General features: G+C 69.2%; 52 protein-coding genes, 1 tRNA gene, 1 pseudogene and 1 riboswitch (2 of these 55 only partly in view). Of the genes and pseudogenes, 28 read left to right on the forward strand and 26 right to left on the reverse strand.

All coding sequences use genetic code 11. The features are described 5' to 3' along the window. A protein-coding gene (locus ACQ66R_RS07850; RefSeq protein ID WP_430420773.1) for a TauD/TfdA dioxygenase family protein crosses the window boundary here: on the reverse strand, positions 1-787 show its 5' portion. 80 nt of this gene lie to the left of the window's left edge; only the first 787 of its 867 coding nucleotides appear in the window; it begins with the start codon at positions 785-787; the stop codon falls past the left edge of the window. 18 nt (positions 788-805) lie between these two features. After that, complete coding sequence (locus tag ACQ66R_RS07855; protein WP_430420775.1) at positions 806-1,177, reverse strand: limonene-1,2-epoxide hydrolase family protein; 372 nt, start codon at positions 1,175-1,177, stop codon at positions 806-808. 114 nt (positions 1,178-1,291) lie between these two features. On the opposite strand from ACQ66R_RS07855, the gene cobS reads away from it, so the two are divergent. Together cobS and ACQ66R_RS07865 are read left to right on the forward strand one after the other, a co-directional pair. Then, positions 1,292-2,293 carry a cobaltochelatase subunit CobS gene (gene cobS, locus ACQ66R_RS07860; protein WP_430420777.1) on the forward strand — a complete coding sequence of 334 codons (1,002 nt, stop codon included), beginning with the start codon at positions 1,292-1,294 and terminating at the stop codon, positions 2,291-2,293. Between the two features lie 94 nt (positions 2,294-2,387). Beyond that, complete coding sequence (locus ACQ66R_RS07865) at positions 2,388-3,431, forward strand: hypothetical protein (protein WP_430420778.1); 1,044 nt, start codon at positions 2,388-2,390, stop codon at positions 3,429-3,431. A gap of 12 nt (positions 3,432-3,443) precedes the next feature. Here ACQ66R_RS07865 and uvrC read toward each other — a convergent pair whose 3' ends face one another. After that, entirely contained in the window at positions 3,444-5,369 is a 1,926-nt protein-coding gene (gene uvrC / locus ACQ66R_RS07870; RefSeq protein WP_430420780.1) for an excinuclease ABC subunit UvrC, read from the reverse strand. A 108-nt stretch (positions 5,370-5,477) separates the two neighbouring features. On the opposite strand from uvrC, the gene ACQ66R_RS07875 reads away from it, so the two are divergent. Further along, on the forward strand, positions 5,478-6,968 hold the full coding sequence (locus ACQ66R_RS07875) for a sensor histidine kinase (RefSeq protein ID WP_430420782.1): 1,491 nt from the start codon (positions 5,478-5,480) through the stop codon (positions 6,966-6,968). A 22-nt stretch (positions 6,969-6,990) separates the two neighbouring features. Here the strand turns inward: ACQ66R_RS07875 and ACQ66R_RS07880 are convergent, their stop codons facing one another. Then, a complete protein-coding gene (locus ACQ66R_RS07880) occupies positions 6,991-8,793 on the reverse strand; it encodes a long-chain-acyl-CoA synthetase (protein WP_430426239.1) in 1,803 nt (600 codons plus the stop codon). Positions 8,794-9,117: 324 nt separating this feature from the next. On the opposite strand from ACQ66R_RS07880, the gene ACQ66R_RS07885 reads away from it, so the two are divergent. Next, complete coding sequence (locus ACQ66R_RS07885; RefSeq protein WP_430420784.1) at positions 9,118-10,038, forward strand: hypothetical protein; 921 nt, start codon at positions 9,118-9,120, stop codon at positions 10,036-10,038. A 72-nt stretch (positions 10,039-10,110) separates the two neighbouring features. Here the strand turns inward: ACQ66R_RS07885 and ACQ66R_RS07890 are convergent, their stop codons facing one another. Further along, positions 10,111-10,617, reverse strand: a complete 507-nt coding sequence (locus ACQ66R_RS07890; RefSeq protein WP_430420786.1) for an FKBP-type peptidyl-prolyl cis-trans isomerase — start codon at positions 10,615-10,617, stop codon at positions 10,111-10,113. Positions 10,618-10,896: 279 nt separating this feature from the next. Between ACQ66R_RS07890 and ACQ66R_RS07895 the strand changes: the two genes are divergently transcribed. After that, the gene (locus tag ACQ66R_RS07895; RefSeq protein WP_430420788.1) at positions 10,897-11,466 is read left to right on the forward strand and encodes an OmpA family protein; all 570 of its coding nucleotides are present in this window, start codon (positions 10,897-10,899) and stop codon (positions 11,464-11,466) included. Between the two features lie 25 nt (positions 11,467-11,491). Beyond that, positions 11,492-12,262, forward strand: coding sequence for a hypothetical protein (locus ACQ66R_RS07900; protein ID WP_430420790.1), 771 nt, complete (start codon positions 11,492-11,494; stop codon positions 12,260-12,262). Here ACQ66R_RS07900 and ACQ66R_RS07905 read toward each other — a convergent pair. Both ACQ66R_RS07905 and ACQ66R_RS07910 read right to left on the reverse strand, forming a co-directional pair. Next, positions 12,259-12,561 carry a hypothetical protein gene (locus ACQ66R_RS07905; protein ID WP_430420792.1) on the reverse strand — a complete coding sequence of 101 codons (303 nt, stop codon included), beginning with the start codon at positions 12,559-12,561 and terminating at the stop codon, positions 12,259-12,261. The genes ACQ66R_RS07900 and ACQ66R_RS07905 overlap by 4 nt on opposite strands. A gap of 101 nt (positions 12,562-12,662) precedes the next feature. Next, entirely contained in the window at positions 12,663-14,060 is a 1,398-nt protein-coding gene (locus tag ACQ66R_RS07910) for a sensor histidine kinase (protein WP_430420794.1), read from the reverse strand. A gap of 589 nt (positions 14,061-14,649) precedes the next feature. Here ACQ66R_RS07910 and ACQ66R_RS07915 point away from each other — a divergent pair. The 3 genes from ACQ66R_RS07915 (at position 14,650) to ACQ66R_RS07925 (ending at position 18,165) form a co-directional block, all read left to right on the forward strand. Beyond that, positions 14,650-15,780 carry a zinc-binding dehydrogenase gene (locus ACQ66R_RS07915; RefSeq protein WP_430420796.1) on the forward strand — a complete coding sequence of 377 codons (1,131 nt, stop codon included), beginning with the start codon at positions 14,650-14,652 and terminating at the stop codon, positions 15,778-15,780. A 398-nt stretch (positions 15,781-16,178) separates the two neighbouring features. Then, positions 16,179-17,369, forward strand: coding sequence for a cytochrome P450 (locus tag ACQ66R_RS07920; protein ID WP_430420798.1), 1,191 nt, complete (start codon positions 16,179-16,181; stop codon positions 17,367-17,369). Positions 17,370-17,409: 40 nt separating this feature from the next. After that, the gene (locus ACQ66R_RS07925) at positions 17,410-18,165 is read left to right on the forward strand and encodes a hypothetical protein (protein ID WP_430420799.1); all 756 of its coding nucleotides are present in this window, start codon (positions 17,410-17,412) and stop codon (positions 18,163-18,165) included. Here the strand turns inward: ACQ66R_RS07925 and ACQ66R_RS07930 are convergent. Next, entirely contained in the window at positions 18,131-18,988 is an 858-nt protein-coding gene (locus tag ACQ66R_RS07930; protein WP_430420801.1) for an MBL fold metallo-hydrolase, read from the reverse strand. The two genes, ACQ66R_RS07925 and ACQ66R_RS07930, sit on opposite strands and share 35 nt — an antisense overlap. 56 nt (positions 18,989-19,044) lie before the next feature. After that, positions 19,045-19,686, reverse strand: a complete 642-nt coding sequence (locus ACQ66R_RS07935; protein ID WP_430420802.1) for an arylesterase — start codon at positions 19,684-19,686, stop codon at positions 19,045-19,047. A gap of 135 nt (positions 19,687-19,821) precedes the next feature. Between ACQ66R_RS07935 and ACQ66R_RS07940 the strand changes: the two genes are divergently transcribed. From ACQ66R_RS07940 to ACQ66R_RS07960, 5 genes are all read left to right on the forward strand, one after another. Then, positions 19,822-20,505: an ABC transporter ATP-binding protein gene (locus ACQ66R_RS07940; RefSeq protein WP_430420804.1), complete on the forward strand. Its 684-nt coding sequence runs from the start codon at positions 19,822-19,824 to the stop codon at positions 20,503-20,505. Beyond that, positions 20,502-23,018: an ABC transporter permease gene (locus ACQ66R_RS07945; protein ID WP_430420806.1), complete on the forward strand. Its 2,517-nt coding sequence runs from the start codon at positions 20,502-20,504 to the stop codon at positions 23,016-23,018. The genes ACQ66R_RS07940 and ACQ66R_RS07945 overlap by 4 nt, the downstream gene beginning before the upstream one ends. Before the next feature lie 103 nt (positions 23,019-23,121). Then, positions 23,122-23,328, forward strand: a complete 207-nt coding sequence (locus ACQ66R_RS07950; protein ID WP_430420808.1) for a hypothetical protein — start codon at positions 23,122-23,124, stop codon at positions 23,326-23,328. A 236-nt stretch (positions 23,329-23,564) separates the two neighbouring features. Then, positions 23,565-24,128, forward strand: a complete 564-nt coding sequence (locus ACQ66R_RS07955) for an ECF-type sigma factor (protein WP_430420810.1) — start codon at positions 23,565-23,567, stop codon at positions 24,126-24,128. After that, on the forward strand, positions 24,121-26,514 hold the full coding sequence (locus ACQ66R_RS07960) for a protein kinase domain-containing protein (RefSeq protein ID WP_430420811.1): 2,394 nt from the start codon (positions 24,121-24,123) through the stop codon (positions 26,512-26,514). The genes ACQ66R_RS07955 and ACQ66R_RS07960 overlap by 8 nt, the downstream gene beginning before the upstream one ends. A 6-nt stretch (positions 26,515-26,520) precedes the next feature. On the opposite strand, the gene thiC is transcribed toward ACQ66R_RS07960, so the two are convergent. Continuing rightward, positions 26,521-28,356, reverse strand: coding sequence for a phosphomethylpyrimidine synthase ThiC (gene thiC, locus ACQ66R_RS07965; RefSeq protein WP_430420813.1), 1,836 nt, complete (start codon positions 28,354-28,356; stop codon positions 26,521-26,523). Positions 28,357-28,394: 38 nt separating this feature from the next. Further along, positions 28,395-28,502: riboswitch (TPP riboswitch) on the reverse strand. A gap of 238 nt (positions 28,503-28,740) precedes the next feature. On the opposite strand from thiC, the gene ACQ66R_RS07970 reads away from it, so the two are divergent. Continuing rightward, the gene (locus tag ACQ66R_RS07970) at positions 28,741-29,847 is read left to right on the forward strand and encodes a helix-turn-helix transcriptional regulator (protein WP_430420815.1); all 1,107 of its coding nucleotides are present in this window, start codon (positions 28,741-28,743) and stop codon (positions 29,845-29,847) included. Here the strand turns inward: ACQ66R_RS07970 and ACQ66R_RS07975 are convergent. Beyond that, positions 29,844-31,658, reverse strand: coding sequence for a PEPxxWA-CTERM sorting domain-containing protein (locus ACQ66R_RS07975; protein WP_430420817.1), 1,815 nt, complete (start codon positions 31,656-31,658; stop codon positions 29,844-29,846). The two genes, ACQ66R_RS07970 and ACQ66R_RS07975, sit on opposite strands and share 4 nt — an antisense overlap. A 148-nt stretch (positions 31,659-31,806) precedes the next feature. On the opposite strand from ACQ66R_RS07975, the gene ACQ66R_RS07980 reads away from it, so the two are divergent. Genes ACQ66R_RS07980 through ACQ66R_RS07995 form a run of 4 tightly spaced genes read left to right on the forward strand, consistent with a single transcriptional unit; the run spans position 31,807 to position 34,352 of the window. After that, positions 31,807-32,226: a hypothetical protein gene (locus ACQ66R_RS07980; protein ID WP_430420819.1), complete on the forward strand. Its 420-nt coding sequence runs from the start codon at positions 31,807-31,809 to the stop codon at positions 32,224-32,226. 16 nt (positions 32,227-32,242) lie between these two features. Then, positions 32,243-32,611 (forward strand): hypothetical protein, encoded by a 369-nt coding sequence (locus ACQ66R_RS07985; protein ID WP_430420821.1) that lies wholly within the window; start codon positions 32,243-32,245, stop codon positions 32,609-32,611. Between the two features lie 23 nt (positions 32,612-32,634). Further along, entirely contained in the window at positions 32,635-33,651 is a 1,017-nt protein-coding gene (locus ACQ66R_RS07990; protein WP_430420822.1) for a D-cysteine desulfhydrase, read from the forward strand. Beyond that, positions 33,648-34,352 (forward strand): aspartate/glutamate racemase family protein, encoded by a 705-nt coding sequence (locus ACQ66R_RS07995; RefSeq protein WP_430420824.1) that lies wholly within the window; start codon positions 33,648-33,650, stop codon positions 34,350-34,352. The genes ACQ66R_RS07990 and ACQ66R_RS07995 overlap by 4 nt, the downstream gene beginning before the upstream one ends. A gap of 44 nt (positions 34,353-34,396) precedes the next feature. Here ACQ66R_RS07995 and ACQ66R_RS08000 read toward each other — a convergent pair. The 6 genes and pseudogenes from ACQ66R_RS08000 to ACQ66R_RS08025 all read right to left on the reverse strand — a co-directional run. Further along, positions 34,397-34,492, reverse strand: a pseudogene (locus tag ACQ66R_RS08000) (PEPxxWA-CTERM sorting domain-containing protein); the annotation flags it as partial. 640 nt (positions 34,493-35,132) lie between these two features. Further along, positions 35,133-35,984 (reverse strand): KPN_02809 family neutral zinc metallopeptidase, encoded by an 852-nt coding sequence (gene ypfJ / locus ACQ66R_RS08005; protein WP_430420825.1) that lies wholly within the window; start codon positions 35,982-35,984, stop codon positions 35,133-35,135. Next, the gene (locus ACQ66R_RS08010; RefSeq protein WP_430420827.1) at positions 35,984-36,325 is read right to left on the reverse strand and encodes a hypothetical protein; all 342 of its coding nucleotides are present in this window, start codon (positions 36,323-36,325) and stop codon (positions 35,984-35,986) included. Before ACQ66R_RS08010 ends, ypfJ begins: the two co-directional genes overlap by 1 nt. Positions 36,326-36,358: 33 nt before the next feature. Next, entirely contained in the window at positions 36,359-36,922 is a 564-nt protein-coding gene (locus tag ACQ66R_RS08015) for a tetratricopeptide repeat protein (protein ID WP_430420829.1), read from the reverse strand. A gap of 99 nt (positions 36,923-37,021) precedes the next feature. After that, positions 37,022-37,903, reverse strand: a complete 882-nt coding sequence (locus ACQ66R_RS08020) for a DMT family transporter (RefSeq protein ID WP_430420831.1) — start codon at positions 37,901-37,903, stop codon at positions 37,022-37,024. A 60-nt stretch (positions 37,904-37,963) separates the two neighbouring features. Beyond that, on the reverse strand, positions 37,964-38,848 hold the full coding sequence (locus ACQ66R_RS08025; RefSeq protein ID WP_430420833.1) for an EamA family transporter: 885 nt from the start codon (positions 38,846-38,848) through the stop codon (positions 37,964-37,966). A gap of 23 nt (positions 38,849-38,871) precedes the next feature. Between ACQ66R_RS08025 and ACQ66R_RS08030 the strand changes: the two genes are divergently transcribed. From ACQ66R_RS08030 to ACQ66R_RS08040, 3 genes are all read left to right on the forward strand, one after another. Then, positions 38,872-39,291, forward strand: a complete 420-nt coding sequence (locus tag ACQ66R_RS08030) for an MAPEG family protein (RefSeq protein ID WP_430420834.1) — start codon at positions 38,872-38,874, stop codon at positions 39,289-39,291. A 37-nt stretch (positions 39,292-39,328) separates the two neighbouring features. After that, positions 39,329-40,114, forward strand: a complete 786-nt coding sequence (locus ACQ66R_RS08035) for a cyclase family protein (protein ID WP_430420836.1) — start codon at positions 39,329-39,331, stop codon at positions 40,112-40,114. 228 nt (positions 40,115-40,342) lie between these two features. Further along, entirely contained in the window at positions 40,343-40,996 is a 654-nt protein-coding gene (locus ACQ66R_RS08040; RefSeq protein ID WP_430420838.1) for a PEPxxWA-CTERM sorting domain-containing protein, read from the forward strand. A gap of 62 nt (positions 40,997-41,058) precedes the next feature. Here the strand turns inward: ACQ66R_RS08040 and fghA are convergent, their stop codons facing one another. Next, positions 41,059-41,907, reverse strand: coding sequence for an S-formylglutathione hydrolase (fghA, locus tag ACQ66R_RS08045; RefSeq protein WP_430420839.1), 849 nt, complete (start codon positions 41,905-41,907; stop codon positions 41,059-41,061). Next, on the reverse strand, positions 41,904-43,013 hold the full coding sequence (locus ACQ66R_RS08050; protein WP_430420841.1) for an S-(hydroxymethyl)glutathione dehydrogenase/class III alcohol dehydrogenase: 1,110 nt from the start codon (positions 43,011-43,013) through the stop codon (positions 41,904-41,906). The genes fghA and ACQ66R_RS08050 overlap by 4 nt, the downstream gene beginning before the upstream one ends. A gap of 73 nt (positions 43,014-43,086) precedes the next feature. On the opposite strand from ACQ66R_RS08050, the gene ACQ66R_RS08055 reads away from it, so the two are divergent. After that, positions 43,087-45,519 carry a beta-glucosidase H gene (locus ACQ66R_RS08055; protein ID WP_430420843.1) on the forward strand — a complete coding sequence of 811 codons (2,433 nt, stop codon included), beginning with the start codon at positions 43,087-43,089 and terminating at the stop codon, positions 45,517-45,519. 129 nt (positions 45,520-45,648) lie between these two features. After that, entirely contained in the window at positions 45,649-46,977 is a 1,329-nt protein-coding gene (locus ACQ66R_RS08060; protein WP_430420844.1) for a dicarboxylate/amino acid:cation symporter, read from the forward strand. A 5-nt stretch (positions 46,978-46,982) separates the two neighbouring features. On the opposite strand, the gene ACQ66R_RS08065 is transcribed toward ACQ66R_RS08060, so the two are convergent. After that, positions 46,983-47,066, reverse strand: a tRNA-Leu gene (locus tag ACQ66R_RS08065). 117 nt (positions 47,067-47,183) lie between these two features. Here ACQ66R_RS08065 and ACQ66R_RS08070 point away from each other — a divergent pair. The 3 genes from ACQ66R_RS08070 to ACQ66R_RS08080 all read left to right on the forward strand — a co-directional run bounded on the left by ACQ66R_RS08070 (position 47,184) and on the right by ACQ66R_RS08080 (position 49,805). After that, complete coding sequence (locus ACQ66R_RS08070; protein ID WP_430420845.1) at positions 47,184-47,504, forward strand: FeoA family protein; 321 nt, start codon at positions 47,184-47,186, stop codon at positions 47,502-47,504. Further along, positions 47,501-49,378, forward strand: coding sequence for a ferrous iron transporter B (gene feoB, locus ACQ66R_RS08075; RefSeq protein ID WP_430420847.1), 1,878 nt, complete (start codon positions 47,501-47,503; stop codon positions 49,376-49,378). The genes ACQ66R_RS08070 and feoB overlap by 4 nt, the downstream gene beginning before the upstream one ends. Before the next feature lie 103 nt (positions 49,379-49,481). Further along, positions 49,482-49,805 carry a hypothetical protein gene (locus tag ACQ66R_RS08080; RefSeq protein WP_430420849.1) on the forward strand — a complete coding sequence of 108 codons (324 nt, stop codon included), beginning with the start codon at positions 49,482-49,484 and terminating at the stop codon, positions 49,803-49,805. Positions 49,806-49,874: 69 nt separating this feature from the next. On the opposite strand, the gene ACQ66R_RS08085 is transcribed toward ACQ66R_RS08080, so the two are convergent. The 6 genes from ACQ66R_RS08085 to hppD are packed head-to-tail and all read right to left on the reverse strand — an operon-like array spanning position 49,875 to position 54,903. Then, the gene (locus ACQ66R_RS08085) at positions 49,875-50,402 is read right to left on the reverse strand and encodes a MarR family winged helix-turn-helix transcriptional regulator (RefSeq protein ID WP_430420851.1); all 528 of its coding nucleotides are present in this window, start codon (positions 50,400-50,402) and stop codon (positions 49,875-49,877) included. Beyond that, on the reverse strand, positions 50,399-51,403 hold the full coding sequence (locus tag ACQ66R_RS08090) for a fumarylacetoacetate hydrolase family protein (protein WP_430420852.1): 1,005 nt from the start codon (positions 51,401-51,403) through the stop codon (positions 50,399-50,401). Before ACQ66R_RS08090 ends, ACQ66R_RS08085 begins: the two co-directional genes overlap by 4 nt. Then, on the reverse strand, positions 51,400-51,669 hold the full coding sequence (locus ACQ66R_RS08095) for a hypothetical protein (protein ID WP_430420854.1): 270 nt from the start codon (positions 51,667-51,669) through the stop codon (positions 51,400-51,402). The genes ACQ66R_RS08090 and ACQ66R_RS08095 overlap by 4 nt, the downstream gene beginning before the upstream one ends. Then, a complete protein-coding gene (locus ACQ66R_RS08100) occupies positions 51,666-52,799 on the reverse strand; it encodes a homogentisate 1,2-dioxygenase (protein ID WP_430420856.1) in 1,134 nt (377 codons plus the stop codon). The genes ACQ66R_RS08095 and ACQ66R_RS08100 overlap by 4 nt, the downstream gene beginning before the upstream one ends. Before the next feature lies 1 nt (position 52,800). Then, complete coding sequence (locus tag ACQ66R_RS08105) at positions 52,801-53,793, reverse strand: isoaspartyl peptidase/L-asparaginase family protein (RefSeq protein WP_430420857.1); 993 nt, start codon at positions 53,791-53,793, stop codon at positions 52,801-52,803. A gap of 3 nt (positions 53,794-53,796) precedes the next feature. After that, complete coding sequence (gene hppD, locus ACQ66R_RS08110) at positions 53,797-54,903, reverse strand: 4-hydroxyphenylpyruvate dioxygenase (RefSeq protein WP_430420859.1); 1,107 nt, start codon at positions 54,901-54,903, stop codon at positions 53,797-53,799. A 173-nt stretch (positions 54,904-55,076) separates the two neighbouring features. Between hppD and ACQ66R_RS08115 the strand changes: the two genes are divergently transcribed. Beyond that, a protein-coding gene (locus ACQ66R_RS08115; RefSeq protein WP_430420861.1) for a YqaA family protein crosses the window boundary here: on the forward strand, positions 55,077-55,330 show its 5' end (the start). 325 nt of this gene lie beyond the right edge of the window; only the first 254 of its 579 coding nucleotides appear in the window; the start codon lies at positions 55,077-55,079; the stop codon falls past the right edge of the window.

The raw sequence follows: 55,330 nt of genomic DNA on the forward strand, positions 1-55,330 counted from the left end.
TGGTGCAGCGGTTGTCCCACATGAGCACCATCCCCGGCCGCCACTTGTGACGGTAGCGGTACTTGTCCTGCAGCAGGTGCTTGTAGAGGAAGCCCAGCACAGCATCGGCCTCCATGTCGGTGAGCCCCTCGACCCCCACCGTGTAGGTGGGGCTCACAAACAGCGCCTTGCGGCCGGTGACCGGGTGGGTGCGGACCAGCGGGTGGGGGTGGGTCTTATCGGCCTCGGCGGAATAGAGGATCTTCATGGCCCGCTTCTCGGTCTCGCGGGCGAAGAGCCCCTCGGCGCCGTAGGGCCGGCCGGCCGAGTGGATCGCGCGTAGCGGCGCCAGCATCGCCTGCATCGTCGGCGACAGGTCGTCGTAGGCGCGCGCCGCATCGATGAAGAGCGTGTCTCCGCCCACCGGCGGGGTGACCTCGGACCGCAGGATGGTGGCCGCGGGCGGCGCCGGCTGGAAACTCCAGTCCGAATGCCAGCCGCCGCCGAAGTTGGGGGCCTTCTCGTCAGGCTCGCGCCGCAGTTCCAGCACGTTGGGCCGACCGGGCATGGGCGCGATGAAGGGGTCGTCGCCGAACGGACCCATCTGCAGCGTGAAGGCCTCGAGCTCATCCAGGCTGAGCGGCTGATCGGGGAACGACAGCACGGCGTGTCTGGCCCAGGCATCTCGGATCGCCGCCATGACGGAAGGCGGCAGGGGTTTCGTCAGGTCGACGCCGGTCACCTCCGCGCCGAAGCCACTGTCCTCCGCCCGTACCTGGATCGGGCCCGATGTTGCGCCATCCGCCATGACGTTCCTCCCCTGGATCTAGCCGCCCAGCGCCCGAGTGTACGTGGCCAGGTCGAAGTAGTCGCGCCAGACCCTGATCTTGCCGTCCTGCATTTCGAACACCCCGCAGCATGGCAGGTCTACCCGCTTTTCGCCCAGCCGGGTTCGGTCAAGCCGCTCGGCGAACACCACGTCGCCCGCCTCGATGAGGTGGAGGATGTCCCATTCGGTCGCCGACCAGTCCTTAATGAACCCGGCGATAAAGGCCTGGACCGCGGCGCGGCCGACCACCGGCCGGGCCGGCATATTGTGGTAGACGCCATCCTCGGTGAAGAACCCGGCCAGCTCCGCCGGGTCGAGCCGTGACCAGGCGGCTATGAAGTTGCGGACGATCTCGGCGTTGGCGGCCATGGCGGCAGTTGCTCCCTTCCCCGGCGGCGCCCGGTCTCTGCGCAGGCGCTTCTTCATTTTCCGATGAAACACCCGTTTGCGTACGCGGCGGCAAGCTTGTAATCGAACCCAGCCATGGCCGCTTTCGACACAACCGAAGACAAGCTCATCACGCTGACCCCCGACACGGAGGTTGACGTGCGATCGACCTTCAATGTCGATTTCGACATGAAGGTCCCGGCCTTCAGTGAGCGTGACAGCCACGTGCCGGACATCGATCCGGCCTACAAGTTCGATCCCGAGACCACGCGGGCGATCTGCGCCGGCTTCGCCTTCGATCGTCGGGTGATGGTCCAGGGCTATCACGGCACGGGCAAGTCGACCCACATCGAGCAGGTGGCCGCGCGGCTGAACTGGCCGATGATCCGGGTGAACCTGGACAGCCACATCAGCCGGATCGACCTGGTCGGCAAGGACGCCATCGTCCTGAAGGACGGCAAGCAGGTCACCGAATTCCGCGAAGGCATGCTGCCGTGGGCGCTGCAGCGCCCGATCGCGCTGGTCTTCGACGAGTACGACGCCGGCCGCCCGGACGTGATGTTCGTGATCCAGCGCGTGCTGGAAGCCTCGGGCAAGCTGACCCTGCTGGACCAGAACCGCGTGATCCGGGCCAACCCGTATTTCCGCCTGTTCTCGACCACCAACACGATCGGGCTCGGTGACACCACGGGGCTCTATCACGGCACCCAGCAGATCAATCAGGCGCAGATGGACCGCTGGTCCATCGTCACCACGCTGAACTACCTCAGCCACGACGTGGAAGCCGAGATCGTTCTGGCCAAGTCGCCGTCCTACCAGACGGCCGAGGGCCGGCGGACGATCAACGCCATGGTGCGCGTCGCCGACATGACGCGGAACGCCTTCATGAACGGCGACATCTCGACCGTCATGAGCCCGCGGACCGTGATCACCTGGGCCCAGAACGCCGAGATCTTCGGCGGCGACATCGGACTCGCGTTCCGCATGACGTTCCTGAACAAGTGCGACGAACTGGAGCGCGGCACCGTCGCCGAGTTCTTCCAGCGCGCCTTCGGCCAGGACCTGCCCGAGAGCACCGCGCGCGTTAGGGTGGCCTAGCGTCGCCTTCGACGCGCTCCGCTTGAGCGCGTGATCCAGACCAGCCTTGCAGCTGCCTCCCCCCGGCGCGATGGTGGCGGCGGGAGGACTGGCCATGAAGACGATGCAGATCGCGCTTGGCTTCGGGGTGGCGCTGTTGGCGACGACGGCGATGGCTCAGGGCAAGCGGCCCGACATCGAGGGCAACTGGACCAACGCGACCATGACCAGCCAGACGCGGCCGGCGCAGTATGGCGCGCGCCTGGCGATGACGGCCGAAGAGGTCGCCAAGATCGAAAGCGCCGCGGCGGCGCAGATCGAGAAGGGCAACCAGCGGACCGATCCCAACGCCCCCACCGTCGCGGACGGCACGGTGGGCGGCTACAACCGCGGCTTCCTGGATCCTGGCCTGCGGGTCATGCGCGTGGGCGGCGAACCCCGGACCAGCCTGATCACCACGCCCGACGGCCAGCCGCCTGCCCCGCGCCCCGGCTCGAAGGTGTCGGCCTCCGAGATGCGCGCGTTCTCGGGCTCGCCCTACTATCTCGACCAGTACGGCGCAGCCGCGCTGTACGGCGAGGATCAGCAGACGGCGCGGCGCTACAACAACCCGGAAGAGATGAGCCTGGCCGACCGGTGCCTCACCTCGTTCGGCCGCAACGGCCCGCCGCCGATGATGTCCAACGGCTTCTACAACAACAACTATTCCATCGTTCAGGGGACCGACGCGGTCGTCATCGTGGTCGAGATGGTGCACGACGCGCGCGTGATCCGGCTGGGGTCGCGGGAGCATCGGGCGGACTCGGTCAGGCCCTGGTTCGGCGATTCCGTCGGCTGGTACGAGGGCGACACGCTGGTGGTCGAGACCACCAACTTTCCCAAGGCCCAGGCCTTCTTCGGGGCCTGGGAGGACCTGAAGGTGACCGAGCGGTTCCGGCGGGTGAGCAAGGACCGGCTGGGGTATGCCTTCACGGTCGAGGCGCCCAGCGTCTGGGACAAGCCCTGGGGCGGCGAATACGAGTTCGCCGCGCTGGACGGGCAGGTCTATGAGTACGCCTGCCACGAGGGGAACTACGCCCTGCCGGGCATCCTGGGCGGCAGCCGCGCGGCCGACCGGGCCGAGGCGGCGGCGCCGGCCAAGGCGGGCGGCGCGAACTAGCGCGGACGCCGGCTACTTCCGGAAGTAGTCCCAGACCCGCTTGGCCAGCGCCTCGCTCACCCCGTCCACCTTCGCCAGGTCCTCGACGCTGGCGCGGCTGACGCCGCGGGCGCTTCCGAACGCGTGCAGCAGCGCCCGCTTGCGCCCCGGCCCGACGCCCTCGATCTCGTCGAGGGGGTTCTTCTTCATGTCGATGGCGCGCCGGGCCCGGTGCGTGCCGATGGCGAAGCGGTGGGCCTCGTCGCGCAGACGCTGGAGATAGTAGAGCACCGGGCTCTTCGGCTCGAGCATGAAGGGCTCCTTGCCGGGGATGAAGAAGCGCTCCAGGCCCGCGTCGCGGTCCGGGCCCTTGGCGACGCCGACCACCGGGATGTCGTCGACGCCCAGGTCGGCCATGATCTCCAGCGCGGCCGAGAGCTGGCCCGCGCCGCCGTCGACCAGCACCAGGTCGGGGCGGGCGAAACCGGAGTCCTCGCCGGTGATCCCCTCCTCTTCCTCCTTCACCAGCCGCGCGAAACGGCGGCGCAGCACCTCTTTCATCATCGCGAAGTCGTCGCCGGGGGTGAGCTCGGTGCTCTTGATGTTGAACTTGCGGTACTGGCTCTTCTGGAAGCCGTCGGGGCCGGCCACAATCATGCCGCCGACGGCGTTCGTACCCATGATGTGGCTGTTGTCGTAGACCTCGATCCGCTCGGGCTGGGTCTCCAGACCAAAGGCTTCGCAGACGCCGGCCAGCAGCTTCGACTGCGCCGAGCTCTCGGACATCTTCCGGCCCAGCGCCTCGCGGGCGTTGGTGTGGGCATGATCGACCAGCTGGCGTTTCTCGCCGCGCTGGGGCCGCCCGATCTCGACCTTGCGGCCCGATTTCTGGGCGAAGGCCTCCTGCAGCAGCTCGCGCTCGGCCGGTTCGATGGAGACCAGGATCAGCCTGGGGATCGGCTTGTCGTCGTAGAACTGGCCCAGGAAGGCGCCCATGATGTCGGCATCCTCGTCGCTCTTGTCGACGCCCCCCTGTGGTATCTTGGGGAAGTAGGCGCGGTTGCCCCAGTTCTGGCCGGCGCGGAAGAAGAACACCTGGACACAGGCCTGGCCGCCCTCGGAGTGGAGCGCGAAGACGTCGGCCTCTTCCAGGGTCTCGGGGTTGATCTGGGTCTCCTGCGCCACCGAGGCCAGGGCGCGGATGCGGTCGCGCAGCCGGGCGGCGACCTCGAACTCCATGTCGTCGGAGGCCTTCTGCATCGCCTCGGACATGCGCTGCATCACGGCGCGCGAGCGGCCGCGCAGGAAGTCCTCGGCCTGATCGACCAGGCCGGAATAATCCTCGATGGAGATCAGGCCGGTGCAGGGCGCCGCGCAGCGCTTGATCTGGTGCAGCATGCAGGGGCGCGTGCGGCTCTCGTAGACGCTGTCCGAGCACGAGCGGAGCAGGAACGCCTTCTGCAGGGTGTTGAGCGTCTTGTTGACCGAATAGGCCGAGGCGAACGGGCCGAAGTAATCGCCCTTGATGGTGTGGGCGCCGCGATGCTTGCGCAGCTGGGCCGCGGGGTGTTCGCGGCGGATGACGATCTCGGGGAACGACTTGTCGTCGCGCAGCAGGACATTGAAGCGCGGCTTGAGGCTCTTGATCAGGTTGATCTCGAGCAGCAGAGCGTCGGTTTCGGTGCGGGTGGTGACGAACTCCATCGAGCGCGTCTGGTCGACCATGTGGGCGATGCGCTGGGTGTGGAAGCGGCCCTGGGCGTACTGGATGACGCGCTTTTTCAGACTGCGCGCTTTGCCCACATAGAGGACTTCGCCATCCTCCCCCATCATGCGGTACACGCCGGGACGGTCCGGCAGGCGGGTGACCTCGTCCTTGATGAGGGCCGCACCCTTCAGCGGCGCGGCGTCCGATCGGGCGGCTTCGCGCAGGGACGGCGGGGGGGAGGCTTCCGACATGGCGTCGAATATAGGCGAGTCCTGGCGCGGCTGCAGGGCTGCTCCGTCCGGGCCGGGAACAGGCCTGGCCATAACGCGTTGCCCGATCGAGGGGGAGCGCAATCAACAATGGGCGCCATCGTGACAGGTCGCCCGGCCGCGGGCGCGGGCGCGATCGATTTCGCGCGACTGTTCCGGATCCTGCCCAGCCCCTACATGATCCTGGACCGCGACCTTCGCTACGTGGAGGTGAACGACGCCTACTGCTCCGTGCTGGAGCGGCGTCGCGAGGATCTGATCGGCGCCTACCTGTTCGATGCGTTCCCCAACCCCGGCGAGAGCGGGCGGCGCCTGAAGGCGTCGTTGGAGCGGGTGCTGAAGACCGGGCTGACCGACTCGCTTCCGCTGATTCCCTACGCCATCGAGCGGCCGGCGGCCCGCGGCGGTGGGTTCGAGATGCGCTACTGGTCGGCCGTGCACGCCCCCCTGCTGGACGCCTCCGGTCGCTGCCAGTTCATCATGCAGAACACGGTCGACGTGACCGAGCTGCAGCGGCTGAGAACCCTGGCCTACGGTCCGGGCGGCGAACCGGCGCCGGGCGAGAAGGACATCCTGCTGCGCGCCCAGGAGCTGCAGGCCGAGAACCAGACCCTGCTGCGCGAGACCCAGGACCTGCGCCAGCTGTTCATGCAGGCGCCAGGCTTCATCGCCGTCATCGCCGGGCCCGAGCTGCGCTTCGCCCTGGCCAACAACGCCTATCAGCGCCTGATCGGCGACCGCCAGATCATCGGCCGCCCGGTCGGCGAGGCCCTGCCCGAGGTGGTGGAGCAGGGTTTCGTGGCGCTGCTGCACCAGGTCATGGACCGTCGCGAGCCCTTCGTGGGCCAGGCCATGAGCGTCAGCCTGCGCCGCACGCCGGACGCCCCCCTTGAGGAGCGCTTCGTCGACTTCGTCTTCCAGCCGATCATGACGCCGGCCGGCGACGTCACCGGCGTCTTTGTCGAGGGCAGCGACGTCACAGATCGCGTCCACGCCGAGCGCCAGCAGAAGCTGCTCGTCGACGAGCTGAACCACCGTGTGAAGAACAGCCTGGCCACGGTGCAGGCCATCGCCCACCAGACCCTGCGCACAGCAGCGAACCCGGCGGCGTTCCGGGAGGCCTTCGAGTCGCGGCTGATGGCGCTGTCAAAGACCCACGACCTCTTGACGGCGACGAACTGGCGCGGCGCGGCGCTGCGCGACGTGCTGCTGGCCGAGTTGGGGCCGTTCGGGCCCAATCAGTACCAGCTCGAAGGCCCCGACGTAGACCTGACACCGGCCGAGGCGCTGGCGTTCGGGCTGGTGGCGCACGAGCTGGCGACCAACGCGGCCAAGTACGGGGCGCTCTCGGGCGCGGACGGCTGCGTATCGGTGGAGTGGGTCACCGAAGACGGCCGGCTGGCGCTCACGTGGCGCGAGCGCGGCGGGCCGCCGGTCGCAACCCCAACCCGTCGGGGCTTCGGGTCCCGGCTCATCGAACGCAGCCTGCAGGGCCAGCTGGAAGGCAGCGCCCATCTGGAGTTCGCGCCCGGCGGCCTGATCTGCCGGATCGAGTTGCCGCTGGGCGGCGCCGAGGGCTGACGCGACCCGGCCGTCCCGGGCGTCAGATCTTCACCGTCCCGGCCTGGAGCTTGTCCCAGACCGACTTGGTGATCTTCACATAGCCCTTCTTCGGGTCGTGGAAGAACAGCGGGCCTTTGACTTTCCCGGGGTCGTAGCCGTCGGCGACGAGGTCGACCTTCCGGATCTTGAAGGTGCCCGTGGTCTCCATGGCCGGCAGCAGGCGGACGAACAGCGGCTGGGCGTAGGCGGGCAGTTCCTGCCTGACGTGGTCGCTGAACGCCTTGGCGTCGAAGGCGCCGTCGACGACCAGGGCGGCCATCCCGGCCCGGCCATCGGCGCCGTCCACCGCCACGCCGTAGACGTTGGCCTCCTCGACACCCGGGAACGCGAGCAACCGTTCGGCGACCTCGTTGGTCGACACGTTCTCGCCCTTCCAGCGGAAGGTGTCTCCAATCCGATCGACAAAATAGAAATAGCCGTCGGCGTCGGTGCGCAGGAGGTCGCCGGTGGCGAACCAGGCGTCCCCGCGCTCGAACACGTTGTGCAGCACCTTCTTCTCGGACGCCGCCTTGTCGAGATAGCCGGTGAACTCGCTGCGGGCGTCACCCGCGGCGATCTGCCCGACACACTGGCCCACCTGGCCGGGACCCGCCTCAACGCACAGCCCGTCGAGGCCCCGCACCACCTCCTCGGTTTCGACATCGTACTGCACGAGGCGGATGTTGAACCGCTTCTTCAGCCACTTGGGGACGCGGCCGACCGCGCCTTCACGGCCATCGAAGTTGAAGAGCGAGACGTTGCCCTCGGTCGACCCATAGAACTCCAGCACCTCAGGCACGCGGAAGCGCTGCTTCAGCTGGGGCCACACGTCGGGGCGCAGGCCGTTGCCGAAGGCGAGCCGGACCTTGTGGCGGATCTCATCCTCGTCGAACTCGTGGTTCACGAGGTAGCGGCACAGCTCGCCAATGTAGACGAACATGGTGCAGCCCTCGGCCACGATCTCTTTCCAGAAGTGGGTGGCCGAGAACCGCCGCCGCAGGACCACCGAACCGCCGTTCAGCAGCGCCGCGCCGACGCCGCAGAGGCCGCCGGTGGCGTGATAGAGCGGCAGCGCCACATAGACCCGGTCCTTGGACGTCGCACCCGTGGCGCCGGCGAACCCACGCATCATCAGCTGAGCGCGCATGTGGGTGATCCGGGCAGCCTTGGGCAGGCCCGTCGTGCCCGAGGTGTAGATCAGGAGCACGGTGTCGGCGGCGGTCATGTCCTCGCGGACCGAGCGGTCGGGCGGCAGCTGGCTGCAGCTCTTCAGAGCCTGAACCAGGTCGCGCTGGTCGCCGTGCGCCTGACCCAGCACCCACTCCTGCATCTTGCGTTCGAGCAGCGGGCGGGCCTGTTCGAAGACCGGCGAGGTCTCCGCATCGACGATGGCGTGATGGGCGCCCGAGATGTTCAGGCAGTGGGCCAGCGGCAGGCCCGTGAGCTGATTGTTGATCAGCGCGGTGACGACGCCCACCTTCGACAGGCCGTACCAGATCGCGAAGTACTCGAGCCGGTTGGGCATGAAGAGCGCGACCACCTGGCCGCGGCGCAGGTTCAAGCCCTTGGCCCAGTGGGCGTAGCGATTGGCCATGGCGTCGAGCTCGCCATAGGTGACGGTGCGGCCCTCGAAGGTCATGGCGCGTTCGTTGCGCCACTGCTCGACCGCCGCCTGGATGTCGTCGCAGATCAGGTTGTTGCTGTCACGGGCGATGGACTTCACCCGCTTCAGAGTGCGCTGGAGCCCCCGCCAGAACCGCAGGTCGCGTTTCACCCTGGCCTGAAACCGCATCCACTTCTCCAGTCGATGTGCGACCTTGGCGAGCGCCGGTCGGACCGGTCAAGCGTCGCCCGGACGTTTTCGCCGCGATCATCGGCGAGTGTGGCGCCGGGCACCCGCACTTCCCCGGGACGCGCCCAGTCGACCTCGCGGCCTGGATACCGCGCCATAGTTCGAATTGCGGCCAGCATGTGTTGAGTTCACGCTCAGATTTCGACCTCTTTGGGCGACGATACTCATGTAAATACCACCCCGGAGTAAGCTTACATCACTGAGACGCCAGTCCGTCGCGGAACCTGCAGGCAATAGAGCCGTTTGTCTGGCTCGAAACATTCTGGAGGGATCAGCATGTCCATGAACTTCGAACGCGACAGCTCGGACAAGTCTGTCACCGAGCAGGAGGGCGTGTTGTTCGCCCAGCCCCTTTGGGAGCGTCGCAGCAAGAAGCGCGGCGTCTTCGGGCGCAAGACCGCATCGACGACGTCCTCGCCCACCATGGCCCCCGAGCCGCGCAGCTTCGCCGCCGAGCGCGACGACGAGACCCTGGCGCAGCCCCCCCTCATCGAGCGCCCCATCGAAGGGGCCTACCCGCTGCGCGACGACTACATCCGTCCCGAGGGCGCGGGCTATGGCGCGACCACGCCCCCCACGAACCCGACGCGAGTCGAGGATGACGCGAGCTTGGTCGCCCCCATCGGGCGCCCCGCCGCGCGGACGACCGGTGGCGCGCGTTCGAACAGCATGGGCCCCGCTGCGATCGCGGCCGGCGTCGTGACGCTGGGCGCGCTGGGCGCGGTGGGCTGGTACGCCAGCCGAGACAACGACGGGGTCCCCGAACTCGCCGCGGGCCAACCCGCCGGCGAACAGCTCGCCGTCGCGCCGACGGCGCCGATCGTGCCTGCGGTCGCTCCACCGAGCGACATGTCGGTCAATCCGCCCAGCGCCGCCGCGCCGCGCGTGAGCGTGCCCGTCTCGGCTCCGGTCCGCACTGCGCGCGCCCGGCCGGCCGTCGCGGCGCCCGCGGCCCCCAGCGCCGGCGACACCGGCGTGAACGCCAGCACGACGGCCGCTCTGCCGTCTGGCCCGCAGCCGTATTCGACGCTCAATCCGGGCGCGGCGCCGCCAGCCCCGGTGACGCCGCCGGCCACGATGGACGCCGCTCCTGCGCCGACTGAAGCGCCGGCCGTCATCCCCGAGACCCCGCCGGTCGAGAGCCCGGCTCCGACGGAAGCTGCGCCCGAGACCACGGTCACGCCGCCGACGTCGTAGTCTAGGACAGCGGTTATCCAGTTTGGTGGAAGGGGCGGCGCGTTCTCCGGGACGCGTCGCCTTCTTTCTTAGCTACTCGCTGTCGATGCCGATCAGCTCGATCTCGAACAGCAGCGTGCTGCCGGCGGGAATGGGATCGCGGTAGCGGTCGCCGTAGGCGATGTTGGACGGGATCACGAATTGGAAGGTCTCGCCGACGCGCATCAAGGGCACGCCCTCCTGCCAGCCCTTGATCAGGCGGCTCAGCGGGAAGGTCGCCGGCTCGCCGCGGGCCCGGGAACTGTCGAATTCGCGGCCATCTATGAACTGTCCCACGTAGTGGATGGTGACCGTCGACTCGACCGTCGGGCGTGGGGCCGAGCTCTTGGCGGCCTTTACGCGCCGATACTGCAGGCCACTCTCGGTCACCTTCCAGCCGGGGCGCGCGGCGCTCCACGCCTCATAGGCCTTTTGGCCCTGCACCCACTGTTCCTGCGGCGTGCCCGTGTAGGTGATTTTGGCCGGCGTCGGCGCGGGCGCCGTGGCGCAGGCGCTAAGCGTGGCGGCGACGAGTGCGGCGAGAGCGGCTCGGGCGATCATAGGTTGTCCGTGAGGGTGAGCGGGATGTCACGAACCTAGGCCATATCCGCCAGCCCGCACCACCAGGAACGCGAATGCGGCGGACCTCAAGTCTTTGGCGAACAAGCCCGGCTGGACAAAGCACTCGCGTTCACACGAGGGCGTTTCTTACAGCCAAGGTGAATATTCGGGATTCTTATAGCAACGCTCTGCCAAACAACGGCCCCGTTCGCGTCTGAAGGATAGGTCAGTAACAGCTTAACGGTGGCGGGCGACATCAACCTTACTGGAGGAATTGGGATGATTCTGCCTGTATCGAAAGTGATGCTCGCCGGCGCGTTGATGGTCGGGCTGGCCGGCCTTGGGGGCTGTGCGACCAAGAAATATGTGAGGGAGCAGGCCGCGGTCGTCGGCTCCCGCGTGGATGTCGTCGAGACCCGGGTGACCGCCGTCGATGGCGTCGCCAAGGACGCGCTGGATCGCGCGACCGCCGCCGGCAAGCTGGCCGAGGGCAAGTTCCTGTTCACCGAAGTGCTGTCGGACGACAGCATGAAGTTCCCGGTGGACCAGGCGACGCTGTCGCCCGAAGCCCAGGCCCGCCTCGACGCCTTCGTCGAGAAGCTGAAGACCGAGAACAGGAACGTCTACGTCGAGGTTCAGGGTCACACGGATGCCTCAGGCCCCAAGGATCACAACTACAAGCTGGGCGAAGAGCGCGCCGGGGCGGTGCGTCGCTACCTGAACCAGAAGGGTGTCGCGTTGAACCGTATCGGCACGATCTCGTACGGCCCTGACTCGCCGGCGGCCGACAACGAGAGCCGTGAAGGCCGTCAGCAGAACCGCCGGGTCGTTCTGGTGGTCCTGAGCTAGAGGCCGAAGGCGACGTCGCCAGCCGATGGCCCCCAGCAGCCGCCACCTGGACCGGAGACGTCGCCTCATCACCGGCGCGTTGAGTGGCGCGATCCACGTCGCGCTGCTCGCAGCCCTGGTGACGATCCGACCCGCGGTGACCCCGGCGCCGGCCGCGCCGGAGCTGATTCCGGTAATCCTGGCCCCGCCGCTGCCGGACCCACCTCCCCCGCCTGAGCCTGAGCCCCGGGCGGAAGAGGCCAAGTCGACGCCGCCGAAGAAGGCGCCCCCTGTGCCCAGGAGGGATCCGCCCCCGCCCAAGCGGGTGGTGGCCCGCGTCACGCCGGCGCCCCCGACCGTCGTGCCGGTCCCGGCGGCCGCGAAGGCCGCCTACGGCTTCACCGAGGCCAGCGACGGCGACGTGGCCGGCGCCTCGACGGCCGAGGGCGGCGGCGGCGGCAGCGGCTCAGGCGCCGGATGCGACATGACGCGACGCCTGCAGGCGGCCCTCCGCAAGGATCGCCAGGCCCAGGCGGCCATGTCGCAGGCGCACCGCGGGCGGCCCATCATGATGTGGAACGGCGACTGGGTGCGCCACCCCAGCCAGGAGGGCGCGGGGCTGGCGGCCGTGCGCGAGGCGATTCTGTGGGAAGTCGGGTTTGCGCCCGAGGCCTGCAAGACGGAGACCCAGCGTGGAATGGTGCTGATCTCGATGAACGACGGGCCGGGCGCGGCGCGCCTCGTCGTGGGCTCTGGCGCCTGGCGCTGGCAGGACCTGCTGTTCACGCGCGGCCAGGGGCGGAGAGTCCGGAACTAGTTGCGCGCCCGCGCCGCCAGCCGCCTGGCCTCGGCCTCGGTCAGTTCCGGGGGCCAGGCGAGGTTGGCGCGCCATTTCAGCCGATGGCAGCCTGGGCAGGGCCACTGGACTCGACGCGCCACCACGTCCAGGGGCGTCGTGTAGCCGCCCGCCTTGAGTTCGCGCAGGCGGCGGATGATGCGCTCGGGGTTGTAGCCCTTGGACCAGCCACACATGGCGCAGGTCACCGCCAGCCGGCACCCGGGATAGCGGGCGAAGTCGCCGATGGACGCTTCCGGGCCAAGCGGGATGGCGCGCATGGGACGGGGATCTCGAAACGTCATGATGCGAACAAAAACAGAACATCACATAACGCGCGACTCCCCTGAGGTTGAATCTGCAGGCCGGTACAGGCGACAGGCTAGACGCCGGCGCCGTCGACGAGGGGAAGCATGTCGGCGCGGTCGGGCAGAACGGCCTCCATGGCGCAGGTCAGGCCGGGCTCGGCAAAGACCATCGAAGCCGAGCCGCGCAGTTCTCCCTGCAGGGCGCGCTCGATGAGGCGCGAGCCGAAGCCCCGCCGCTTGGGGGGCGCCACCACCGGGCCGCCCGATTCCACCCAGGTCAGCCGCAGCCGCGCCCCAGGCCCCTGGACCGTCCAGGTCAGGTCGACCCGCCCGGTGTCGCGCGAGAGCGAACCGTACTTCACCGCGTTGGTGGCCAGCTCGTGGAACACCAGCGCCATGGTCAAGGCCGCGCCAGGGGCCAGCCAGACCTCGGGACCGTCGAGGCGGATGCGTTCCGACGCGCCATCCCCGAAGGGCCGCAGCGCCCGGTGCGCCACCTCGTGCAGCGCCGCGCCGTGCCAGCGCTCGCGGGTGAGCACCTCGTGCACCTCGGACAGGCCCATCAGGCGCGCCTCGAACTTCTCATAGGCGCTGAGGGGATCGGGCTCGCCGCGCAGCGTCTGCGCCGCCATCGACTGCACCGTGGCCAGCGTATTCTTCACCCGGTGGTTCAGCTCATTGATCATCAGGCGCAGCTGACCCTGGTAGCGTTGCTGTTCGGCCTGGGCGTCTTTCCGCGCGGCGATGTCGGCGATGACGGCGATGAAGTAGTCCGGCTCGCCGCCGCTCTTGCGCACCAGCGACACGGTCAGGTCGATCCAGACCGGCTCGCCCGCCTGTCCGATGTAGCGCTTCTCGATGGAGTAGGTGTCGACATCGCCGGCCAGCAGCGCCCTGGCCTGGGCCATGTCGGTGTCCAGGTCCTCAGGGTGGGTGATCTCTTGGTACGTGCGCGTCAGGAGGTCGGCGCGGGACCGATGCGCGATCTCGCAGAAGCGGTCGTTGACCTCGAGAAGCTGGCCATCGGGCGCGACGCGCGCCACGCCCATCGCCGCCTGGGTGAACACGGCCCGGTACTTTCCTTCCGCGGCCTCAAGGCGCAGGCGCGCCTCGACCCGCGAGGTCACTTCCTCTGTGTAGAGGACAAGTCCGCCGATCGAGCCGTCGTCAGCACGCCACGGCGCGATGGACCAGCGGATCCACTCGAGCTGGCCGTCGGCGCGTTCAAAGAGTTCGCCCTCGTGGCCGAACTCGACGCCCTCGGTGAGCACGCGGGCGTGGATGTCGCGCCAGCGCTGGGGGATGTCGGGAAAAACCTCATAGTGCAGGCGGCCTTCCATCGGCGTGTCGCCGGGCAGGCCCTGGTCGGTGAGATACTGGGCCGAGGCGGCGAGGTAGCGCATCTCGCGGTCGAAGATCGCAATGCCCATGGGCGCCTGGCGCAGCGCGGTCAGCACGGCGGCGCTACGCACCGCGATGCCTGGAGCCTCAAGGCCCGGCGCCTGCCCAGAACTGTCCAAACGCCGACCGTCCACGCCATTTCACCCTGGCCGACACCATAGCCCCGCGGATCGCGAGCGCCCAATGCCCTGCAAACATGGAGATGTGGGGAGGGTCGTCGGCCGACCCGGCGCCCGATCAGGGGGGCTGGGGGGGCTGTTCAGGATCCAGACCGGATGCAGGTCAGCCGACACATCCCTTAAACAAGGCCCCTGTGGCCGCCACAGGTCGGGAATAGGGCCATTTCGCGGCGTGGCTGAGCCGCAACAAGCGGGCGAGAAATGCATCCTGAAAGGGGTAAGCGCTTGCTGACCATCCGCCTTTGGAGGATGAGGGTTGGTAACGGCGTTGGGCGACTGACGCCGGGGCGTGGGGCCCCCGCGGCGCTTCCGGATCCTTCGGGGTTCGTGCGGATGAAAATGAAGCGGCAGAGGCGATCCGAGAGGGTCGCCTTTTTGCATTCGGCCCCCGGCCCTCGCCTTTCTTCACCGCAGGGGTTGGCGAAGCGCGACCGACGCGCCATGTCGGCGGCCTGACAACGTAAAATCCAGGGAGGGGCCTATGGCCGGGATTCCGCAGACGGGACTGCAACTGCTTTCGACGGTGAAGAGCTCGGGTGAACTCGAGCTGCGGCTTGCCGAGGTCCCTGTCGCCGCGCCCACCGGCGACGAGGTGCTGGTGCGCATCGAGGCCTCGCCGATCAATCCGTCCGACCTGGGCCTGCTGCTGGGTCCCGCCGATATCTCCACGGTGAAGAGCGAGGGCGGCGTGACCACCGCCAAGGTGCCCGAACAGTTCCTGAAGGCGCTGGCCGCCCGCCTGGACCAGCCGATGCCCGTCGGCAACGAGGGCGCGGGCGTCGTGATCGCGGCCGGCCCCGACGCCAAGGCCCAGGCCCTGGTGGGCAAGACCGTCGCCCTGCTGGGCGGCGCGATGTACGGCCAGTACCGCACCGTGAAGGCCGGCGACGTGCTTCCGCTGCCGGCCGACGCCACCGCCGCCGACGGCGCCTCGTGCTTCGTCAATCCGCTCACGGCCCTGGGCATGACCGAGACCATGCGCGCCGAGGGCCACACCGCCCTGGTGCACACGGCGGCTGCGTCCAACCTGGGCCAGATGCTGAACAAGATCTGCATCAAGGACGGCATCGACCTGGTGAACATCGTGCGCAGCCCCGAGCAGGCGAAGATCCTGAAGGACATCGGCGCGAAGTACGTGGTCGACTCCAGCGCGCCCACGTTCCAGGACGACCTGCTGCAGGCGCTGATCGCCACCAACGCCACGATCGCTTTCGACGCCATCGGCGGCGGCAAGCTGGCCGGACAGATCCTCGCCGGCATGGAAGCGGCGGCCAACGCGAAGGGCGGCGCCTACAGCCGCTATGGCTCCAGCGTCTTCAAGCAGGTCTACATCTATGGCGGACTGGACACGCGGCCGTCCGAGCTGAACCGCAACTTCGGCCTGTCGTGGTCGCTGGGCGGCTGGCTGCTGACCCCGTTCCTGGCCAAGCTGGGCGCCGAGGGGGCTCAGCGCCTGCGCCAGCGCGTGGTGGATGAACTGAAGACCACCTTCGCCAGCCACTACACCGCCGAGATCTCGCTGGCCGAGGTCCTCGATCCCAAGGTGATCGCGGCCTACCAGAAGAAGGCGACGGGCGAGAAGTTCCTGGTCAATCCCGCCAAGGGGCTCTGAGCCTCGGCGCAAAGAAAAGGCCCGGCGATCCAGGAGGGAACCGTCGGGCCTGAAGTCTGTTGGCGGGGAAGTCGTGTCGGAATGACCTCCGCCGCGGCTTCGGGGGCCATAGCTGCAAGTCGTGGGCCAGTTTGACTGGCCCGAACCGGGACGGCAGCGCTTGTTCCCGGCTGCGAGCCCCCACATCACCGGACTGTCCGCAGGCCTTGCGTATTTTGGCCGGCGGACCGGGAGGCCCCGGCGCGCGAAAGCGGGCCGGGGCCGTTCCATTCTGCGCCCCTCTCACGAGCTGAACCTCCAGCGGCCACCAGCGCCTTGCGGACGCGCGCCAGCTCGGCCCCTTGCGTGACCCGCGGTCAAGCGGGTCCAATCCTCGCAAGAACGCGGAGGATTCCCCCTTGAAGATCGACCTGCTCTCGCCCGGCAGCTTCGACGGCGGTCAGCCGCACAACCAGTTCGCCTGGCTGCGCGAGAACGAACCCGTCTGTTGGCACGAGGAGCCCGGCGGCTCGGGGTTCTGGGCGGTGACCCGGCACGCCGACGTCTGGGCTGTGGACCGCGACTTCCAGACCTATTCCTCCGAGCCCACCATCATGATCACCGACCCCCTGGCCGACGCCGGCGGGTTTGGGCCGTACAAGATGATGCTGATGATGGACCCGCCCGAGCACACGGCGTTCCGCAAGCTCATCCGCTCGGAGTTCACCGAACCGGCGGCGCGCCTGCGCGAGGGGCGCATCCAGGAGCTGGCGAAGCAAATCGTGGACGCTGTCATCGATAAGGGCGAATGCGACTTCGTGAACGACGTCGCGGGCGAGATGCCGAGCTTCGTGATCGCCGAGCTGATGGGCCTGCCGCTGTCGGACGGGCGTGAGCTCTACAAGCTGACCGAGATCATCCACACCGCGCCCGAAGCGCTGCCGCCCGGGGCCGGGGGCCAGGCCGTGATGAAGATGTTCGAGTACGGCTCGAAGGTCATCGCCGAGAAGCGGGCGCGGCCGGGCGACGACTTGGCGTCCAGGCTGCTGGCCTGCGAGGTGGATGGCCGCAAGCTGGAGGACATGGAGTTCCTGCTGTTCTTCCTCTTGCTGGTGGACGCGGGCGGCGACACGACCCGCAACCTCCTGTCGGGCGGCCTGCTCGCCCTGATGGAGAACCCGGAGCAATACGCCTGGCTGATGGCCGACCTGCCGGCCCGCCTGCCGTCGGCGCGCGAGGAACTGCTGCGCTGGACCAGCCCGGTGATCTACATGCGCCGCACCGCCAAGCACGACGCCGAACTGGCCGGGGCGAAAATCAAGGCCGGCGACAAGGTGGTCATGTACTTCGGCGCCGCAAACCGCGACCCCGCGGTGTTCGACCGGCCGGACGTCCTGGACTTGTCGCGGGCCGAGAACCCGCACATCGCCTTCGGCACGGGCCCGCACGGCTGCCTGGGCCAGCACATCGCCCGCATCGAGATCGACGCGATGCTGCGCGAGGTGCTGACGCGGATGAACGCCTTTGAACTCGCCGCGCCGGTGGAATGGCTGGCGTCGAACTTCATCTCGGGGCCGAAGGCGATGCCGATCCGGTTCCGAGCCGCTTGAGCCGTATTCTCGACACGCTGAGCGACTTGGTTCGCGTGTGATGTCGACTCGCACGCGCCGCCACGCGCTCCTCCTGATACCGGCTCTTGCGGCCGTCCCCACCGTGGCCGCCGCCCAACACGGCGCCGGCGTGAGCGCCGTGCTGGAGCGGGCGCGCGCGGCCATGGGCGGCGGCCGCGCCTGGAACGCCATCCGCGGCCTTCACGAGGTGGGAACCGAGGGCGGACGGCCGTACGAGCGCTGGCTCGATTTCCTGCGCTGGGGCGAGCGGGTGGAGACGGGCGCGGGGCCCGGCAAGGTGATCCAGGGCTACAACGGCTATGGCCTTTGGTGGCTGCCGCTCAGCACGCCATGGCCGCCGGGAACCCAGCAGGAGCTGTTGGCGCGCGCGCGCTCGGACGCCTTCTTCGGCGCTTACGGCTACCTCTTCACCGGCCGCTTCGACATGCGCAGCACGCTGCTGGGCGTCCGCACCGGCGGCGGGCGGTCGTTCGACGTCGTACGCGTCCATCCCGAACACGGCGAACCGCGTGAGCTGTGGTTCGACCGCCGCACCGACCTGCTCGGCCGCATCGTCGATGGGCGGGCTCAACAGCCGCGGACCCTGGAGTATTCCGACTATCGCCGCGTCGGCCGCGTCCTGCTGCCGTTCCATGTCACCACCACCGGCGGCGGGTTGGCCCAGCCACTGGAACGCCAGTTGGACAAGGTGGAGATCATCACGCCGGACCGGGCGCTGTTCAGCCTGCCGGCCGCGCCGGTCACACCTCCAGCCGCCAGGCCTCGCCGTCCCTGACCACATGGCCGGCGCAGGGCGCGGCGAAGTGGGTGCCGATCACCAGCGTCTTCGTGCCTTCCAGGGCGCGGTAGACCCGCCGCCGGGTTTCGGTTGAGGCCTGCTTGTCGAAGTCCACCTCGGCCGCCCATTCTGGGTGGGCCAGCTGGCAGGGGTGGTGGGTGAAATCGCCGGTGATCAGGGCGTCCTCCCCCCGGGACCGGATCCGGATCGAGACGTGGCCGGGCGTGTGGCCCAGGGTCGGCTCCAGGCTGACCTCGTCGCAGACCCGATGGTCGGTCTCCACGAGATCCACCAACCCGGCGTCACAGACCGGCTTCACGCTGTCGTGGAAGTAAGACTTGGAGACGTCCTCGACGCCCTCCTCCTCGGCCCGCCAGTGCTCGTACTCGGCGCGGCCGATCAGATAGCGGGCGTTTGGGAATGTCGGGACCCAGGCGCCGTCGACCAGCATGGTGTTCCAGCCGACGTGGTCGACGTGCAGATGGGTGCACAGCACCGTGTCGATGCTCTCGCGCGCAAATCCCGCCGCCTCCAGGTCGGCCAGGAACGTGGTCTGCAGGTGGCTCCACGGCCCCATCTCGCGCGACTTGTCGTTTCCGATGCAGGTGTCGACGATGATCCGTCGCCCTGGCGTCTCCACCACCAGCGCATGGATCGACATCTTCAGCTTGCCGCTCTCCTCGGCGAAGTGCGGGTAGAGCCAGTCGATCTCGCGCACCGCCTCATAGGTGGCCTGGGGCAGCAGGAATCGCGTCCCGCCACTGGTCTCCATCTCCACGATGCGGGTGATGGTGACATCCCCGATCCGCCACTTGAGCATTCGCGTCCTCCCCGTTTCGCGGGAGTGTGCCAGTTCCTCGCCCACAGGGGGAGGAACTAGGCCCGCGCCGCCAGGGCCTTGGCGACGGTGGGCGCGAGGCGGGCGGCGATGATCGCCGCGCCGCGGGCGTTGGGGTGGATGCCGTCGGGCTGGTTCAGGCCCGGCTGGCGCGCCACGCCGTCGAGCAGGTTAGGGTACAGCGGCACGCCGTGCGTGCGGGCCACCGCCGGGAAGACCGCGTTGAAGTCGCGGGCGTAGCCGCCGCCCACTTCCACCGGCGCGGCGATGCCGGTGAGCACAACGCCGATCTTGCGCGACTTCAGCTTCCTGACGATCCCGTCCAGGTTGGCGCGGGTGCGCTTGGGGTCCTGGCCCTGCAGCAGGTCGTTGGCGCCCAGCGCCACGACCGTCAGGTCGGTGTCCTTGCGCACCGAGAAGTCCACCCGGGCGAGGCCGCCGGCCGTGGTGTCGCCGCTGACGCCCGCCGCGCGCACCTGGACCGCCACGCCCAGCTTCGTCAGCGCCAACTGCAGCTGGTAGGGCAGCGCGCTCTTGGCCGCGAGACCGTAGCCGGCAGTGATCGAGTCGCCCAGAACGGTCACGATCTTGGTCCGCGGTGGCGCGGCCAGCGCCGGACCGGCGGCCAGCAACAGCGGCCATGCGAGAAGGGTTCGTCGGCTATGTCTTGGCTTGGCCATGAACGTCCTATGTAAGGGACTGACGACGCCGCTCAATCCCCCGCGCATTCCGCCAAAGTGGAAGCCGGTTTGGCGAGCGGAGTGCGCGTGCCTTTGGTCTGTAGGCCTGTCGAAGACAGGCCGGAGGGGATAAGCTTGAACGATACGCCGCCGCTGGTCCTCGATGACGTGGGCCTGACGCTACCGTCCGCCGCAGGGCCGGTGGAGATCCTGCGCAACCTCTCCCTGACACTCGCCGATGGCGAACGTGTGGCGCTGGTGGGCCCGTCGGGTTCGGGCAAGTCGTCGCTGATCGCCGTGGCGGCGGGCCTGGAACGGCCCAGCGCCGGGCGGGTGCAGCTGTTCGGCCAGGACCTCTCGCGGCTGGATGAAGACGGCCGGGCCAAGTTGCGGCGGGGGCGGGTGAGCCTGGTGTTTCAGTCGTTCCACCTGTTGCCCAACATGACCGCCGAGGAGAACGTGGCGGCGCCACTGGAGATCGCGCGCAAGCCCAACGCCATGGACGAGGCCCGCGCCTGGCTGGATCGCGTCGGCCTGGGCGCGCGCCGGCGCCATTACCCGCACCAGCTGTCGGGCGGCGAGCAGCAGCGGGTCGCCTTGGCCCGGGCGCTGGCCCCCTCTCCGGCCCTCATCTTCGCCGACGAGCCCACCGGCAACCTGGATTCCAACAACGCCCGCCACGTCGCCGACCTGCTGTTCGAACTGGTCGAGCACACCGGCGCTGCGCTCTTGATGGTCACTCACGACAACGCGCTGGCGCAGAGGGCCCAACGCGTCGTCACGCTGCGTGACGGCCGCCCTGTGGACGTCGTGGCGTGACCCCACTCTGGCTGCGGTTCGCGGCGCGGGAGCTGCGCAGCGGGGTCAAGGGATTCCGCATCTTCCTGGCCTGCCTGGCCCTGGGCGTGGCGGCGATCGCCGCCGCCAGCTCGACCGCCGAGGCCTTCCGGCGCGGCCTGGCCAGCGAGGCCCGCGAGATCCTGGGTGGCGACATGGCCATCTCGGCCAGCCAGCGCCGCTTCGAACCCGGCGAACTGCAGCGTCTGCAGAGTCTGGGCCGCATCACCCGGGCCGTCGCGGCCCAGGCCATGGCCGAGGCGCCCAGCGGGGCGCGGCGGCTGGTGGAACTGCGCGGCGTCGACAACGCCTACCCTCTCGCGGGCGACGTCACCGTTCAGGGCGCGCCGTCGCTGGCGGTGGCGCTGGAGCGCCGCGACGGGGTCTGGGGCGCCGCGGTCGAGCAGACGTTGCTGGACAAGCTGGGCCTGAAGCTGGGCGACCGGTTCCTGGCGGGCAATGTGCCGATGCGGGTGACCGCGATCCTCGACGCCGAGCCCGACCGGCTCTCCCGAGGTTTCCAGCTGGGCCCGCGGGTGCTGACCCGGCCGGGAGCCCTGGAGGAAGGCGGCTTCCTCAAGCCCGGCCTGCCGTTCGGCGAGACGGTGCGCGTGTCGCTACGGCCGGGGCTGGAGCTTGCGGCCGCCAAGGCCGAGGTGCGCCGCACGATGAAGGGCTTCTTCCGGGTGCGCGACCGCAATGACGCGGCGCCCGGCGTCAGCCGCATGATCGACCAGCTGGAGTACTTCCTGGGCTTCATCGGCCTGGCGTCGCTGGTGGCCGGCGGCCTGGGCGTGTTCGGGGCCGTCAGCGCCTATGTGGACGGTCGCAAGCCGGCGATCGCGACGCTCAAGGCCCTGGGTGCGCCGAGCGGCCTGATCCGCGACATGTACCTGGCCCAGATCGGCTTCCTGGCGCTGGTGGGGATCGTCATCGGGCTGGCGTTGGGGGCGGCCACGCCCCTGCTGCTGGGCCAGTTCATCGCGCGCGACCTGCCCGTGCCGGCCCTGTTCGCCGTCTATCCGATCCCGCTCCTGAAGGCCGCCGCGTTCGGCGTGCTGTCGGCGGCGACCTTCTCGCTGGCGCCGCTGGCGCGGGCCCGCACCACCCCGCCCGCCAGCCTGTTCCGCAGCGATCTGATCGGACGCCTGAGCTTCGGGCCCGAACTGATCGGGGCCCTGCTGGCGGCGTCCGGCCTGGCGGCCCTGGCCCTGGTGACGGCGCCCACGCCGCTGGCCGCGGCGATCATGATCGCCGGCACCGCCGCGGCGTTCGGCGTGCTGTGGGGCTTCGGATGGCTTGCGGCGCTGATGGCCGGACGTCTGCGCGGCGGCACACGCGGCGCGGTGCGGATCGCTCTGGCCAACCTGGCCGGCCCGCGCTCGGCGGCCCGCACGGCCGCGCCCGCCATCGGCCTGGGCGTCGCCCTGCTGGCCGCGGTGGTGCTGATCCAGTCCAGCCTGCTGCGGCAGATCTCGATCATCGCGCCGCAGACCGCGCCCGCCCTGGTCTTCACGGAAATCCCCGGCGAGCGCGCCGCCGCCTTCGACGCCGAGGTGGCCCGCGCCTACGGCCGCGCGCTCACCACCGGCACCTACCTGCGCGCGCCCTTCATGACCGGCCGGATCACCGCCGTCCGGGGCGAGCCCATCGATATCGCCACGATCCCCCAGAACGCCAAGTGGGCCTACGACAACGACATCACGGTCTCGGCCATCGGCCCCGAACCGCCCAACGCCGGCATCCTCAAGGGACGCTGGTGGGCCGCCGACTACACGGGCCCGCCGCTGGTGGCCATGGGCCGCGACCCCGCCGCCGGCAAATCGATCAAGGTGGGCGACACGCTGACGATCCAGGTGCTGGGCCGGGACATCGACGCGAAGGTGGCCGTGATCCGGAATGTCGATTTCGGCAGCTTCGGGGCCAGCTTCCCGCTGGTGCTGACGCCCAACGCGTTGGAAGGCGCCTCACCCCGCCAGGTGGCTATCGCCAAGGCCAGCAAGGCCGAGGAACAGCGGGTGATCCGGACCCTGGGGGCGAACTTCCCGGAGGTGAACGTCATCTCGGTGCGCGAGCAGCTGGAGGCGGCCACCGAGCTCTTCGGCCAGGTGGCGCTGGCCGTCCGCGGCGCGGCCGCCGTGGCGCTGCTGGCGGCGCTGCTGGTGCTGGCCGGCGCGATTGCGGCGCGGGCGCAGGAACGCACACGCGAGGCCGCCACGCTGAAGGTCCTGGGCGCATCGCGCACCCAGGTGCTGAGCGCCTACGTCATCGAGTACGGTCTGGTGGGCGTGATCGCGGGTGCGGCGGGCGTGGGCCTGGGCTACGCGGCGGCCTGGCCCGTGGTGGTGCTGGTGTTCGAAGCCAAGTGGAGCGTCGACTGGGGCGGCGTGGCGGCCCTGTTGGGCGGCGCCTCGCTGCTGGCGGCGGGCGGCGGACTGCTGGCCTCGTTCCAGGCGCTCTCGAAGCGGCCCGCCCCGGCGCTGCGCAGCGAATAGGCGATGTGCGCAACAGTGTCGCATCGCCCCGCAGGTAAGCATTTGGCATCTCGAAGATGCGCATCATGTCGTGAGTGATACGCCTGCCTTCGGAGCCGTCCGCATGAAGTTCGAAGTCACCGCCAACGACCTGGCCGAATGGGGTTCGGCCGGCCTCGTGTTCCTTTCAGGCGCCATGACAGGTCACTATGCGGCTATCGGCATGAGCACGGTCCAATGGGCCGGAGCCGCCGCGGCGATCCTGGGCTCGGTCACGGTGGCGGTGGCCGTCCGCGTCTGGCCGCCCCACGGCGTGAAGGTCGAAGACTAGGCCCCCTCAAGGTTCGAGGCGGGGCGCCGGTGAGCCGGCGGAGTGGACGGTGCACGGTCCGTCAGTTTCCGCTGGCGCGTCGGCGTAGGAGCGGACCCCGCCTCGAGACTCCCGCTCACAATCCTTAGGCGCCGGATCGCGCCGCCACGGGTCACGCGTGGCGAAATATTCCTGGTGCGCTCCCCCAGGAGGTGCGCCGCCTTGCCAGTTGCGGATGCTGTTCCCACAATCGGCCCATGCTGGACCGCGCCGCCAACGATCAGGTACGGCCGCTCCTCGCCGCATGGCGCGGCGGGGATCGCGCGGCCCGCGACCGACTGTTCAGCATTCTCTACGACGAACTCCAGCGCACGGCGGCGGCGATGCTGCGTGGCGAGCGGGACGTGTCGCTGTCGATCGGCGACCTGGTCCACGAAACAATCATCAAGCTGATCGCGCTGAACGAGATCGACTGGCAGGACCGGGCCCACTTCATGGCCCTCACCTCGGTGATGATGCGGCGCGCGCTGCTGGAGCATGTCCGCGCCAAGCGAACCGACAAGCGGCGGCACCAGAAGGTCGAGCTGATGACCAACCTGCCCGACGCGCCCAACGCCGACCTGGACGACGTGAACGACGCTCTGGAGCGGCTGTCGCGGATCGACCCCGAGCGGGCCGAGATCGTCGAGATGCGCTATTTCGGCGGCATGGAGATCGCCGACATCGCGGTGGTGCTGAACCTGTCGGAATCCACCGTGAAGCGGCGCTGGCAGGCGGCGCGGCTATGGCTCTACGAAGCAATGCAGCCGCTGGATGGCTGATCGAAAGACTTCGAAGTCGATCGAGGCCCGAGCGCTCGACCTGGTCGAGCGCGCCATGGATCAACCCTCCGACAGTCGAGCGGAATGGATCCGCACCCGGCGCGACCCCGAGGCCGTGCGCGCCCGCGCCCTCGCGCTGCTGGGCGGCAGCGCCGGCGCGGCGGCCATGCTGCCGACCGGAGGGGCCCCGGGGCAGGCCGGGGAGGCGCTGGCGCCCGAACGGATCGGGGCCTATCGGGTCACGGGCCTGGTCGGCCAGGGCGGCATGGGCGCGGTCTATCGCGGCGAGCGGGCGGCGGGCGACTTCGACCACACCGTCGCCATCAAGGTCATCCGGCCGGGCGCGCTGTCGGGCGCGTTGATCGAGCGGTTCCGGCGCGAACGTCAGACGCTGGCGCGCCTGGCTCATCCCAACATCGCGCGGCTGTTCGACGGCGGCGAGACTGCGGCCGGCGAGCCCTACATCGTGATGGAGTTCGTCGAGGGCCGCCCCCTGTCGGACTGGCGGGCTGAACAGCCTAGCCGGGCGGCGCGGCTGGACCTGTTCATCGCGGTGGCGTCCGCCGTGGCGTTCGCGCACCAGAACCTGATCGTCCACGGCGATGTCACGCCCGCCAACATCCTGGTGGACGCCGAGGGCCGGCCCCGCCTCATCGACTTCGGCATCTCGTCTCCGGCCACGGCCAGCCAGCCGTTCCCTGCGGCGCCGGACGGCAAGGCGGGCATCCACACCCCGGGCTTCGCCGCGCCCGAGCGGATCGCGGGCGCGCCATCGACGACGCTCTCGGACGTCTACTCGCTGGGCAAGACGATCGCCTGGCTGACCGAGGGCGAAGCAGGCGACCCGGAGCTCGCCGCCTTGATCGCCCGCGCCACGGCCGAGGATCCGGCCGACCGTTATCCGACGGTCGACGCGCTCATCGCCGACGTCGCCGCCTATCGCGGCGGATTTCCGGTGGCGGCCGTCGGCGGCGGACGGCGCTACGTGTTCGGCAAGTTCGTGCGGCGCCACCGTCTGGCGGTGGGCGCGGCGACGACCGCCGGGGTGCTGCTGCTGGGCGCATTCGGCGCGACCCTGGCGGCCAATGCGCGCGCCGAGGCCGCACGGGCCGAGGCCGAGGCCCGCTTCCAGCAGACCCGCAAGATCGCCACCACCATGCTGTTCGACGTCTACAACGCCGTCAGCAAGGTGCAGGGCTCGACCCGCGCGCGCGAGGTGCTGGCAAAGACCGGGCTGGAGTACCTCGACGCCCTGACCGCCGACCCGGATGCGCCACTGGACGTGCGGGTCGAGGCGGGGCGCGGCTATGTCCGCCTGGCGCAAGTGACGGGCAGCGGCCAGCAGAGCCAGCTGGGCAAGGCCGCCGACGCCAACGCTCTGCTCGCCAAGGCTGACGCCGTGCTGACCCGCGCCTACGCCGAGGCGCCGAACGACGAGAAGGCCCGCCGCGCCCTGGCCGACCTGCGCATCGAGCAGTCGGGCGTGAACCTCTACAACAACAGCGAGATCGCGCTGGCCCGCAAGCAGGCGATCGAGACCCAGAAGCTGCTGGAACCCTACGCCCGCAAGGACGCCGAGGCCGCGCGCATCTACGCCACCGCCATCCAGGCCGAGGGCGACAGCCACGGGTGGGACGGAAACTACGCCAAGAGCCTGGAGCCGTTCCAGCGCGCCGAGGCGTTCATCGCCAGCCTGCCGCCGGCGCTTCGCGGCGACACCGGCGTGATGAAGGCCCAGTCGGCGATCCTGCGTCTGCACGCCGAGGCGCATGACGAGCTGGACAATCCCGCCGCGGCGCTCGACCCGATGAACCGGGCGGTGGCGATCAACGAAGAGCTGGTCCGGCGCGAGGCCGGCTCGCCGGAGGTGCTGCGCAAGCTGGCGATCTCGCTCTGGTACCGGGCCGTCGTGCTGAAGGCGCTGCAGCGGCCGGCCGACGCCTATGCCTCGGCGGATCGCGCCGTCGCGGTCGCCCGCGACCTGCGCGCCAGGGATCCCGCCGACCGCGGCGCCGCCAACGTCTTCGCGATCGCAGGAGAGGTGCGCGCCCAGACACTCAGCGAGCTTAACCGCCTGCCCGAGGCCTACGCCATGGTGGAAGAGGTGCTGGGCGCCCACCGCCAGACCATCGAGCGGTCGGGCAACGCCCCCGGCGCGCGCCGCACCCTGGGCGAAGCCCTGCGCAGCGCCGGCGTGGTCTACTACAACGGCGGCGCCTACGCCCGCGCCTGCGCCGCTTGGGACGAGGCGCTGGGCGTCTACCGAGGCCTCGATCGCGAAGGCAAGATCACCGGCCACGACCGCACCGCCACCCTCGCCGAAATCAGGGCGGCCAGCGCGGCCGCCTGCAACCCCCCGCGCAAGGGGATCACAGGACGGCTCTGAGGCGGCCTATTCCGCCGGCGCCACCGGGATCAGGATTTCGCCGCCGCCTTCGCGGAACTTCTGGGCCATCTCGGCCATGCCCGTTTCGACGTCGTTCTGCTGGCGCGCGGCGTCGCGGATGTCCTGGCTGATCTTCATCGAGCAGAACTTGGGGCCGCACATCGAGCAGAAGTGGGCGGTCTTGAACGCTTCCTTCGGCAGGCTCTCGTCGTGGTACTCGCGCGCCGTCTCGGGATCGATGCCCAGGTTGAACTGATCCTCCCAGCGGAACTCGAACCGCGCCCGGCTGATCGCGTCGTCCCACATGCGCGCGCCGGGGTGACCCTTGGCCAGGTCGGCCGCGTGGGCCGCCAGCTTGTAGGTCATCACGCCGACCTTCACGTCCTCGCGGTTGGGCAGGCCCAGGTGCTCCTTGGGCGTGACGTAGCAGAGCATCGCCGTGCCGAACCACCCGATCATCGCCGCCCCGATCGCCGAGGTGATGTGATCGTAGCCCGGCGCCACGTCGGTGGTGAGCGGGCCAAGCGTGTAGAAGGGGGCCTCGCCGCAGGTCTTCAGCTGCTTGTCCATGTTGGCCTTGATCTTGTGCATCGGCACGTGGCCGGGGCCCTCGATCATCACCTGGACATTGTGCTTCCACGCGATCTGGGTGAGCTCGCCCAGGGTCTCCAGCTCGCCGAACTGGGCCGCGTCGTTGGCGTCGGCGATCGAGCCCGGACGCAGGCCGTCGCCCAGCGAGAACGAGACGTCGTACGCCTTCATGATCTCGCAGATGTCCTCGAAGTGCTCGTAGAGGAAGTTCTCCTTGTGGTGCGCCAGGCACCACTTGGCCATGATCGAACCGCCCCGCGAGACGATGCCGGTCACGCGCTTGGCCGTGAGCGGCACATAGGCCAGCCGCACGCCCGCATGGATGGTGAAGTAGTCCACCCCCTGCTCGGCCTGCTCGATCAGGGTGTCGCGGAAGACTTCCCAGGTCAGATCCTCGGCGACGCCATTCACCTTCTCCAGGGCCTGGTAGATCGGCACGGTGCCGATCGGCGCGGGGCTGTTGCGGACGATCCAGTCGCGGATGTTGTGGATGTTGCGTCCGGTGGACAGGTCCATGACCGTGTCGGCGCCGCAGCGGATCGACCAGACCATCTTGTCCACCTCGTCCGAGACGTGGCTGAGGACCGCCGAGTTGCCGATGTTGGCGTTGATCTTGACCAGGAAGTTCCGGCCGATGATCATCGGCTCGAGCTCGGTGTGGTTGATGTTGGCCGGGATGATGGCGCGGCCGCGGGCGATCTCGTCGCGCACGAACTCGGGCGTGCAGAAGTCCGGGATCTCGGCGCCGAAGTCCTCGCCGTCACGGATGAAGGCGTCCGTCTCCTTGCGGCGCAGGTTCTCTCGGATGGCGACGTATTCCATCTCGGGCGTGATGATCCCTCGGCGGGCGTATTCCAGCTGGGTCACGTTGGCCCCGGCCTTGGCGCGGTAGACGCGTCGCGGGGCGGTGAACTCGGGCGCCAGGTGTTCGCCCCGGGCGAAGCCGTTGTCCTCGGGCTTCACCGCGCGCGGGTTCTCGACGATCTCGACGTCGCCGCGGCTGACGACCCAGGGCTCGCGGGTCTTGGACAGACCCTTCTCGATGTCGATGCTGACGGTCGGGTCGGTATAGGGCCCGGAGGGATCGTACAGCGTCAGCGCCGGCTCGTTGGCCGACGGGTGCACCGCCACCTCGCGAAACGGCACGCGGATGTCGGGCCAGATCACGCCGGGCTGATACACCTTCTTGGAGCCCGGGCGTTCGCCCGTGGGGATGGCGGCGGCGGCCAGTTTGCCTGCAGGCTTGTTCATCGCGTTCGTCCTCAAATGACGGACGGATCACGGGCGTTGGTTGGGTGTCGGCCCTTCCCTTCGCCGGCATGACCCGGATCAGGTTCGACGGGTCGTGGGCTCGCCCACCTCTCAGCCGCCTGAGCGCGGCCCCCCGAGGATGGGAGAGGTTTAAGCCTGTTGACGTCGGAAGGAAACCACCGATGCCCGGCGACTGCGCTATGTCAGGAATCGACAGAGACGAAAGGCTGTCGAGAAGATGAACTCACGCAATGCTCATTCCTTCAGCGTTCTTCCGGGTTCCCGCTCAAGCAACCTGACCAGAAAAACTGAGATTCAACTCTCAGGCGACCCGTAGTTCACAAATCAGATTGCCGACATATGCTGGCCGCCAGTGGGGTAAGCATGACGGTTCAGTTGAGACCGGATTTCGACGCGGTCGTTTCAAGCCTCTACGAGGCTGCAGCCGTGTCCTACAGCTGGGGGCCAGCGCTCGATGGGCTTGCGCGGCTCACCGGAAGTCGTGGTGCGCTGATCACCCGCCCCGATCGCGCGCACGACGGGCTCGCGTGCTCGGAAAGCCTTGAAGACACCGTGGCCCAGTTCTTCGAACAGGGCTGGCACAACGACGATCTCCGCTCCACGCGCGTCATGGCGAGGACTCCCCAAGGTGGGTTCAGCCGCGACCAGGACATCACCACCGCCGACGAGCGGGCGCGCTCTGACTACTACGAAGGCTTTGCGCGGGCGGCCGGCGTGCCCTGGTTCGCCGCTTGCGGGCTGGCCGACAGCGCCTCGGTCATCGGCGTCTCCATCCAGCGCACCGATGCGGAAGGGGCGTTCGACGACGGCGATCTTGAGCGATTGCGCCGCATCAGTCCGCATCTGGAAAGCGCGATGAGCTTCGCGCGCAACGTCGCCGACCGGTCCAACGCGCAGGACCTGGACGCCCTGGAGGCCTCGGCCACTGCGGCGTTTGTCGTCGATCACGAGGGTGTCGTTAGGGCGATGAACGCCCGAGGCGAACAGGAGATGTCGCGCCTGGTCACCACCCGGCGCCGGCGCCTGACCGCGTTGGATCCCATGCTTCGGACGAGGTTCGAGCGGCTTGTGGCCGGCGCGGCGATGTTGGCCCGCAGCGCGAGCGCACCGGTCCAGGAGGGCCCCTTGCGGCTGACGGCCGCTGACGGATCCATGGCGCTGGCAAGCGCGATGCCGCTCTGCGGCGCGGCCAGACAGCTGGGAGACGGCCGCGCAATCGTCACCCTGACCGCGATCTCGCAGACCGTCGGCGTCGACGCCGCCGTACTGGCGACCGCCTTCGACCTGACGCCGGCCGAGGCACGCGTGGCGCATCACCTCACCCGTGGGCTGGACGCCCCCGAGATCGCAGAGGCCTGCAGCCTCTCGGTCGGCGCCGTGCGCTTCCACCTCAAGGCGATCCTGCCCAAGGCAGGGGTTCGCCGGCAGGCCGCGTTTGTCGCCCTGGCCGCGAGCCTCGGGCGGATTTAGGCCGCCAGGGCGAGCGCTGCGCGGCGGCGGCGCAGGCTGGCGCCCGCCAGGCCCATGCCGCCGATCAGTAGCAGCCACGTCGATGGCTCAGGCACGCCGGGGCCGTACGTCAGGCTGTAACGCTCACTTTCCAGGATCGGCGTCGTGGGGAATGGAGCGCCCGGCCCCATCCCCGGCAGCTTCTGCGGATTGAACGGATCGACGCCCAACGCCCGCAGACGGGCGATCACCTGATCGGCGTCTGACTGCGTCGCGAGAAAGTCCGGCGCGGCCAGTGCGCCGCGGAACGCCAGAATATCCTCGCCAGAGCCCTCGTTTCCGGGATCGACCTGGTCCACCAGGACTTGGCGCGCGATCGGCGCGAACAGGTCGTCGCGGAATGTGCACTGGTTGTCGATGCCGCCCGACACGCAACGACCGCCGAGGTTGTCCACAAGCCGGATCGTCGAGTCGCTGAGCTCAAAGCCGCCCACATCGACGTCCCGGAAGTTTCGCGTGTCGACGAAGCCGGTGATCGAGCAGCCGCCCGCGCAGGGATCCTGTCCCTCGAAGCGGTTGGAGTCGAACGTGAGGTTGAAGGTCTGTCCCACCTGGGTCAGCGCGGTGAACTCGCTGTAGCGGTTCATCTCGATGGTCCCGATGTCGAAGGCGATCGTCTTGTCGAGCAGAGGGCCGAACTCGAGCCCGTACCCCGACAGCCCCAGGGCCTGAAGGCTACCCGACACATAGCCGACCAGATCCAGGCTGGTGACCATGTTGCCGCCCAGGACGTCGTAGCGGGTAACGCCGATCGAGGCCGCGCCGGGAGCCCGGACCTGCAACTCTGCCCCGTTCGCAGCGGTGAACCAGCTTGTCGTCAGGTCGCTCCACGTGTTCTTCGCAGTGTCGAACACCTGGACCGGCGCGCTGAAGGCGTAGTTCACCCCCGCGCTCACCGTCTCAAAGGCCACCTTCTTCACGATGTCGAAGCCCGCGCCGATCTTGGCCGACAGGATGGTGTAATCGAATCCTGCGATCTCGCCCTTGAGCGGGAACGGCAGGCCGACGGCCGTGGCGAACGCCTGAGCGGCGTCGACGCTGACACTGACCAGCCCCTGCCGGCTGACGATCGCCGGCCCGCCTGCGACGTTCGTGGTCTTGGCGTCAAAGTTTGGCGCGGCGCCGCTCACGGTGAGGATCTTGCTTGGGTCGGTGTAGCTGAAGGACGGCCCACCGACGTCGACGCCAAAGACGTTGGCGTTGCCGGCCTCGGTCACGCCCATCAGGTACGTCGAGCCCTGTCCCAGGTTCACCTTAAGGTCGCCATAGAGACAGCCGCCGAGGCAGCCGCTGCCGCCCGCTTCCAGCTTCAGCCCATGGACGAGCCGTAGATCGGCGCTGAACCGACTGTCCACGTCCATATAGTTGGACGAGCCCTGGCTCAGGGTCGTCGCCAGCGTGAACGACTCGCCGATCTTGCTGGAGGCCATGCCGTCGGCGCCGCGAACCAGGGTTGTCGCCGTGGCGGTGGTCCCGAAGTTCGCAACCTGTCCGCTGACCGCGTTCGCCTGGAACCCCAGCTTGGGCGTCGCCGAGCCGTGAATCTCGGCCCCGAAGGCGTAGGGCGGCTCGCCGGCGACGCCGCCGATCGCGCCGCCATACGACGCGTTGAGAAGCATGAGGTTCGCGGTATGGCTGCGTACCTGCGAGTTCTGGCCCGTCAGGTACGTCTGGCCCCCGACGTCGAACCCGATGACGGCCGCCGCCGGCGACGGTGCGCCGATCGCTAACGCAGCGACAACACTGATCCCCAACCAAGAATGCCGCGCCATGACCACACTCCTACCAACAACAGCAGCGGCGGAGCGTAGGGGTGGCGGGCGTCCTGGACCCTACCCAGATGGGTAGCCTGCGCATTTGCAGGGACGATGAACCCTGGCGCGCGTATCATGCATTAAGGGGACGAGCAGGAGAACGCCCATGAGGTTTGTTGTCATCGCCCTGGCCGTCGGCGCGGCCGCCGTTTCGGGCCCAGCCTTGGCCGCGAAGCCCTCGCCGCTCGGCCCGGCCCCGGCGTCGGGCGGGGGCCTGCCCTCCGGCCAGTGCATCCGCTCAAGCGATATCCGCAATCACACGGTCGGCGATCGCAACACCCTGCTGATCGACGTTCAGGGCAAGGGCGCCTATCGCGTCACGATGAAGGGCGCCTGCCTGGCCGGCGCCAACTCGTCCGACCCGATCATCACCCGCAGTCCGCCCGGCGCGACCCTGATCTGCAGGCCGATCGACATGGACGTGTCGATTTCCATAGGCGGCTTCGCGACCCCCTGCATCGTGGATTCCATCGTCAAGATGTCGCCCGCGGAGGTCGCCGCCCTGCCGAAGAAGCTGAAGCCTTAGCCCGGAGATTTCGCCCATGAAGGCTCTCGTCGCCGCTCTCGCCGCGGCTGTTTCCTTCGGAACCGGGGCCATGGCCGGCCCGGCGTCACTGTCCGGCGACGACTGCGTCCTGATCCAGGACATCCGCAACCACACGGTCGTCGCTCAGAACACCATGCTGATGGAGGTCTTCGGCAAGGGCGTCTATCGCGTCACCACGGCCCAGGCCTGCTTCCGCAGCGCGATTTCATCCGATCCGATCGCCTTCAACACCCGCGGCCGCGAGCGGATCTGCAAGGCCAGCCAGCTCGGCCTGCAGGCCCGCAGCGGCTTTTGCGGCGCGCAGTCGATCGAAAGGCTGACCGCGGAAGAGGTCGCCGCCCTGCCCAAGGCGTTGAAGCCGTAGCCGTAAGGCGGTAGCGGTCGGGAATGCACCTCGCCCGCTTCAATCCCGTCCGCTTCGCCCATCTGCCCACGCCGTTCGAGCCGCTGCCCGGCCTGACGGAGCATCTGGCGCGCCCCGGCGGCGGCGGCCCGGCGCTGTGGATCAAGCGCGACGACTGCACGGGCCTGGCCGGCGGCGGCAACAAGACCCGAAAGCTCGAGTACCTGCTGGGCGACGCGCTGGCCAACGACGCCGACACCCTGGTCACCCAGGGGGCGATCCAGTCGAACCATGTGCGCCAGACGGCCGCCGCGGCCGCGCGCTTCGGCATGAAGTGCGAGATCATCCTAGAGGCCCGCACCGGCTCGAACGCCCAGGACTACAACCGCTCGGGCAACGTCCTGCTGGACGAACTGCTGGGCGCGAAGGTGCGCACCGTGCCCGGCGGCACCGACATGAACGCCGAACTGGCCAAGGTCGCGGCCGAGGTCGCCGACCGCGGCGGGCGGCCCTATGTGATCCCGGGCGGCGGCTCGAACGTGATCGGGGCGTTGGGCTATGTCGAGTGCGCGCTGGAGCTGGTGGCCCAGGCGAACGACGCCGGCCTCGAGATCGACCGCATCGTCACCGCCACCGGCAGCGCCGGCACCCACGCCGGGCTCGTGGCGGGTCTGGCCGTGATGGGCGCCGACATCCCGGTGCTGGGCATCGGCGTGCGCGCGCCGAAGGAAACCCAGGAGGCCAACGTCTACAAGCTGGCCCGCGAGACCGCCGCGCTGCTGGGCCATGAAGACCGCGTGACCCGCGACATGGTGGTGGCCGACTGCGACTACGTGGGCGCGGGCTATGGGCTGATCGACCAGGCGGTGGTGGATGCGCTGAAGACCATCGCGCGCACCGACGGGATCCTGCTGGACCCGGTCTACACCGGCAAGGCGATGAAGGGGCTGATCGCGCTCTCGAACCGCGGCGACTTCGACGGCGAGACCGTCGTCTTCCTGCACACCGGCGGCGCGCAGGGCCTGTTCGGCTACCAGTCGGAACTGGAGGGCAAGCTGTGAGCGACTCCTCGCTGACTCTGGGGGTGCTGGGCGGCATGGGTCCGGCCGCCACGGTCGAGTTCCTGGCCAAGCTGCAGGCCTACACGCCGGCCGAGAAGGACCAGGACCACATCCGGGTCATCGCCGACATCAATCCGAAGGCCCCCGACCGCAACGTCCCCGGCACGAACGCCGGCGACGTGCTGGCCGAGATGGCGGGCGCCCTGCGCGGCGCCGGCTGCGAGGTTCTGGCCATGCCCTGCAACACCGCCCATGCGCACGCCGACGTCATTCAGCGCGCCTCGGGTCTGCCGCTGATCGACATGATCGAGCTTGCGGCGCGGGCCGCCGGCCAGACGGGCGCCATGCGCGTGGGCGTGCTGGGCACGAAGGGCGCGCTGAAGCTGTATCGCGAATACCTGGCCGCCCATGCCATGGGGCTGGTCGCCCTGCCGCCCGAGCGGCAGGAGGCGTTCATGCAGACGCTCTATCGCATCAAGGGCGGCGACCTGGGGGACGCGGCGACCCGCGAGATGCAGGGCTACGCCGAAGAGCTGCGCAAAGCCGGCGCCGAGGTGCTGATCGCCGGCTGCACCGAGGTGCCGCTGGTGCTCGACGACCGCGACGTGAAGCTGAAGCTGGTCGACCCCGGCGACCTCTTGGCCCGCCAATGCGTCGCCGTCTGCCTGGGCTGGGAGCCCATGCCCCACGTCCCCGCCTGAGCAGGAGAGCGGCCGGCGCGCGACCGGCCGCCCCTTGGGGCCGATTAGGCCAGGATCATCCGGCGACGGCGCACCATTGCGCCCACGCTGCCGAAGCCCAGGATCATCAGCGCCCACGTGCCGGGCTCCGGCACCGCGCCCGTCTGGAGGGCGACGTTGTCGACCAGCAGGGCGGACGACATGCTGTTGTCGCCGTTGTTCCGCACGCCGGCTTCCAGGGTGTACTGGCCCGGACCGAGGTTGGCGCTGAAGCGGGTCCAGCCCGTCGCACCGTAGTCGCCGACGCTGCCGACGTTGGCCGAGAACACGGTCTGCGACGTATTGATGTCGAAGATCCGCACGTAGCTGTCGTCGTCATAGGGCATGTAGTCGAAGGCCAGGAACGCCGCGTCGCCCGAAAGCGTGCCGGCGGTCAGCAGGGTGAAGGTCTGGCTGAGGGTGGTGAAGACGCCCTCGCCGACACCCGCGTCCAGGCGGGCGAACACGTCGCCATCGGTGGCCGTGTAGTTGGCGCCCTGCGAGCTGCCGGCCGAGCCGACCACGGAGAGAAAGCCGTTCGTGGTCCAGCCGCTGAAGTCCAGCGTCTCGAAGCTGCCGTTGTCCAGGGCCAGCGCCTGGCCGCCCGCCATCGACAGTCCGACTGCCAGGGCGCCCGCCGCGAGGAGATTGCGAATGTTCATGGTCGTCGCTCAAATCCGATCCGCAGGAGACCGTCTCCTGCCGTCGAGCCCTGCTCTGCAAAGACCTTGCTAGTCGCGGCTGTCTCGATTTGGCGCGAGCCTAGAGGCGCCCCGCCCCGAAGGTGTCGCACACGCCGGGATCGCCCGCCTCGGCGCCTTTCCGGAACCACCGCATGCGCTGCTCAGAGCTGCCGTGGGTGAAGGCGTCGGGCATCACCTGACCCTGGGCCTTCCGCTGCAGCGTGTCGTCGCCCACCGCCGCGGCGGCGCGCAGGCCGTCCTCGATGTCGCTGGGGTTCAGAGCGACCTGCCCGCCCGAAACGGCAGAGGCGTTGGCCGCCCAGACGCCGGCGTAGCAGTCGGCCTGGAGTTCCAGCCGCACCGAGCCGCTTTCGGCCCCCTTGGCGCCCATCCGCTGCGCCCGCTCGGAGGCGCCGGTCAGGTTCTGGACGTGGTGGCCGATCTCGTGGGCGATGACGTAAGCACGCGCCGCCTCGCCGCCCGCGCCGAACTTGGTCTCCAGCTCCTGCCAGAACGACAGGTCCAGATAGACCTTGCGATCGGCCGGGCAATAGAACGGGCCCATCGCCGACTGGCCCATGCCGCAGCCGGTGCCGGTGGCCTGGTCGTAGATCACGATCGAGTCCGGCGGGCGGTAGGTCTGCCCGGCCTCCTTGAACTTCAGCGCCCAGACCTGGTCGACGTTGGTCGACACCACGTCCACGAAGCGCCCGGCCTCGTCGGCGGGCGTGCCGCGCACGCCTTCCTGCTGCTGGGCCTGGGGCGAGACGCTGTTGACCACACCCATGGTGGTGGACGGATCGATCCCGAAGAAAAAGTAGCCCGCCAGCGCCAGCACGACGCCGCCGATACCCATGCCGCCGGTGGCCACCGCGCCCAGCCCGCGCCGGTCCTCGATGTTGCCGCCGCCCTGCCCGCCCTGCCAGCGCATCAGCGGCGGTTCCGGGCGGCCGCCGCGACGCGACGGTTGGACTCAGCCAGCGCGGCGTCGGACATCGACGGATACACCGGCGCCGTGGCGGCGGCGCCGAGGGACGGCTCATAGCGAAGTTCAGGCACGCGCGGCGCGCTCCTCTGCAGGTCGGCCGCGCCCTGCTCGGCCCGCAGCCGGGCCTCCAGAGCCATCAGCTGGTTGGACTGGTCGATCATGCGCCGCTGGGCCGCCTCCTGCTGCGCCCGCAGCTCATCCAGCTGGATCTGCGACGACAGGGGCTGCGCCGTCGCAGGCGCGGCGACAGAAAGGGCGAGAAGCGCAGCGAGCGGGAGGCGCATGAGTGTAACCATGCGCGACCAACGGCTTTGACGCTAGCGGCGTTCCACGGTGTAGCGAGCCAGTTCCCGGCTGGGCTGCTCCCAGGTCGGCGCCAGCTCCAGCGCCTTGCGGAAGTCGAAGTAGGCGGCCTTGAGGTTGTCCAGGCCCTCATAGGCGAGGGCGCGGTTGAAGTAGGCCTTCTCCGGCTCCTCGACGCCCATCTCGAGCGCCTTGTTGATGTCGGCCAGGCCCTCGGCGTACCGCCGGGCGCCCACGTGGGCGGCGCCGCGGTTCACATAGGCCTCGCCGATGTCGGGCTTGGTCTCGATCGCCCGGTTGAAGTCGAACATCGCCGAGGCGAACTCCTTGCGTCGCAGCTTCAGCACGCCGCGATTCACATAGGTCCCGGCGCGGTCGCGCAGGCTGAGCAGTTCGGTGTCCAGGGCCATGTCGCACATGCCCTCGGACTTGGAGTCCGAGAGCCCGGTCAGCGCGGCCACGGAGCATTGGCGGGCCATGCCGCTGCCCAGCACGGTGACGGCGGCCTGCGCGCCGGACGCGGCGGCCAGAAGCGCCGCGCCGGCGGCGAACGCGAGGATATGCGAGGTCTTGAGCATGGGGGAGCGCTCCGGAGCCTGAAGGGTTTGTGGGAGGGTCCGCTTGTAACGCCGTTGTGTCAATTCAACCCTCAGGCATCGCGCTTCGCGACCCGCCGGCTAACGGGCCCGGAAGCGCTGCAACTCGCGGTTCAGGATGTAGACCCCGCTGCCCGCCACAATCACCGCCCCCACCAGGGTCAGCGGATGCGGCAGCTCGCCCCAGATCACCAGGCCCAGGCCCGTGGCCCAGATCAGCTGAGTGTAGTCGAACGGCGCGATCACCCCGATAGGGGCCTGCCTCAGCGCCTCGGTCAGGAACAGCTGCCCCACCCCGCCGATCAGGCCGGCCACGATCAGCAGGGCCAGCGTCATAGGATCGGGCGTCACCCAGTGGAACATCGAGCCGACCGCCCCCAGCACCACGCCGCCCAGGGTGAAGTAGAAGACGATGGTCGGGCCCTTCTCGGTGTCCGAGATCTGGCGGATGGCCACCATGGCGCCAGCCGCGCCCAGGGCCGACAGGATGCCCAGTGTGACCCCCGGAACGTTCATCTCGCCCGGCACAGGGCGGGCCATGATCAGCACGCCGATGAAGCCCACGAACACCGCCGCCCAGCGATGACGGCCCACCTTCTCCGACAGCAGCAGCGCCGACAGCGCGGTCATGAAGAGCGGCGAGGTGAACTGCAGCGCCGTGGCCTCGGTCAGCGGCAGGTACTGGACCGCCGAGAAGCCGCAGACCATGCCGGTCAGGCCCACGGTCGCCCGGATCAGATGCCCGAACGGCCGCTGGGTCTTCAGCACGCTGAAGCCGGTGGTGCGCGCGATGTAGAGGCCCAGCGGCACGAACGCGAACAGGTTGCGGAAGAAGATGATCTCGAAGACCGGGATGCCCCGCTCGCCGGTGAACTTCACCAGCGCCGACAGGCAGGCCATGCACGCCATCGCCGCCACGCGGAAGGCGATGCCGAGGGCGACGTTCTGGACGGGCGCGGTCACGGGCGCCCTTAGGCGGGACGATGGGCGTGTCCGTCAACCGCCACCTTCGCCGCAGCGGCTTCAGAGCCGCATGACGATCACGCCGCAGACGATCGCGATGGCCGCCGCCCAGCGCCAACGCCCCGCCGGCTCCTTCAACAGGAACACGCCGATCAGCATGGCGAACAGCACGCTGGTCTCGCGCAGCGCCGTGACCAGCGCCACCGGCGCGCGGGTGAAGGCCCAGAGCACGATCCAGTACGAGCCCAGCGACAGGGCGCCGGCGGGCAGCCCTGTCCGCCAGCCCTGGAACAGTACCGCCGGGGCGCGCAGCCCGCGGGTCGCCATCGCATAGGTCAGCATCACCAGCCCGTCGGCGACGAACATCCAGAGGGCGAACGAGGTCGCCGACCCTGCGATGCGCGCGCCCTGGGCGTCGGCCAGCGAATAGCCCGCCACGAACCCCGCCGTGCCCAGGGCGTAGGCCAGCGCCGGCCCGGGCAACCTGGCGAGGCCGGGTCCGCCCCGGAACGCCATCAGCGCGACGCCGCCCGCGATCAGCGCCACGGCCATGGCGCCAGCCGGCGGCAGCGCCTCGTTCAACAGGACGATCCCGCCCAGCGCCACCAGCGGCGGCGCTGCGCCCCGGGCCAGCGGGTAGACCTGCGACAGGTCTCCATGCTGATAGGCGCGGATCAGGAACAGCTTGTACCCGGTGTGCAGCAGCGCCGACCCTGCGACCCACGGCCAGGCCGCCGCCGCGGGCAAGCTGAAGAACGGCAGGAGCAGGAGCGCGAGCCCGCTCTGGGTCATCGAGAGCACCAGGATCGACGAGAACCGGTCCAGGCCCACGCGCACCACGGCGTTCCAGCCCGCATGCATGAGGGCGGCGGCCAGGACGGCGGCGAAGGCGACAGTGTCCAGCGGCTTGCCTTGGTGCGCGGCGGGGCGCTCACTCTCGGTCAAAAGAAGGATTCGGGGGAACGTAGATGTCGCAAACAATCCTGCAGCCCGTCGTCGCGCTGCTCGCTTGGTCGATGGTCATGTGGGCCTGGCTCTACGCCACGCGCATCCCGGCCATCGCGAAGGCCAAGGTGGCGATGGACCCGTCCATGACCACCGCCGACCTGAACCAGCACCTGCCGGCCAGCGTCCGGTGGAAGGCCGACAACTACAACCACCTGATGGAACAGCCGACGCTGTTCTACGCGGTGGCGCTGACCCTGGCGCTCCTGGACCAGGGCCACGGCATGAACACCTGGATCGCCTGGGGCTACGTGGCCTTGCGGGTCGTGCACAGCCTGGTCCAGGCGCTGACCAACGTGATCCTGGTCCGCTTCCTGATCTTCATGGTGAGCTCGCTGGCGTTGCTGGCGCTGGTGCTGCACGCCGCCTTGGCGGTGTTTTAGCCGCGAGGCTAAGCTCTCGAAAAATGGGAGGCCGCACGTGGCGCGCAGGCTGGTGGATCTGTCGATCCCGATCACGAACGACATCGTCTCGGACCCCGAGGTGATGCGGCCGCAGGTCACCTATTCCCGCCACAACGAGACGGTGGGCCAGATCGCCTCGTTCTTCCCCGGGCTGACCGCCGAGGACCTGCCGGACGGCGAAGGCTGGGCGGTGGAGCAGGTGCGCCTGTCCACCCACAACGGCACCCACATGGACGCCCCCTGGCACTTCCACTCCACCACCGACCAGGCCGGGGCCAGCCGCCCTGCGCCGACCATCGACGAGGGCCCGCTGGACTATTTCCTCCAGCCCGGCGTGAAGCTGGACTTCCGCCATTTCGAGGACGGCTATGTCGCCACCGCCGCCGACGTCGAGGCCGAGCTCAGACGCATCGGCCATGAGCTCCAACCGCTCGACATCGTGCTGGTCAACACCGCCGCCGGCGCCGCCTATGGCGACCCGAACTACATCCACAAGGGCTGCGGCATGGGCGAGGAGGCGACGCTCTACCTCACCGAACGCGGCGTGAAGGTGGTGGGCACCGACGCCTGGTCCTGGGACGCTCCGTTCAGCCATACCGCGAAGAAGTGGGCCGAGACCCACGACCCCAGGATCATCTGGGAAGGCCACAAGGCCGGCCGCCTGCGCGAGTACTACCAGATCGAGAAGCTGACCAACCTGGAGGCCCTGCCCGCCGATGGGTTCACGCTGTCGTGCTTCCCGGTGAAGATCGCGGGGGCGTCGGCGGGCTGGATCCGGGCCGTGGCGATCTTGGACGCCTGAGCTTTACCCATCCCCCGTCATCCCGGGCGCAGCGCTCGCCAGAGCGCGGAGATCCGGGACCCAGCAGACGCGAGCACCACGCCGCGCGATGCAAGAACCTGTGACCTGGGCTCCGTCACGGCCCAGGCCGACCCGCTCGCCTCCTGAGAGTAATCCGTTTGGAGGATGCGGGCGCAAGCCGCCGCGCGGCAGGATCGCCCTTGTTCAAGGGCAACGAAGGGGCGCCTGATGTCATTCAAGTTCAAGTTGGCGACGGTCGCTGGAGCGGCGGCCGCAGTGGTGTTGGCGACCGCGCCGGGCGTCGCCGGAGCGGCGACGCTCACGTTCGATGCCAGCGACGCCTGCAGCGGCGGTTGCAGCGACTATGGCGCGATCTCGCAGACCTACGGCGACATCGCGGGCAAGGTGGACGTGCAATACTCCAGATCGCTGTCGAACCCCGGCCCGCTCTCCTGGTGGAGCATCTATGGGGACCTGCCGGGCGTGGCCTGGGGCGAGCCCAACGCGATCGCCGAGGTGTTCCTGCGCCCGCTGGCGGGTTTTCAGGTCACGCTCCTGGGGTTCGATCTGGGCTCGTACGGCGGCGCGGACCGGCGCACCCAGGTGACTCTGCTCGGGGCAAACGGGGATGTGCTGGGCGAGTTTCCCAACCTGACCGTCGGGGCGGTCCATGCGTCGTTCGCGTCGAACCTGACCCGGTCTGACGGCATCCGCATCCAGTGGGGTCCCGACGCCTACGACGTCGGGATCGACAACATCGCGTTCGAGGTCACGGCCCTCGCCGGCGGCGTGCCCGAGCCGGCGACGTGGGCGATGATGATCCTCGGCTTCGGCGTTGTGGGAGCCGCGGCCCGGTCGCGGGCACGCGTCCTGGCCGCCTAGCCAGGAAGGCGGCCCGCCATCCCCTCACCTCCCGCGCGAAGCGGCGGGAGGTAAGGGAACCCCTACCCCAGCTGCTCCGCGTGCCAGCGGAGGTGGTCTTCCATGAAGCTGGCGATGAAGTAGTAGCTGTGGTCGTAGCCCGGCTGGCGGCGGAGGGTCAGGGGCACGCCCGCCGCCCGGCAGGCTTCCTCCAGCAGCTCGGGCTTGAGCTGACCTTCGAGGAAGTTGTCGGCCTCGCCCTGGTCGACCAGCAGCGCGTCCACGCGCGCGCCATCCTCGATCAGCGCCGTCGCGTCGTAGCGGCGCCACGCGGCGCGATCCTCACCCAGGTAGCCGCCCAGCGCCTTCTCGCCCCAGGGGCAGCGCATCGGCGAGCTGATCGGCGCGAAGGCCGAGACGCTCTTCCAGCGGCCGGGAGTCTTCAGCGCCAGGGTCAGCGCCCCGTGGCCGCCCATCGAGTGGCCCGTCAGCCCCTGGCGGCCCATGTCGACCGGGAAGTTGGCGGCGATCAGCTCCGGGAGTTCGGAGACGATGTAGCTCTCCATCCGGTAGTTCGCGGCCCACGGCGCCTCAGTGGCGTCGACGTAGAAGCCGGCGCCCAGGCCGAAGTCGTAGGCGCCATCGGCGTCGTCGGGCACGCCCTCCCCACGCGGGCTGGTGTCCGGCGCCACGAAGATCAGGCCGAGTTCCGCGCAGGCGCGCTGGAACTGGCCCTTCTCGGTGACATTGGCGTGGGTGCAGGTCAGGCCCGACAGGTACCAGAGCACCGGCAGCCGGGTGCCCGCCTCGGCCGCCTGGGGCGGCAGGAAGACGCTGAAGGTCATCGGCGTCTTCGTCTCGCGGCTCTGATGGCGATAGACCCCCTGGACGCCGCCGAACATGCGGTTGGTGGAGACCGTCTCCAGGCTCAATAGACCACCACCGAACGGATGCTCTCACCGGCGTGCATCAGGTCGAAGGCCCTGTTGATGTCTTCCAGCGGCATCTTGTGGGTGATCATCGGGTCGATCTGGATCTTCCCGTCCATGTACCAGTCGACGATCTTGGGCGTGTCGGTGCGGCCGCGCGCGCCGCCGAAGGCGGTGCCCTTCCACACCCGGCCGGTGACCAGCTGGAAGGGCCGCGTGGCGATCTCCTTCCCGGCCTCGGCGACGCCGATGATGATGCTCTCGCCCCAGCCCCGGTGACAGGCTTCCAGCGCCTGGCGCATGACGGTGGTGTTGCCGGTGGCGTCGAAGGTGTAGTCGGCGCCGCCGTCGGTCAGGGCCACGAGATGGGCGACGATATCGCCGTCGATGGTCTTGGGGTTCACGAAGTGGGTCATGCCGAACTTGCGGCCCCATTCCTCGCGGTCGGGGTTGATGTCGACGCCCACGATCATGCCCGCGCCCACCATCTTCAGGCCCTGGATCACGTTCAGGCCGATACCGCCAAGGCCGAAGACGACGCAGTTGGCGCCCGGCTCCACCTGGGCCGTGTTGACCACCGCGCCGACGCCCGTGGTGACGCCGCAGCCCACGTAGCAGGCGGTGTCGAACGGCGCGTCCTTGCGGATCTTGGCCACCGCGATCTCGGGCAGGACGGTGTAGTTCGAGAACGTCGAGCAGCCCATGTAGTGGTAGATCGGCTGGCCCTTGTAGCTGAACCGGCTGGTCCCGTCGGGCATCAGGCCCTTGCCCTGAGTGGCGCGGATCGCCGTGCAGAGGTTGGTCTTGCGGCTGAGGCAGCTTTTGCACTGCCGGCATTCCGGCGTGTAGAGCGGGATCACGTGGTCGCCCACCGCGACGCTGGTCACGCCCGGGCCCACCTCGACCACCACGCCCGCGCCCTCATGGCCCAGGATCGACGGGAACAGGCCCTCGCTGTCGAGGCCGTCCAGCGTATAGGCGTCGGTGTGGCAGATCCCCGTGGCCTTGATCTCGACCAGCACCTCGCCGGCGCGGGGGCCCTCGAGGTCCACCTCCACGATCTCCAGCGGCTTCTTGGCCTCGAAGGCGACAGCGGCGCGCGTCTTCATGGGTTTTCCCTCGACTTGTTCGGCGGCGGGCGCCTTTTTCCAGAAACGGATGATCATGTGAAGGCGATTGCGCGTGGCGGCCAACTCTCTTGATGCCCGGACCGAGGACCTGCTCGCGCAGCTGACGCTGGAGGAGAAGGTCCGCCTGCTGGCCGGCGCCAGCTCGTTCTCGCTGCACGGGATCGAGCGGCTGGGGATCCCATCCCTCAACATGACCGACGGCCCCACCGGCGTGCGCTCGATCAAGGGCGTGCCCGCCACGGTCTTCCCGGTCGGCGTGGCCGTCGCCGCGACCTGGAACCCCGACACCGCCCGCGACGTGGCCGCCGCCATCGGGCGGGAAGCGCACGCCCTGGGCGACCAGGTGGTGCTGGCGCCCACCATCAACATCATGCGCATCCCCACCTGGGGCCGGAACTTCGAGAGCTATTCCGAGGACCCCTACCTGGCGGGCGTGATGGGCGTGGCCTACGTCCAGGGCCTGCAGGGCGAAGGGATCGGCGCCTCGCTCAAGCACTACGCGGCCAACAACCAGGAACTGGAGCGCTTCGAGGTGGACGCCCGAATCGACGAGCGGACCTTGCGAGAGATCTACCTGTCGGCCTTCGAGCGGGTGGTGAAAGAGGCCGATCCTTGGACCGTCATGGCCTCGTACAACCGCCTGAACGGGACCCACGCCTCGCAGCACCGTGGCCTGCTCACCGACATCCTGAAGGACGAGTGGGGCTACGAAGGCATGGTGGTCTCGGACTGGACGGCCGTGCGCTCGACCGCGCCATCGGCCAACGCCGGCCTGGATCTGGAGATGCCCGGGCCCGCCAAGTGGTTCGGCGACAAGCTGTTGGCGCTGGTGGGGACCGAGGTCTCCGAGGCGCAGATCGACGACAATGCGCGCCGCGTCCTGCGGCTGATCGTGCGGTCGGGCCTGCTGGACGGGCCGCGGCCCGCGGGCGAGCTGAGGTCGGCGCGCCACAAGCAGATCGCCTTCGAGGCGGCCTGTGAGGCCATGACGCTGCTGAAGAACGACGATGGACTGCTGCCCCTGAGGCCTGGCCTGAAGCACGTGGCGCTGATCGGCCCAAATGCGATCCGGACCCTGTTCCAGGGCGGCGGCAGCTCGCAGGTGACCACCGACGAGACCCGCACCCTGGCCGACGGCCTGTCCGCCGCCCTGGGCCCCGACGTGGCGCTGGCCGTCCACAAGGGCGTCGACAACGATCCCTACCCGCCCCCCGCCGACCGGCGCCAGTTCAGCCCCGACGAAGCCCGCGAGGCCGAGGGCCTGAAGGCCGACTACTTCCCGACCCAGGACCTGTCCGGCGAGCCGAACAGCTCGGGCGTCGAACGGCACATGGTGCGCTGGGTGGCCGGCGCTATGGCCACGGCGCGGCGACCGGCCTACCGCGCGTTCCGCTGGCGCGGCTGGTTCTGGCCCGAACAGTCGGGAACCTACGAGTTCGGCCTGCGCAGCACCGGCGTCGGGCGCCTCTCGCTGGACGGCGGCCTGCTGATCGGCCCCGACACCCCCGCCACGGCCGACCGCTACGACGTCACCGGCCAGATCGTGCCGCGCCGCCTGGCGACCCGTGAGCTGGAGGCCGGGCGCGGCTATCCGATCGAGCTGGAGTACGTCCCCGCCCGCCCCGACCAGGACTTCGTCGCCCTGGGCGTCCGCGCCCCGTCCGAGCCGATGGCCGCCGCCATTGAGGCCGCGAAGGCCGCCGACGCGGTCGTTCTGGTGCTGGGCTCGGCCGCCGTCACCGAGGCCGAGGGCTACGACCGCGAAGACATCGACCTGCCGGGCGCCCAGGACGACCTGGCCCGTGCGGTCCTGGCCGCCAACCCCAACACGGTGATCGTCCTCAACACCGGCTCGCCCTTCGCCATGCCGTGGATCGACGAGGCCCGGGCGGTGCTGCAGATGTGGCTGCCCGGCGAGACCGCGCCCGACGCCCTGGCCGCCGTCCTGACCGGCGCGCGGTCGCCGGGCGGACGCCTGCCCGTGACCTTCCCGAAGGCGTTCGGCCAACACCCTGCCCACCGCGTGGAGCCCGACCCCAAGGTTTGCGAGTACGCGGAGGGGCTGGCGGTCGGCTATCGCTGGTTCGACGCCGAGGGGGTGGCGCCGTTGTTCCCGTTCGGTCACGGCCTCGCCTACACCACCTTCGAGATGACGGATCTGAAGGCGCCGGCGACCGCGCGGGTCGGCGAGCCCGTCGATCTCCAGGTCACCGTCGCCAACACCGGCGAGCGCCCCGGCGCCGAGGTGGTCCAGCTCTACGTCGCCGCGCAGGCCCCGCGCCTGCCCGGCCCGCCCAAGGCGCTGAAGTCCTTCGCCAAGGTCGCCCTTGCCCCCGGCGAGCGGCGGACGTTGACCCTGACGCTGGAACCCGGCGCCTTCGCGGTCTGGGACGGCGGCTGGACGATCGATTCCGGCGCCTACGTGCTGCACGTGGGCCGCTCGGCGGGCGACATCCGCGCATCCACGACGATCCGGCTGGCCTGACTGCCCCCTCTTTCCGCATTCAGGCGTTCTGGGGTCACGCGCAGAATTCCACGCTACGCGAATTTCCTAGTCCGACAGTAGAGTATACCGCCAGCTGTGTGGCGACGTCTGTATATCGAGGACAACCCGATGGCGGCTCAGAAGCAGTCCCGGTTCATCAGCGGCTTCGGGGTTCAGGTGCTGTCGGCCATGGTCGTGGGCGTCATCCTGGGCCTCATCGCCCGCAATCTCGGGCCCGCCGAGGGCCAGCCCGGGTTCGCCCTGGCGGAGACCCTCCGGATCCTGGGCTCCAGCTTCATCCAGCTGCTGAAGGCGCTGGTGCCGCCGCTGGTGTTCACCGCCATCGTGGCCAGCATCGCCAACCTGGCCGACCTGCAGAACGCCGCGCGCCTCGTCTGGCGCACCCTGCTCTGGTTCGCGATCACCGCCCTGATCGCGGTGGTCATCGGCATCACCCTGGGCCTGGTTCTGCAGCCCGGCCTGCACGCCGGCGTCACCGCCGAGGCCGCCAAAGCGCCCAGCACGACCGGCTCGTGGCTCGACTTCCTGACCGGCCTGGTGCCCTCCAACTTCCTGGGCCTCAGCGCCTCGACCAAGCTGGTCGACGGCGCGGCCACGACCAGCGTCTCGTTCAACGTACTGCAGATCCTGGTGATCTCGCTGGTGATCGGCGTCGCCGCCCTGCGTTCGGGTGAAGCGGGCAAGACGTTCCTGGCCTTCAACGCCTCGGCGCTGGCGGTCATCCGGAAGGTGCTGTGGTGGGTGATCCGGCTGACCCCGATCGGCACCGTGGGTCTGCTGGGCACGGCTGTGGCCAAGTACGGCTGGGATGCGCTGTCGCAGCTGGGCCAGTTCGCGCTCGCTATCTACATTGGCCTGGGGCTGGTCTTGCTGGTGGTCTATCCGGCGCTGCTGGCGGCCCACGGGCTGAACCCGCTCCGGTTCTTCCGGACCGCCTGGCCCGCGATCCAGCTGGGCTTCGTCTCGCGCTCGTCGATCGGCACGCTGCCCGTCACCGAGACCGTCAACCAGGCGCTGGGCGTGCCCCGCGCCTACGCCGCCTTCGCGGTCCCTTTAGGCGCGACCACCAAGATGGACGGCTGCGCCGCTATCTATCCCGCGATCTCGGCGATCTTCGTCGCCCAGTTCTTCGGCGTGCAGTTGCAGATCACCGACTACCTGCTGATCGTGTTCGTCTCGGTCCTGGGCTCGGCCGCCACCGCAGGCCTGACCGGCGCCACGGTGATGCTCACGCTCACCCTTGCGACCCTGGGCCTCCCGCTGGAAGGCGCGGGCCTGCTGCTGGCCATCGACCCCATCCTCGACATGGGCCGCACCGCCGTGAACGTCGCCGGCCAGGCCCTGGCGCCGACCCTGGTTTCGAAGGAGTTGGGGGTGCTGGACGAGCGCGCCTACGCGGGCGATACGCCCCTGGCGGCCGAAGCCGCGCCGTCCTGAACGGTTGGTGCCCCAGGCCGGACTCGAACCAGCACGCCTCTCGACAGCAGATTTTGAGTCTGCCGCGTCTACCATTTCGCCACTGGGGCAGCGGCCGGTGAACATAGGCGCCGCAACGCTTGCGTCAACGCGAGCCTTGCGCCGGGGCGGTCGAGGTCGTACCTGATAATCGTTCGCAAGACGGCGGGCGCAGGAACCAATCTTCGATGCACGAGATGCCGGCCGAGGTCGCTGACGCCGCCACGATGGAAGCGAACGGGTTCTCCCGCCTCAGCCAGGCTCAGGCCGGCGACCGGGGCGTGATCGCCGAGGTGCGCGCCGACCACGCCAACGATCATGGCGGGGTCGATGTCCATGAGCTGGAGCGCCGCCTGCTGGAGTTCGGCTTCGTCGAAGGCGCCCGTTTCGAGATCCTGCATCAGGGCCTGTTCGGCGCGGATCCCATCGCCGTGAAGCTGGACGACATGCGCGTGGCGCTGCGCCGCCGCGACGCCGCCGACGTCTGGGTGCGGCTGGAAACCCAATGAGCGAAGCTGCAGTGCTCCGGCCCGCGCGCGTGGCGCTGGTCGGCAACCCCAACACCGGCAAGACCGCCCTCTTCAACGCCCTGACCGGCGGCCGTCAGAAGGTGGCCAACTATGCCGGCGTGACCGTCGAGCGGAAGGAGGGCTTCGTCACCACCGCGGGGGGTCGCAACCTCTCGATCCTGGACCTGCCAGGCACCTATTCGCTGCGCGCGCGCAGCCCCGACGAGGTGGTGACCCGCGACGCGGTGCTGGGCCGGCTGGAGGGCGAGACCGCGCCCGACGTGGTGCTGGCGGTGGCAGACGCCACCAACCTGCGCCTCGTGCTGCGGCTGATCCTGGAGCTAAAGGCGGTGGGCCGGCCGATGGTGCTGGCGCTCAACATGTACGACATCGCCCAGCGCCAGGGCCTGCGCATCGATCTGGAGGGCCTGGAGCGTGAGCTGGGCTGCCCGATCGTCACCACCGTGGCCACCCGCAAGCGCGGCATCGACGAGCTGACCGCCAAGGTCGACGCCCTGATCACCTCCGGCCAGTTGGCCACCGACAACGTCTGGCGAGAGCCCTCGGCGGGCGAGATCCGCGACGCCCATCGCGAGGCGCAACGGATCCTGAAGGCCCACGTCCGCCCGCCCGAACGGCCCGACACGCTGACGGGTCGCGTCGATGCGGTGCTGCTGCACCCGGTCGCCGGGCTGGCGATCCTGCTGGGCCTGCTGTTCCTGATGTTCCAGGCGGTGTTCACCTGGGCTGGGCCTCCTGCCGACGCCATCGAGGCCGGCGTCGGCTGGCTGGGGACTCAGGTGGGCCTCCTGCTGCCCGATGGCCTGCTGGAGAGCCTGATCGTCGACGGCCTGTTCGCCGGCGTCGGCAGCGTGCTGGTGTTCCTGCCGCAGATCCTGGTGCTGTTCCTCTTCATCATCCTGCTCGAGGACTTCGGCTACATGGCCAGGGCCGCGTTTCTGATGGACAAGATCATGGGGGGGGCCGGGCTACACGGGCGGGCGTTCATCCCCCTCCTGTCGTCGTTCGCCTGCGCGATCCCGGGGATCATGGCGGCGCGGGTGATCGACCAGAAGCGCGACCGGCTGACCACCATCCTGGTGGCGCCCCTGATGACCTGCTCGGCGCGGATTCCGGTCTACACGCTGATCATCGGCGCATTCATTCCGGACCGCATCGTGGGGCCCGGCCTCAACCTGCAGGGGCTGGTGATGTTCGGCCTCTACGCCGCGGGAATCCTCTCGGCGCTGGCGGTCTCGTTCGTGATCCGCAAGGTATTCTGGCGCGGCGCGGTCGAGCCGTTCCTGATGGAGCTGCCCACCTACAAGCTGCCCTCGTTCGAGAACGTGGCGCGCAACCTGCTGCTGCGGGCGCAGATCTTCCTCAGCCGCGCCGGTCGCATCATCCTGCCGCTGATGGTGCTGGTTTGGGTGCTGTCCACCTTCCCCGGCCCGCCGGCGAACGCCACCCTGCCGGCCATCGACTACAGCTTCGCCGGCATGATCGGACACGCGATCCAGCCGCTGTTCGCGCCGATCGGGTTCAACTGGCAGATGGTGGTGGCGCTCATCCCGGGCTTCGCCGCCCGCGAGGTGGCCGTGGCCGCCCTGGGCACCGTCTATGCCGTCGGCGACGCCGAAGCCAACGTGGGCGCCCTGGGCGCGCGGCTGGCCGAGCAGTGGAGCCTGGCCACCGGCCTGTCGTTCCTGGCCTGGTACATCTTCGCCCCGCAATGCGCCGCCACCCTGGGCGTCGTGAAGCGCGAGACCAACTCCTGGCTCTGGATGGGCGTGATGTTCGCCTACATGGTCGCCCTGGCTTACCTCGCTTCGTTCCTGGTCTATCGCGGGGCCGTCGCCCTGGGCTGGGGCTAGGCGAGGGCCAGAGTCGAAAAATCGCCCCCGGGTTGCGTTAATTTCGCTTTTTCCGTGCGTTTTAACGCGCCGATAAAGGAGTGAGGGGAATGCTGTGTCTGCCATGCAGAACCAGCTGGAAATCGCCCAGGACGTTCCCCCCGGGAAAAAGCCGATCAAGGTCAGACAGACCCTGTGCAAGCGCGTCCGCGAGGCCCTCCTTTCGCTCGGCGGCGAAGCGCACCGATCGATTGTGATTGAGCAGGTGGCCCGTAACCTTGGCCACGACGTCCGTCAGATCCCCGAAGAGCTGCAGCTCGAGGTCATCGTCTCGTTCGAGCAGACCTGGCGCGACGAGCGCAAGCGCGCCGCCTACGGCTTTCACCTGCCGTTCGGGGAAGGCTCGCACCGATGGGGCGTGCGCACGGAAGACGCGCTCGCGGCTTAGGCTCTGTTGCACTCGGGGGGACGTCGAAACAGGCCCCCGATCAAAAGCTTGAGCGGGTTTCGGCGCGGATCAGCCCGGGATCTTCGGCGGATCGCCTTCGCCCGACAGCTGGCCCGCGGCGGCCTGCAGCCGGCCCAGCAGCCGCTTGAGCAGCGTGACGTCCTCGGGCGAAAGCCCCGCGATCAGCGCCGCTTCGTAAGCCAACGCCAGGGGCGCGATCTCAGAATGCAGGCTTCGGCCCTCCGGCGTCAGCGTCAGCACGTGGCTTCGGCCGTCCGTCTTGTTCTCGGCGCGCTTGATCAGGCGACGCTTCACTAGCCCCTGGGCGGCGCGGCTGACCGTCACCTTGTCCATCACCGTACGCGCGACGATCTGAACCTGGGTCATGCCACCGTCTTCCGCCAGCACGCAGATCAGCCGCCACTGCGGGACCGTCAGGCCGAAGCGGTCCTCGTAGGCCCGCGCGATCAGGCCGGACACGGCGTTCGAGGCCACCGAGAGCCGGTAAGGCAGATAGGCGTCCAGCTTCAGCCCGCCTTCGGGGCCGTCCCGCTCCGCCCCTCCGGAACCCGGCCCGCCGGAACGCAGCAGGCTCATGCCTGGGCGACCTGCTGCTCGATAGCGCCGAAGATCGAATGGCGCCGGGCGTCGACCATCTGGATGCGGACCGTGTCGCCGGGCTTCATGAAGGGCGTCACCGGCTTGCCGCCGAGCAGCGTTTCGACGGTTCGCACCTCAGCCAGGCACGAGTAGCCCAGTCCGCCCTGTTCGATCGGCTTGCCCGGACCGCCGTCGGCGTCGCGGTTCGACACGGTGCCTGAGCCGATGATCGTGCCGGCCACGAGGTTGCGGGTCTTCGCGGCGTGCGCGATCAGCGTGCCGAAGTCGAAGGTCATGTCGACGCCGGCGTCGGCCTCACCCAGCGGCTTGCCGTTCAGCTCGACCTCCAGTTTCCCATGCAGCTTGCCGTCCTTGAAGTTGGGCAGGGCGTCGGGCGTGACCGCCACCGGCGAGAACGCCGACGCGGGCTTGGACTGGAAGAAGCCGAAGCTCTTGCCGATCTCGCCGGGGATCAGGTTGCGCAGGGACACGTCGTTGCACAGCATGACGAGGCGGATGTGCTTCAGCGCCGCCTCGCGCGTCACACCCATCGGCACGTCGCCCGTGACGACGGCGATCTCGCCTTCCATATCGCAGCCCCAGGCTTCGTCCTTCAGCGGGATGGGGTCGCGGGGGCCCAGGAAGCCGTCCGAGCCGCCCTGGTACATCAGGGGATCGGTCCAGAAGCTGTCGGGCATGTCGGCGGCGCGGGCCTGACGCACCAGGGCCACGTGGTTCACATAGGCCGAGCCATCAGCCCACTGATACGCGCGCGGCAACGGGCTCGCCGCATCGTGCTCGTGGAAGCGCGCCTTCGGCACCGAGCCATGCTCCAGGCTCTCGGCCAGGCCGCGCAGCTCGGGCTCGCAGCGCTCCCAGTCGTCCAGCGCCGCCTGCAGCGTCAGCGCGATGCGGTCCGCCGGCGAGTACCAGGCGAGGTCGTTCGAGACCACCACCAGGCGGCCGTCCCGGCCCCCCTTCAACGACGCCAGCTTCATGCGCTCTCCTTCGTGATCAGACGCGTCACCGTAACCCCGTCTTCGTACGACCGAGGCTCATACACTCTCACTTCGACGCGGATGTCACCGCCCGCATCGTGCTCCCACATGTAAGCCCGCGCGAAACAGACATCGCGGCCCTCCGGCGTGAAACCCTCGAACGTGTCGCCCCAGGGCGTCGCCTTGGACAGGTCGCGCCAGCCCAGCGTCATCGCCCGGTCCAGTTCGTCGAGCGCCGCGGCCATCAGGTCGTCCTGCAGGCTCATCCGCCCTTCCAGCTGTCGACATAGGCCGTATTCTCCACCGAGGCGGCCGCCTCGCCCACGTCCAGCGGATCGCGGGTGTCGATCATCACCGCGTACTCGTCGGTCGCGGGCTTGGGCTGGCTGAGCATGTTCTTCAGCGCCTTCGGATGCGGCCCGTGGGTGAAGCCCGACGGGTGGAAGGTCATCATGCCCGCTTCGATGTGATCGCGGCTGAAGAAATCGCCGGCGTGGTAGAACAGCACCTCGTCGTAGTCGTCGTTGTTGTGGAAGAAGGGGATCTTCAGCGCCCCCGGATCGGTCTCGAACGGCCGCGGCGCGAAGGTGCAGACCACGAACCGGTCCGAAACGAACGTCGAGTGCACCGACGGCGGCAGGTGGTAGCGGTGGCTGACCACCGGACGGATATCCTTCACGTTCAGGCGCACGGGCGCCAGCTCCCCGTGCCAGCCCACCGCGTCCAGCGGGTTGTAGGGATAGGTCACGGTCGAGACCTGGCCCCGCTTCTTCACCTCGACGCGGACGTCGCCCGCCTCAGCCTGGTGGTCGCGGAAGACCTCGTCCATCTCGGGCGTGTCCAAGATGGCCGGATCGAACAGGGCGTGTGGCCCCATCAGGCCGCGGTCCGGCAGCCGGAAGTGGGTGTTGGTGGCCTGGATCATCAGGAGCGCCGTCGGCTCGGACGGCGCCAGCCGCCACATCGTGCCGCGCGGCAGGTAGAGGTAGTCGCCGGCGCGGTAGGCGATGCGCCCGAAATCGCAGAAGAGATCGCCGACGCCCTGATGGACGAACAGCAGCTGGTCGCCATCAGCGTTGCGCGCCAGGGCCGGCATGGGCGTCGCCAGCTTCCAGAAGCGCATTTCGGTGGCCGCGTTCTGCAGGATGACGCCCGCGGCCCATGGCGACGGGTCGGCGGCGTTCAGCCGGGCGAGGTCGAACGCGCGCGGGCGCAGCGGCCCTTCGAAGCTGGTCCAGCCGGTGGGCGGACGCGGGTGATAGAGGAAGGCGGCGGGTCCGAAGAAGCCCTCCTTGCTCATCTCGCGCTCGTAGGCGCCCTCGGGCAGGTCGGCGTGCGCCTGCCGCGAATGCGTCCCTTGAGCGCCCCGAACCGGGATCCAGTCACCCTTGGCCATGTCAGGTCTCGTCCTTGTAGAGGCTCACGGCCAGCGATTCGCCGTCGGCGACGCGGGCCCGGTACATGCCCGAGGTGTTGAAGCTCCAGGCCATCGACCCGTCGGGCGCCACGGCGATCACGCCGCCGGCCCCGCCCAGGCCCGTCAGCTGCTCCTGCACCACCCGGTCGCAGGCCGCCTGCAGGGACAGGCCCGCGTGCTCGACCAGGTCGCAGATGCGGTGCGCCACGCCCAGGCGGATGAAGTACTCGCCCGCCCCGGTGCACGAGACGGCGCACGCGCTGTTCGAGGCGTAGGTGCCTGCGCCGATCAGGGGTGAGTCGCCCACCCGTCCCCAGCGCTTGGCATTGGCCCCGCCCGTCGATGTGCCCGCCGCGACATCGCCCTGGGTGTCGCGGGCGACGACTCCCACCGTTCCGTACTTGCCTTCCTCATGGACCAGCCTCGCCTTCCCCGAGGCCGGCGCGGCGCCGGCGGGCCTGGCCGGGACCGGCAGACCCAGTTTGCCCAGGGCCGTTTCCAGGCTGCGCCACCGTTCTTCGGTGAAGAAAAAGCCGGGCTCCACCTGCTCGAGCCCCTGGCTGCGGGCGAAGGCGTCGGCGCCCTCACCGCCCAACATCACGTGGGTCGAACCCTCGATGACCGCCCGCGCCGCCGAGATCGGATGGCGCGTCGTGGTCAGGCCCGCGACTGCGCCCGCCGCCAGGTTTCGGCCGTCCATGATGGAGGCGTCCAACTCGTTGCGCCCCTCGGCGGTGAAGGCCGCGCCGCGGCCGGCGTTGAACAGCGGATCGTCTTCCAGGATGCGGATTGTCGTCTCGACCGCATCCATCGCCGCGCCGCCCGCCCGCAGCACCGCCGCGCCGGCCGTGGTCGCCGCCGCCATGGCCTCGCGATAGGCCGTCTCCTGCTCAGCCGAGAGGTCGCCCCGCGCAATCGCGCCCGCGCCACCGTGGGCGACCAGGGCCCACGTCGGCTGCGTCGGTTGCGGCATGGCTCAGTCCTTCGCGGGCAGCACGCCCCGACGGATCTGATCCAGTTCGATGCTCTCGAACAAGGCCTTGAAGTTGCCCTCGCCGAAGCCCTCGTTGCCCTTGCGCTGGATCATCTCGAAGAAGATCGGGCCGACCATGTTCTCGGTGAAGATCTGCAGCAGCAGGCCCTGGCCCTCGCTGGGCGCGCCGTCGATCAGGATGCGGTCGGCGCGCAGGCGTTCCACGTCCTCGCCGTGGCCCGGCAGGCGCGCGTCGATGCCGTCGAAATAGGTGTCGATCGTGTCCTGAAACCTGACGCCGCGATCGCGCATGGTTTCGACCGAATGGTAGATGTCGCCGGTTCCCAGCGCGATGTGCTGGATGCCCTCGCCCTTGTAGTCCTTGAGGAATTCCTCAATCTGCGAGTGCTCATCCTGGCTCTCGTTCAGCGGGATGCGGATCTTGCCGTCCGGGCTCGTCATCGCCTTGGAGATCAGGGCCGTCTGCTTGCCCTCGATGTCGAAGTAGCGGATCTCCCGGAAATTGAAGATGCGCTCGTAAAACTCGGCCCACTTGGCCATCTGGCCGCGATGGACGTTGTGTGTCAGGTGGTCGAGGTAGGTCAGGCCCACCTCGTTGCCGGCCCGCGCCGCCTCGGCGCCCTCTATCGGCAGGAAGTCGACGTCATAGATCTCCTGGGCGCCGTAGCGGTCGACCAGGTAGAGGTTCGAGCCGCCGATCCCCTCGATGGCCGGGATGTTCAGCTCCATCGGGCCCACCGGACCCTGGACGGGCTTCGCACCGCGCTCCACGGCCAGCTTGAAGGCCTTCGCCGCGTCGCGCACGCGGAAGGCCATGGCGTTGGCCGAGGGGCCGTGCGCTTCGCGAAAGGCCGCGGCCTGCCCCTGGGGCTCCATGTTCAGGATGAAATTGATGTCGCCCTGACGGAACCGCAGCACGTTCTTCGAGCGGTGCTTCGCGACCGCGGTGAAGCCCATTTTCTCGAAGAGGTCCTTCAGCCGCTCAGGCTCCGGCGAGGTGAACTCCACGAACTCGAACCCGTCGGTGCCCAGCGGATTGTCGAACAGATCGCGGGTCTCACCGGTCTTCGGGGGGGCTTGCACGCTCATGACGGTCTCCGGTCCTGGGGTGTCGATCTAGTATCATATGAAACTATATCGCGATAGCCTCGCGCGATGAAGCGGCGTTTGGGTTGGGAGGCGGAGATCGGAGCTGACGCCCGACGCGACATTCCCTGCGGGCGCTGCTAGGCAGGCACCACATTTCTCGCGTTGGGGCCGGCATGTTCCGAAGAATGTACGAGTGGGTGATGGGCCTGGCGGGTTCGCGTCACGCCCCGACGTCGCTGGCTGCGATCTCGTTCGCCGAGAGCTCGTTCTTCCCCATCCCGCCCGACGTCATGCTGGCGCCGATGGTGCTGGCGCGGCGGGATAAGGCGTTCTTCTACGCGGGAATCTGCACGCTCGCCTCGGTCGCCGGCGGCATGCTCGGCTATGCGATCGGCGTTTGGCTGGAACCGTTGGGCCAGGCCATCCT

Source organism: Phenylobacterium sp., from assembly GCF_965284355.1.
Taxonomy (GTDB): Bacteria; Pseudomonadota; Alphaproteobacteria; order Caulobacterales; family Caulobacteraceae; genus Phenylobacterium.

Coding starts and splice junctions, on each gene's coding strand:
- ACQ66R_RS07855 (WP_430420775.1), bottom strand. CDS start 1,177: ATGGCCGCCAACGCCGAGATCGTCCGCAACTTCATAGCCGCCTGGTCA.
- cobS (WP_430420777.1), top strand. CDS start 1,292: ATGGCCGCTTTCGACACAACCGAAGACAAGCTCATCACGCTGACCCCC.
- ACQ66R_RS07865 (WP_430420778.1), top strand. CDS start 2,388: ATGAAGACGATGCAGATCGCGCTTGGCTTCGGGGTGGCGCTGTTGGCG.
- uvrC (WP_430420780.1), bottom strand. CDS start 5,369: ATGTCGGAAGCCTCCCCCCCGCCGTCCCTGCGCGAAGCCGCCCGATCG.
- ACQ66R_RS07875 (WP_430420782.1), top strand. CDS start 5,478: ATGGGCGCCATCGTGACAGGTCGCCCGGCCGCGGGCGCGGGCGCGATC.
- ACQ66R_RS07885 (WP_430420784.1), top strand. CDS start 9,118: ATGTCCATGAACTTCGAACGCGACAGCTCGGACAAGTCTGTCACCGAG.
- ACQ66R_RS07890 (WP_430420786.1), bottom strand. CDS start 10,617: ATGATCGCCCGAGCCGCTCTCGCCGCACTCGTCGCCGCCACGCTTAGC.
- ACQ66R_RS07895 (WP_430420788.1), top strand. CDS start 10,897: ATGATTCTGCCTGTATCGAAAGTGATGCTCGCCGGCGCGTTGATGGTC.
- ACQ66R_RS07900 (WP_430420790.1), top strand. CDS start 11,492: ATGGCCCCCAGCAGCCGCCACCTGGACCGGAGACGTCGCCTCATCACC.
- ACQ66R_RS07905 (WP_430420792.1), bottom strand. CDS start 12,561: ATGCGCGCCATCCCGCTTGGCCCGGAAGCGTCCATCGGCGACTTCGCC.
- ACQ66R_RS07915 (WP_430420796.1), top strand. CDS start 14,650: ATGGCCGGGATTCCGCAGACGGGACTGCAACTGCTTTCGACGGTGAAG.
- ACQ66R_RS07925 (WP_430420799.1), top strand. CDS start 17,410: ATGTCGACTCGCACGCGCCGCCACGCGCTCCTCCTGATACCGGCTCTT.
- ACQ66R_RS07930 (WP_430420801.1), bottom strand. CDS start 18,988: ATGCTCAAGTGGCGGATCGGGGATGTCACCATCACCCGCATCGTGGAG.
- ACQ66R_RS07935 (WP_430420802.1), bottom strand. CDS start 19,686: ATGGCCAAGCCAAGACATAGCCGACGAACCCTTCTCGCATGGCCGCTG.
- ACQ66R_RS07950 (WP_430420808.1), top strand. CDS start 23,122: ATGAAGTTCGAAGTCACCGCCAACGACCTGGCCGAATGGGGTTCGGCC.
- ACQ66R_RS07955 (WP_430420810.1), top strand. CDS start 23,565: ATGCTGGACCGCGCCGCCAACGATCAGGTACGGCCGCTCCTCGCCGCA.
- ACQ66R_RS07960 (WP_430420811.1), top strand. CDS start 24,121: ATGGCTGATCGAAAGACTTCGAAGTCGATCGAGGCCCGAGCGCTCGAC.
- thiC (WP_430420813.1), bottom strand. CDS start 28,356: ATGAACAAGCCTGCAGGCAAACTGGCCGCCGCCGCCATCCCCACGGGC.
- ACQ66R_RS07970 (WP_430420815.1), top strand. CDS start 28,741: ATGACGGTTCAGTTGAGACCGGATTTCGACGCGGTCGTTTCAAGCCTC.
- ACQ66R_RS07975 (WP_430420817.1), bottom strand. CDS start 31,658: ATGGCGCGGCATTCTTGGTTGGGGATCAGTGTTGTCGCTGCGTTAGCG.
- ACQ66R_RS07980 (WP_430420819.1), top strand. CDS start 31,807: ATGAGGTTTGTTGTCATCGCCCTGGCCGTCGGCGCGGCCGCCGTTTCG.
- ACQ66R_RS07985 (WP_430420821.1), top strand. CDS start 32,243: ATGAAGGCTCTCGTCGCCGCTCTCGCCGCGGCTGTTTCCTTCGGAACC.
- ACQ66R_RS07990 (WP_430420822.1), top strand. CDS start 32,635: ATGCACCTCGCCCGCTTCAATCCCGTCCGCTTCGCCCATCTGCCCACG.
- ypfJ (WP_430420825.1), bottom strand. CDS start 35,984: ATGCGCTGGCAGGGCGGGCAGGGCGGCGGCAACATCGAGGACCGGCGC.
- ACQ66R_RS08010 (WP_430420827.1), bottom strand. CDS start 36,325: ATGCGCCTCCCGCTCGCTGCGCTTCTCGCCCTTTCTGTCGCCGCGCCT.
- ACQ66R_RS08015 (WP_430420829.1), bottom strand. CDS start 36,922: ATGCTCAAGACCTCGCATATCCTCGCGTTCGCCGCCGGCGCGGCGCTT.
- ACQ66R_RS08030 (WP_430420834.1), top strand. CDS start 38,872: ATGTCGCAAACAATCCTGCAGCCCGTCGTCGCGCTGCTCGCTTGGTCG.
- ACQ66R_RS08040 (WP_430420838.1), top strand. CDS start 40,343: ATGTCATTCAAGTTCAAGTTGGCGACGGTCGCTGGAGCGGCGGCCGCA.
- ACQ66R_RS08050 (WP_430420841.1), bottom strand. CDS start 43,013: ATGAAGACGCGCGCCGCTGTCGCCTTCGAGGCCAAGAAGCCGCTGGAG.
- ACQ66R_RS08060 (WP_430420844.1), top strand. CDS start 45,649: ATGGCGGCTCAGAAGCAGTCCCGGTTCATCAGCGGCTTCGGGGTTCAG.
- ACQ66R_RS08070 (WP_430420845.1), top strand. CDS start 47,184: ATGCACGAGATGCCGGCCGAGGTCGCTGACGCCGCCACGATGGAAGCG.
- feoB (WP_430420847.1), top strand. CDS start 47,501: ATGAGCGAAGCTGCAGTGCTCCGGCCCGCGCGCGTGGCGCTGGTCGGC.
- ACQ66R_RS08080 (WP_430420849.1), top strand. CDS start 49,482: ATGCAGAACCAGCTGGAAATCGCCCAGGACGTTCCCCCCGGGAAAAAG.
- ACQ66R_RS08085 (WP_430420851.1), bottom strand. CDS start 50,402: ATGAGCCTGCTGCGTTCCGGCGGGCCGGGTTCCGGAGGGGCGGAGCGG.
- ACQ66R_RS08090 (WP_430420852.1), bottom strand. CDS start 51,403: ATGAAGCTGGCGTCGTTGAAGGGGGGCCGGGACGGCCGCCTGGTGGTG.
- ACQ66R_RS08095 (WP_430420854.1), bottom strand. CDS start 51,669: ATGAGCCTGCAGGACGACCTGATGGCCGCGGCGCTCGACGAACTGGAC.
- ACQ66R_RS08100 (WP_430420856.1), bottom strand. CDS start 52,799: ATGGCCAAGGGTGACTGGATCCCGGTTCGGGGCGCTCAAGGGACGCAT.
- ACQ66R_RS08105 (WP_430420857.1), bottom strand. CDS start 53,793: ATGCCGCAACCGACGCAGCCGACGTGGGCCCTGGTCGCCCACGGTGGC.
- hppD (WP_430420859.1), bottom strand. CDS start 54,903: ATGAGCGTGCAAGCCCCCCCGAAGACCGGTGAGACCCGCGATCTGTTC.